At 51.6% G+C, this 57671-nt stretch carries 50 protein-coding genes and 1 riboswitch (2 of these 51 cut by a window edge); of the genes, 39 read left to right on the top strand and 11 right to left on the bottom strand.

The annotated features are described in order from the left end of the window. From T458_RS37570 to T458_RS37565, 3 genes are all read right to left on the bottom strand, one after another. Window positions 1–2728, bottom strand: the 5' portion of a protein-coding gene (locus T458_RS37570) for a glutamate synthase-related protein (RefSeq protein WP_031305583.1). Its footprint begins 1781 nt before the window's first position; the window shows 2728 of its 4509 coding nt (coding positions 1–2728); its start codon is at window positions 2726–2728; its stop codon lies beyond the left edge, outside the window. Window positions 2729–3002: 274 nt separating this feature from the next. Then, entirely contained in the window at window positions 3003–3143 is a 141-nt protein-coding gene (locus tag T458_RS57145; RefSeq protein ID WP_023556181.1) for a hypothetical protein, read from the bottom strand. A gap of 94 nt (window positions 3144–3237) precedes the next feature. After that, window positions 3238–4527 (bottom strand): glutamate-1-semialdehyde 2,1-aminomutase, encoded by a 1290-nt coding sequence (locus tag T458_RS37565; RefSeq protein ID WP_023556180.1) that lies wholly within the window; start codon window positions 4525–4527, stop codon window positions 3238–3240. 209 nt (window positions 4528–4736) lie between these two features. On the opposite strand from T458_RS37565, the gene bla reads away from it, so the two are divergent. From bla to T458_RS37520, 9 genes are all read left to right on the top strand, one after another. Beyond that, the gene (gene bla / locus T458_RS37560) at window positions 4737–5669 is read left to right on the top strand and encodes a class A beta-lactamase (RefSeq protein WP_023556179.1); all 933 of its coding nucleotides are present in this window, start codon (window positions 4737–4739) and stop codon (window positions 5667–5669) included. Window positions 5670–5690: 21 nt separating this feature from the next. Further along, window positions 5691–7700: a penicillin-binding transpeptidase domain-containing protein gene (locus tag T458_RS37555; RefSeq protein ID WP_035316080.1), complete on the top strand. Its 2010-nt coding sequence runs from the start codon at window positions 5691–5693 to the stop codon at window positions 7698–7700. Window positions 7701–8544: 844 nt separating this feature from the next. After that, a complete protein-coding gene (locus T458_RS37545) occupies window positions 8545–9261 on the top strand; it encodes a hypothetical protein (protein ID WP_023556176.1) in 717 nt (238 codons plus the stop codon). Window positions 9262–9315: 54 nt separating this feature from the next. Then, a complete protein-coding gene (locus T458_RS0128645) occupies window positions 9316–9615 on the top strand; it encodes a DUF5316 domain-containing protein (RefSeq protein WP_023556175.1) in 300 nt (99 codons plus the stop codon). A 627-nt stretch (window positions 9616–10242) separates the two neighbouring features. Next, window positions 10243–12009, top strand: a complete 1767-nt coding sequence (locus T458_RS37540; protein ID WP_023556174.1) for a BlaR1 family beta-lactam sensor/signal transducer — start codon at window positions 10243–10245, stop codon at window positions 12007–12009. Between the two features lie 34 nt (window positions 12010–12043). Continuing rightward, window positions 12044–12427, top strand: coding sequence for a penicillinase repressor BlaI (gene blaI, locus T458_RS37535; RefSeq protein ID WP_023556173.1), 384 nt, complete (start codon window positions 12044–12046; stop codon window positions 12425–12427). A gap of 116 nt (window positions 12428–12543) precedes the next feature. Next, entirely contained in the window at window positions 12544–13554 is a 1011-nt protein-coding gene (locus tag T458_RS37530; protein ID WP_023556172.1) for an ABC transporter ATP-binding protein, read from the top strand. Beyond that, window positions 13547–14341: an ABC transporter permease gene (locus T458_RS37525; RefSeq protein ID WP_023556171.1), complete on the top strand. Its 795-nt coding sequence runs from the start codon at window positions 13547–13549 to the stop codon at window positions 14339–14341. Before T458_RS37530 ends, T458_RS37525 begins: the two co-directional genes overlap by 8 nt. 3 nt (window positions 14342–14344) lie before the next feature. Then, window positions 14345–15151: an ABC transporter permease gene (locus T458_RS37520; protein ID WP_023556170.1), complete on the top strand. Its 807-nt coding sequence runs from the start codon at window positions 14345–14347 to the stop codon at window positions 15149–15151. On the opposite strand, the gene T458_RS37515 is transcribed toward T458_RS37520, so the two are convergent. Beyond that, window positions 15146–15352, bottom strand: coding sequence for a hypothetical protein (locus tag T458_RS37515; protein WP_023556169.1), 207 nt, complete (start codon window positions 15350–15352; stop codon window positions 15146–15148). The genes T458_RS37520 and T458_RS37515 overlap by 6 nt on opposite strands. 137 nt (window positions 15353–15489) lie before the next feature. Between T458_RS37515 and T458_RS37510 the strand changes: the two genes are divergently transcribed. From T458_RS37510 to T458_RS37480, 8 genes are all read left to right on the top strand, one after another. Next, window positions 15490–16641: an epoxide hydrolase family protein gene (locus T458_RS37510; RefSeq protein ID WP_216087473.1), complete on the top strand. Its 1152-nt coding sequence runs from the start codon at window positions 15490–15492 to the stop codon at window positions 16639–16641. Between the two features lie 138 nt (window positions 16642–16779). Beyond that, window positions 16780–17691 (top strand): helix-turn-helix transcriptional regulator, encoded by a 912-nt coding sequence (locus tag T458_RS37505; protein ID WP_023556167.1) that lies wholly within the window; start codon window positions 16780–16782, stop codon window positions 17689–17691. A gap of 548 nt (window positions 17692–18239) precedes the next feature. Continuing rightward, entirely contained in the window at window positions 18240–20093 is a 1854-nt protein-coding gene (locus tag T458_RS37500) for a dynamin family protein (protein WP_023556165.1), read from the top strand. Further along, a complete protein-coding gene (locus T458_RS37495) occupies window positions 20090–21835 on the top strand; it encodes a dynamin family protein (RefSeq protein WP_023556164.1) in 1746 nt (581 codons plus the stop codon). Before T458_RS37500 ends, T458_RS37495 begins: the two co-directional genes overlap by 4 nt. Further along, window positions 21828–22337, top strand: a complete 510-nt coding sequence (locus tag T458_RS56000) for a hypothetical protein (protein WP_023556163.1) — start codon at window positions 21828–21830, stop codon at window positions 22335–22337. Before T458_RS37495 ends, T458_RS56000 begins: the two co-directional genes overlap by 8 nt. A gap of 24 nt (window positions 22338–22361) precedes the next feature. Then, window positions 22362–26138, top strand: a complete 3777-nt coding sequence (locus T458_RS37490; protein WP_023556162.1) for a dynamin family protein — start codon at window positions 22362–22364, stop codon at window positions 26136–26138. A 60-nt stretch (window positions 26139–26198) separates the two neighbouring features. Further along, window positions 26199–28244, top strand: coding sequence for a molybdopterin-containing oxidoreductase family protein (locus T458_RS37485; protein WP_023556161.1), 2046 nt, complete (start codon window positions 26199–26201; stop codon window positions 28242–28244). Window positions 28245–28305: 61 nt separating this feature from the next. Further along, a riboswitch (FMN riboswitch) is annotated at window positions 28306–28461 on the top strand. A gap of 259 nt (window positions 28462–28720) precedes the next feature. Then, complete coding sequence (locus T458_RS37480) at window positions 28721–29329, top strand: ECF transporter S component (protein WP_023556160.1); 609 nt, start codon at window positions 28721–28723, stop codon at window positions 29327–29329. A gap of 312 nt (window positions 29330–29641) precedes the next feature. On the opposite strand, the gene T458_RS37475 is transcribed toward T458_RS37480, so the two are convergent. Continuing rightward, window positions 29642–30394: a DeoR/GlpR family DNA-binding transcription regulator gene (locus tag T458_RS37475; protein ID WP_023556159.1), complete on the bottom strand. Its 753-nt coding sequence runs from the start codon at window positions 30392–30394 to the stop codon at window positions 29642–29644. Window positions 30395–30779: 385 nt separating this feature from the next. Here T458_RS37475 and T458_RS37470 point away from each other — a divergent pair, with 385 nt between their 5' ends. The 14 genes from T458_RS37470 (at window position 30780) to proS (ending at window position 45634) form a co-directional block, all read left to right on the top strand. Beyond that, a complete protein-coding gene (locus T458_RS37470; RefSeq protein WP_023556158.1) occupies window positions 30780–31676 on the top strand; it encodes a sugar phosphate isomerase/epimerase family protein in 897 nt (298 codons plus the stop codon). A gap of 31 nt (window positions 31677–31707) precedes the next feature. Further along, a complete protein-coding gene (locus T458_RS37465) occupies window positions 31708–32508 on the top strand; it encodes an ABC transporter ATP-binding protein (RefSeq protein ID WP_246000808.1) in 801 nt (266 codons plus the stop codon). 17 nt (window positions 32509–32525) lie between these two features. Then, on the top strand, window positions 32526–33320 hold the full coding sequence (locus T458_RS37460) for an ABC transporter permease (RefSeq protein ID WP_023556156.1): 795 nt from the start codon (window positions 32526–32528) through the stop codon (window positions 33318–33320). Between the two features lie 29 nt (window positions 33321–33349). Further along, entirely contained in the window at window positions 33350–34147 is a 798-nt protein-coding gene (locus T458_RS37455) for an ABC transporter ATP-binding protein (RefSeq protein WP_035316176.1), read from the top strand. Between the two features lie 21 nt (window positions 34148–34168). Beyond that, the gene (locus T458_RS37450) at window positions 34169–34930 is read left to right on the top strand and encodes an ABC transporter permease (protein WP_023556154.1); all 762 of its coding nucleotides are present in this window, start codon (window positions 34169–34171) and stop codon (window positions 34928–34930) included. Between the two features lie 30 nt (window positions 34931–34960). Further along, window positions 34961–36262 (top strand): M20 family metallopeptidase, encoded by a 1302-nt coding sequence (locus T458_RS37445; protein WP_023556153.1) that lies wholly within the window; start codon window positions 34961–34963, stop codon window positions 36260–36262. A gap of 34 nt (window positions 36263–36296) precedes the next feature. Continuing rightward, window positions 36297–37478: an ABC transporter substrate-binding protein gene (locus tag T458_RS37440; protein WP_023556152.1), complete on the top strand. Its 1182-nt coding sequence runs from the start codon at window positions 36297–36299 to the stop codon at window positions 37476–37478. A gap of 41 nt (window positions 37479–37519) precedes the next feature. Continuing rightward, window positions 37520–38530 (top strand): Gfo/Idh/MocA family protein, encoded by a 1011-nt coding sequence (locus T458_RS37435; protein ID WP_023556151.1) that lies wholly within the window; start codon window positions 37520–37522, stop codon window positions 38528–38530. A gap of 27 nt (window positions 38531–38557) precedes the next feature. Beyond that, entirely contained in the window at window positions 38558–40084 is a 1527-nt protein-coding gene (locus T458_RS37430) for an FGGY-family carbohydrate kinase (RefSeq protein ID WP_023556150.1), read from the top strand. 11 nt (window positions 40085–40095) lie between these two features. After that, window positions 40096–40917, top strand: a complete 822-nt coding sequence (locus T458_RS37425) for a BtpA family protein (protein ID WP_023556149.1) — start codon at window positions 40096–40098, stop codon at window positions 40915–40917. A gap of 80 nt (window positions 40918–40997) precedes the next feature. Continuing rightward, window positions 40998–42101, top strand: a complete 1104-nt coding sequence (locus T458_RS37420; RefSeq protein ID WP_023556148.1) for a M42 family metallopeptidase — start codon at window positions 40998–41000, stop codon at window positions 42099–42101. A 20-nt stretch (window positions 42102–42121) separates the two neighbouring features. Continuing rightward, window positions 42122–42853, top strand: a complete 732-nt coding sequence (locus tag T458_RS37415) for an SDR family NAD(P)-dependent oxidoreductase (protein WP_023556147.1) — start codon at window positions 42122–42124, stop codon at window positions 42851–42853. Window positions 42854–42881: 28 nt separating this feature from the next. Further along, window positions 42882–43856: an acetylxylan esterase gene (locus T458_RS37410; RefSeq protein WP_023556146.1), complete on the top strand. Its 975-nt coding sequence runs from the start codon at window positions 42882–42884 to the stop codon at window positions 43854–43856. 311 nt (window positions 43857–44167) lie between these two features. After that, window positions 44168–45634, top strand: coding sequence for a proline--tRNA ligase (gene proS, locus T458_RS37405; RefSeq protein WP_023556145.1), 1467 nt, complete (start codon window positions 44168–44170; stop codon window positions 45632–45634). A gap of 58 nt (window positions 45635–45692) precedes the next feature. Here the strand turns inward: proS and T458_RS37400 are convergent, their stop codons facing one another. The 4 genes from T458_RS37400 to T458_RS37385 all read right to left on the bottom strand — a co-directional run bounded on the left by T458_RS37400 (window position 45693) and on the right by T458_RS37385 (window position 49154). Continuing rightward, on the bottom strand, window positions 45693–46760 hold the full coding sequence (locus T458_RS37400) for a hypothetical protein (RefSeq protein WP_023556144.1): 1068 nt from the start codon (window positions 46758–46760) through the stop codon (window positions 45693–45695). Further along, complete coding sequence (locus T458_RS37395) at window positions 46739–47311, bottom strand: RNA polymerase sigma factor (protein WP_252989794.1); 573 nt, start codon at window positions 47309–47311, stop codon at window positions 46739–46741. Before T458_RS37395 ends, T458_RS37400 begins: the two co-directional genes overlap by 22 nt. A gap of 81 nt (window positions 47312–47392) precedes the next feature. Beyond that, on the bottom strand, window positions 47393–48379 hold the full coding sequence (locus T458_RS37390) for a cation diffusion facilitator family transporter (RefSeq protein ID WP_023556142.1): 987 nt from the start codon (window positions 48377–48379) through the stop codon (window positions 47393–47395). A 157-nt stretch (window positions 48380–48536) separates the two neighbouring features. Beyond that, window positions 48537–49154 carry an ArsR/SmtB family transcription factor gene (locus T458_RS37385; protein WP_023556141.1) on the bottom strand — a complete coding sequence of 206 codons (618 nt, stop codon included), beginning with the start codon at window positions 49152–49154 and terminating at the stop codon, window positions 48537–48539. Window positions 49155–49339: 185 nt separating this feature from the next. Between T458_RS37385 and bcp the strand changes: the two genes are divergently transcribed. Genes bcp through T458_RS37365 form a run of 4 tightly spaced genes read left to right on the top strand, consistent with a single transcriptional unit; the run spans window position 49340 to window position 52250 of the window. Beyond that, window positions 49340–49813, top strand: a complete 474-nt coding sequence (bcp, locus tag T458_RS37380; protein WP_023556140.1) for a thioredoxin-dependent thiol peroxidase — start codon at window positions 49340–49342, stop codon at window positions 49811–49813. 25 nt (window positions 49814–49838) lie between these two features. Further along, window positions 49839–50888: a M42 family metallopeptidase gene (locus T458_RS37375; protein ID WP_023556139.1), complete on the top strand. Its 1050-nt coding sequence runs from the start codon at window positions 49839–49841 to the stop codon at window positions 50886–50888. Between the two features lie 12 nt (window positions 50889–50900). Further along, entirely contained in the window at window positions 50901–51662 is a 762-nt protein-coding gene (locus T458_RS37370; protein ID WP_023556138.1) for a class I SAM-dependent methyltransferase, read from the top strand. A gap of 39 nt (window positions 51663–51701) precedes the next feature. Beyond that, window positions 51702–52250, top strand: coding sequence for a cob(I)yrinic acid a,c-diamide adenosyltransferase (locus T458_RS37365; protein ID WP_023556137.1), 549 nt, complete (start codon window positions 51702–51704; stop codon window positions 52248–52250). A gap of 60 nt (window positions 52251–52310) precedes the next feature. Here the strand turns inward: T458_RS37365 and T458_RS37360 are convergent, their stop codons facing one another. Further along, window positions 52311–53219 (bottom strand): complex I NDUFA9 subunit family protein, encoded by a 909-nt coding sequence (locus T458_RS37360; protein WP_023556136.1) that lies wholly within the window; start codon window positions 53217–53219, stop codon window positions 52311–52313. Between the two features lie 141 nt (window positions 53220–53360). On the opposite strand from T458_RS37360, the gene nth reads away from it, so the two are divergent. The 3 genes from nth (at window position 53361) to T458_RS37350 (ending at window position 56567) form a co-directional block, all read left to right on the top strand. Further along, window positions 53361–54026, top strand: coding sequence for an endonuclease III (gene nth / locus T458_RS37355; protein ID WP_023556135.1), 666 nt, complete (start codon window positions 53361–53363; stop codon window positions 54024–54026). Window positions 54027–54175: 149 nt separating this feature from the next. Beyond that, window positions 54176–54610 (top strand): peroxide-responsive transcriptional repressor PerR, encoded by a 435-nt coding sequence (perR, locus tag T458_RS0128630; RefSeq protein ID WP_031305571.1) that lies wholly within the window; start codon window positions 54176–54178, stop codon window positions 54608–54610. A gap of 217 nt (window positions 54611–54827) precedes the next feature. Then, window positions 54828–56567, top strand: a complete 1740-nt coding sequence (locus tag T458_RS37350) for a glycosyl hydrolase family 18 protein (protein ID WP_023556134.1) — start codon at window positions 54828–54830, stop codon at window positions 56565–56567. Between the two features lie 68 nt (window positions 56568–56635). On the opposite strand, the gene T458_RS37345 is transcribed toward T458_RS37350, so the two are convergent. After that, the gene (locus T458_RS37345; protein ID WP_023556133.1) at window positions 56636–57019 is read right to left on the bottom strand and encodes a YgzB family protein; all 384 of its coding nucleotides are present in this window, start codon (window positions 57017–57019) and stop codon (window positions 56636–56638) included. 125 nt (window positions 57020–57144) lie between these two features. On the opposite strand from T458_RS37345, the gene T458_RS37340 reads away from it, so the two are divergent. Then, window positions 57145–57671 carry the 5' portion of a nucleotidyltransferase-like protein gene (locus T458_RS37340; RefSeq protein ID WP_023556132.1) on the top strand. It continues 346 nt past the right edge of the window, so 527 of the gene's 873 nt are visible here — the first part of the coding sequence; it begins with the start codon at window positions 57145–57147; the stop codon falls past the right edge of the window.

The following is a 57671-nucleotide window of genomic DNA, read 5'->3' as shown; positions in this document are numbered from 1 at the left end:
CTACATTGATCCCAAAACGTCCTGACGCGACCTGGATTCCGCGCGTATGGCGGTAACGGCCCAGCATATCCTTGATCTCTCCGCCTTCACCGTTCATGCAGATCATGTTGAGTTGATCTGCCGCTTCCGGATAGGCGCGGAATGCCGTCTCGTTCTGCGAGCCAAACGACATCGAGGAGATGAGGAACGGCAAGGAGTGATTGCCTACGCTCAAATCTACCTGCTGCGGGTCGGCTTTTTTCTGCGCTTGATCAAAAGCAAAATCGGCGACGTGGCGAATCGAGATCGGATTCTCACGCTCGTTCTCCTCTACCTTCAGCGCGTAGTCGGAGTACGGAATATCTCCTGCCGCCATCTGCCCGATTGCTTTCCACAGGCGCGGGAAGATGTGGAAGGTCTTGGACTCGCGTGCCGAATCGTCGGCGTAGTCTTGATAGCGTTGCCAACTGTCCGCCTCAAGATCCGCGAAGGAAAGTCCTGCGTCCTCAGAGCCGCAGAAGTTGACGATTCCCAAAGATTGAGCGACATTCTGGCGCAGTCCGATCGAGGAGAACAGCTTGCCGTACCCGCGCAGCTCGTGAATGCCGATGGTCGAGGTCACTTTTTCCAGCCCTTTGTTCAGGGCGGAGTAGAGATTGACAGCCGATACTTCTCCGTCCTTGGCGAATGCGGTCGCAAACATCAGATAAGGGGATACCGCGTCCGCACCAGAACCAATGGAGAGAGCCAGATCGTGCAAGGAGCGAATGGCACCACTGCGCAACAGAATGCTTGCCCTGCGTCTTAGGCTGCTGCCTTGCTCGTCAAATGCCGCTTTCAACGCTTGATCTACGGTGCTTATGGCAAGCAACGGGTCGAACCAGTATTTCCCTTCGCGATGGGTGTCCGTATCATCCAAAATCAGCAGAATGGCTCCGTTTTTCACTGCATGCAAAGCCGATTCGCGCAGCCTGTCCAAACCTGCCTGAAGGCCGTCTTCCTTTGTGAAATACGTGGACAGAATCGCGATGCTTTGCGGATGGTTATGGAAATAGTGAATGACTTGCTCCAGCGAGTAGGTTCCCTGTTTTTTCGCGGCTTCCTGCAAGGATTTGCCCTCCATGAGCAGCGGGGAAGGAAGCTCCATCCGCATTCCGCTCCCGTCACGGCTGGACAAAGGCACGCGAGAACCGATCACGACGCGAGTAGAGAAATGCTCCATCTCACGGTCCCGGTCGATGGCCGGATTGGTTACGACGGCAACACTTTCTTTCATGTAGTCAGCCAAGTTTTGCCGCTCTTTGGAAAGAGCGCCAAGCGGTCCGTCATGACCCAGTGAGCGGATTGGCTCGGCTCCGTTGGAAGCCATCTGTTCTACCAATTGCACCTGCTCGCGATCCCAGCCGAATGCACTGTAGATGGAGGAAGTAGGAGCTGCCGCATCAGGCTCGGGAGCCAGAGATTCCAGTTTGTAGGAATAATGCAGATGCTGACTGGCTCCTTCTGCCTGGATTTTCTGTGTAAAACGCTCGTAAACCGTCTCTTGAAGCTGATGATGCAGGATGATTTCGACATCCTTGCCCTTATGCAGCCGCACGCCTACTTTTTCTCCCGGCGCCAGCGATTTGGGCTCACTTGCCATCTCGTTCGCCAGGATGACGCCTTGCTCAGAAGAGAAGTACAGGGAGGTCGGCCCTTCCACCATCCAGAGCGGACGCAGACCGAGCGCATCGACGCTGAAGACGCACTCGTCAGCATGACGGGAGACGATACCCGCAGGACCCTGGGCAAAATGACCCCAAGCCTGACGCAGATAGACATAGAGATCCTGCAGATGTGCAGGGAGATGCTTCATTTCATGATGAATCGGCGGGAACACCACTTCCATCGCTTCAAACAGGCTGAGGCCATAACGGTGGATAAAGGTTTCGATCGTCCGGTTCAGGTTCTGCGAATCACTCCCGCCATCGACGAGCGGCACGCCCAGCATCTGGGCTTCTTCCTCCAGCTTGCTGATCGTATTGATCTCTCCATTGTGTCCGAGCAATGAAAACGGTTGAACGCGGAAAAAGTTGGACAAGGTATTGGTGGAGTAGCGGTTGTGGCCAATCGTTACTGCGGAGAGGAAGCGTTCATCTGCCAAATCACGGAAGTAAAGAGGCAATATATTGGCTGCACCCATCACTTTGTAGGCGCTTGTATACGGACTCAAGGAAGCCACGTGGACATGATAAGCCGATTCGATCGACGTATGAACCTCAAACAGGCGGCTGGCATAGTCGGCATCCGTCAATCCCTCTGGAGCCAAAAGGGCAAGCTGCCAGAAGATCGGCTCATCTCGTTTGCCGTTATTGCCCAATACCTGCGAATCTACACAATTTTCACGCTCCAGCAGGATGGCAATGTCGTTTTGGGCAAAAAGAGTGCGTATCTGCTGCTGCACCTGCTGGGGATCGTGTCCGTTGCGAGGGACGAACAAATGGGCAACCGCAAAGCGCGGATCCACGCTCAAGGCGCTGTCCAGACCTGCTTCTTGCAAATAGTCGGCCCAGAGTGCACGAGGGATGTCGGTCAAGATACCGCATCCGTCACCTTCGCCATCGATAAAACCAGAGCGGTGTTCCATCTGGATCAAAGAGCGAATAGTCTCGTTGAGGTTGTGGCGCGTCGGCGTACCGCTTTTTTCGACGATACAGATGATGCCGCAGCTATCGTGTTCAATATGGTGGAAATTGCGAAAGGTTTCCATGGTTTCTTTTTTTTCTCTGTTTAGCATGATTTCGGTCAGTCGAAGCTGACCATCCACCTCCTACAAAAAGAATTCTGAAACTTCTAAATAATGTAGGAATCCAGAATAACACGAACAAGGAATCTGCACAAGAAAGTGAAACGGCAATTTTGTGACTGAAAGCGCTTCCCTTTTAATAAAATGTTTTTTGTCGATCAGGACACTTGAATAATCAATAAAAAAAGAGGACGTATCCCACCATTTACCAGATGGTGAGTACGTCCGTCTTTGCGGTTTAGCGGTCGTGATTTTGTGTTTTGTGATGTTCGGTTTTTCGCGGATTCTGGAAGCCCACGACCTCCATCATTTTGGAACTCATCTTGGGATCCATCGTTTTTTCAGGTGCTTTTGGATAGGTGTTTTCGCCTTTAGACATAAAGCTCCCCCTCGGAACCGCAATTATGGAAAACGAACATTCCTAGTATGTCCGCAACAGCAGCTCTCCGACCGGCGAAATCTTTTCCAGATGACTACAAGGCAGCAAAGCAGCGTTCGACTGCCGCAATCGTGTCTGCGATGTCCTGTTCGGTATGAGCGGTCGTGATAAACCATGCTTCATACTTCGATGGTGCAATGCAGATGCCTTCGTCGAGCAGAAGGCGGAAGAAGCGGGCGAATACTTCGCTGTCCGCTTTTTGAGCGGTGTCGTAGTCGTAGACTGGCTGATCCGTAAAGTATACAGCCATAGCGCCTTTGACGCGGTTGAGCTGAATCTGCGCGCCGTGTTTTTCGGCTGCGGCGCGGATGCCTTGTTCCAGCATGGCTCCGAGGCGTTCAAACTCCTCGTAGACGCCAGGCTGCGCCAGAACCTCCAGGCAAGCGATTCCCGCACGGATCGAGGCTGGATTGCCTGCCATGGTCCCGGCCTGGTAAGCAGGGCCGAGTGGGGCTACCTGCTCCATGATCTCCCGGCGTCCGCCGTAGGCACCGATCGGCAGACCGCCGCCAATGATTTTTCCCAAAGCTGTCAAATCCGGCTCGACGCCAAGCAGGTTTTGTGCGCCGCCGTAGCAGAAGCGGAAAGCGGTAATGACTTCGTCGTACACAACCAATGCCCCGGCTTGATGGGTAAGGCGGTTTACTTCCTCCAGAAAACCGGGATTTGGCTCAACAATCCCGAAATTGCCGACGATAGGCTCCACGAGGACGCATGCTGTCTCGCTGCCCCATTTTTCGATCGCTGCTGCGAAGGCGTCGATATCATTGAACGGAACGGTAATCACTTCATTGGCGATGCTTTGCGGGATGCCGGCACTGTCCGGGATACCCAGCGTGGACGGACCAGAGCCCGCCGCTACCAGAACCAGATCAGAGTGACCGTGGTAGCAGCCCGCGAATTTGATGACTTTTACGCGATTGGTATAGGCACGAGCGACGCGAATGCAGGTCATTACGGCCTCGGTTCCTGAGTTGTTGAAGCGGATGCGCTCCATCGAGGGAATCGCTTCGCGGATCATCGTCGCGAACTTGATTTCCCAAGGGGTAGGCGTGCCGTACAGCGTGCCGTTCGCCGCGGCTTCGGTAATGGCCTGGGTCACATGCGGATGTGCGTGACCCGTGATGATCGGTCCGTATGCCGCCAAATAGTCTATGTATCGATTGCCGTCTACATCCCAGAAGTAAGCGCCCTGTGCACGCTCCATGGAGACCGGAGCGCCGCCGCCGACAGCCTTGAAGGAACGGGACGGGCTGTTGACGCCGCCCAGAATGACTTCCATGGCCTGTTCATGCAGTTGTGCAGATCGTTCACGATTTTTCATCGTTTTCCCTCTTTTCTGTTCCCAAAAGTCAACCCTATCTTACCACAACTGTGAAAAGTCATGCCCTGTCAATGTCTCGATAAGGGGGAGGTTGACATCAGTTGACTACACATGTAATACTGTACTACGAACGTAATCAAATAGAATGGGAAGGTGATGACGAAAGCTGTTTCCTGTAAGTACAACATCAAAGAAAGAGGTTATCCAACATGAAAATTTTTACACAAAAAATAAAATTAGCGATGCCATTGCTGTTACTCTCCCTGTATCCGCCAGCGGGGTGCTCGGGTTCTCCGGATACAAATGCCCAGTCCGCAGCCACGGTGGTGCAGGAGGCTTCAGAAGTGGATGCAGACCAACAGTTGGGCCAATTGGAAAAGGAGTATGACGCCCGACTAGGTATTTACGCCATCGATACGGAGACAGGGCGAACCGTTTCCTATCGACCAGACGAGAGGTTCGCCTACACGTCTACATTCAAGCCTTTAGCCGCAGGTGCGTTGCTTCTTAAAAAGCCGCTCGACGAACTGGATAAAGTGATCACATACAAGAAGGAAGATCTGGTCACCTATTCCCCGGTAACCGAAAAACATGTGGAAAAAGGAATGACCCTTCGGGAAATCAGCGATGCTGCGATCCGCTACAGCGATAACACGGCCGGGAATCTCTTGCTGAAGGAATTAGGCGGCCCCGCTGGCTTGGAGACGGTACTGCAAGAGGTTGGGGATCACATTACAAAGCCGGAGCGATACGAGACCGATCTCAACGAAGCTGTCCCTGGAGATATCCGTGACACCAGCACGCCAAAAGCACTGGCTACAACACTCAAGGCTTTTACCGTGGATGGGGTGCTCCCTGCAGAGAAGCAAGACGTTCTCATCGATTGGCTGAAACGGAATACGACGGGTGATGAGCTGATTCGAGCAGCCGTCCCAGAAGGCTGGACAGTCGGCGACAAGACTGGAGCTGGAAGCTACGGGACGAGGAACGATATCGCCGTTATTTGGCCGCCAAATCAGGCTCCGATTGTCATGGCTGTGTTGTCCAGCCGAACGGAGCAGGATGCAACCTACGATAATGCGTTGATTGCCAAGGCCGCCAAGGTTGTGCTCGACTCACTCGAGCTGCAGGAGGAAAAATAGTCGGCATTAGGAGAGGAATAGATGCAAAAAACAGTTTGGTTCGGACTATGCATGCTACTCTCACTTTTGACAGGATGTATGGGACAGTCAAGTAATCCTGAAGACACTATGAATCGCTATCTGGATGCCTGGCGCAAGGCACAGTACGAAGAAATGTACGATATGCTGCTGGTTTCCACCGCAAAGGAAGTGACTAAAGAGGATTTTGTGAATCGTTTTCGCAAAATTTATGAAGGAATAGAGGCCCGCAATATCGTGATTACTCCTTTATCCGTACCGGAGGAAAGCGACGACAAAAAGACGGATAGCACCAGGCTCTACCCATACGAGATCAAGATGGATACGATTGCCGGAATGATTCAGGCAAAAGGAAAGATTCAGCTGGAAAAGGATGAAGGCGGGGAGTGGAGAGTACATCTGACTCCATCCTATATCTTTCCCGGCATGCAAGATGGCGACACGGTAAGGGTGCAAACCTTGCAAGCGTCCCGCGGTGAGATCAAAGACCGCAATGGTCAGGGAATTGCGATTAACGGCTTCGTGGAAATGATCGGAATAGTCCCAGGCAAGCTCGGGGAGGATGCTGAGAAAACAAAAGCAGCTCTTGCCGAGCGGCTGGGGATTACCCAGGAAGCGATAAACCGAAAATTGCAGGCTTCCTGGGTCAAAGATGATCTTTTCGTTCCCATTGCTTACTTGAGTAAAAATCAAGCGAGCATCGACTATAGCGATTTGCCGGGTGTCCTGAGAAAGCAGGAAAAAGCCCGTGTCTATCCTTTGGGTGAGGCAGCAGCCCATCTTAGCGGGTACATCCGGGAAGCAACTGCGGAGGAAATAGCGGGCAGATCGGACCACCTGTACGGACCAGGCGACTTGATCGGCAGAGCGGGATCGGAACAGGTATATGAGGATATACTCCGGGGGCGGGACGGCAAACGGATCTCGATCGTTGATGCGACGGGCAAGACAAGGGAAGTGTTGGCCGAAACCGCAGCGGTCAACGGGCGTGACGTTCGCTTGACTATAGACGCGGATTTGCAAATATCGTTATACGAAGCGATCCGTGAAGATGCCGGCACAGCAGTTGCGCTTCATCCGAAGACAGGGGAAATTTTGGCGTTGGTGAGCAGTCCGGCATACGATCCGAATGCATTCATCACGGGAATGTCTGACGAACAGTGGGATGCATGGAATTTGAATCCCGATAAGCCTTTTCTGAATCGGTTCACCAAGCTGTACTCTCCCGGCTCTACTTTTAAACCGATTACAGCAGCAGCCGGTCTGGAGCTGGGTGTCAGCTATGTTGAAAAAGCCCGGGAAATCAAAGGCTTGCGATGGAGCAAAGACAGCAGCTGGGGGAGCTATTATGTAACACGCGTGAAGGACAGTCCCAAGGTCAATCTGAGGGAAGCCCTTCTCTATTCGGACAATATCTACTTCGCCCAGGAAGCGCTGGAAATCGGCGCCGATGCTTTTTTGAAAGAAACGGGAAAGTTTCTCAGCAACGTGAATCCGAATATGACATACCCTTTTCCCAAAGCAAGCTTGAGCAATCACGGCATCAAGAATGAGATCCAGCTGGCTGACTCCGGATATGGACAAGGCGAGGTCGTCATGACCCCCCTGCATCTTGCTCTGGCATACACCCCATTCCTCAATGATGGGGTTCTGATCCCTCCCGTATTGGACTATCAAGAGGGGGACGCTGTCGGGTCTTCTGGAATCAGCGTCATTTCAGCAGACACTGCCAAGCTCATCCAAAGCATGCTGGCAGATGTCGTAAACCATCCGGGTGGTACTGGTTACGGAGCAAAAATAAAAGGCATCGAACTAGCAGGCAAGACAGGGACAGCAGAACTAAAAAACAAAAAAGAGCAGAAGGGGCAAGAAAATGGCTGGTTGGTCACTTTCGATACCGCGGAGTCAAAGCTCTTGCTTGCCATGATGGTGGAAGGTGTAGAAGGACGCGGGGGCAGCGGTTACGTAGTGAAAAAAGCCAGACCCGTATTGGAAGAGTATTACAGGAAATAGAATCAATTCAGATCATGGCGAGAAGGAAAGGGAGTTCTTCCTGGTACACCCGACTGTTGGAGTTGTCGTGCAATTGCTTGAAGATTTGAAGGCTAGTCACGCGTCCGAGGATTCAAAAAATGAGGACGATGCGGCTAATTTGGCCACAGAAAAAATAGCCAATCTCATAAAACAGGGGTTACGGAGGTGGGGGGAGCCGCGCTGTGCCCTGATTTTGCTATCGGTACTTCCAAAACGATCCCCAAAAAAGTGATGAATTTACGGGCTATTACACCGTAGAAAATGAACTGGAAGCGATGGAAAGCGATTTAAATTCTAAACTTATATGAAAGCGAATGGGCAATTCGTTGACCTTATCAATCAAATGGACTCTTCATATTCGCCTAGTGAAAGTCGTAAATTTGATATTGACGAACTTGATGCTTAATCACAAAAAGGAGCCTATATTTCAAGGTTCCTTTTTTCCTTTGTACAACAACAGTCTAATGGTTTATTTTCCCTTAACAACAGAGGAAGTTTGGGTCCCGAAAATTGGAAAGCGTGTAGATTGAAAAGCTCTCCGATCGTGCATCCAGGAGGGCTTTTTTTGCGTGGGCGTTGCGGTAACCGATGGCCACCGCCGGGGGTCAGGGGCATCGCCCGATAACCAGAGACGCAAGCGCCCGACAAAGCCCTCGAGGTTCCCGTGCGCTTCTGAATCCCTCCGGCCCCTAACGCAACGTTTCGCTCTGTTTGCAGCGATGTTCAATATAATTTTTCATATAGGACTCTAGTAGCAAAAGTAAGAAAAACAATATCTATCTGAAAATAAAATGATATACTGGAAAAAAAAGGAGGTATGTACATGAAAAGAAAAGTACTTTCTATCTTGTCAATCCTGTCCTTGGTAGCAGCCTTTTCTGCAGGTAGTTCGTTTGCAAAAACAAATAACATCCAGGAACGTAACCTAGAAGGATATAATATTGTTCAGAAGAATCAAGAAGTAACTGATCTGAATACACTATACGAACTGGCTAAAAAGAACTCAAAAGCGAAAAGCAAACATACATTAGTTGACCCAAAAACAGGAGAGCAACTCGCTGTTGAAGAGTTTGTAACTTCGCAAACTTTGCAAATTGCGAAAAATGATAAGGGAGAACAAATAGAAACCGTTGCTGTTACAAAGCTTGTTGTCCTTGCTGATACCTCTAAGACTGACTCTGATTGGGACTCGACCTTGGGGGTGAAAGCTACTTCCACAATTTATTTAGACAAAGTAAAAGACCCACGGGGGGCTTTGCATTACAAGCTTATAAGCGTGAATGGGAACTGGAAAAAAGACGATTCCACATATAGCTTAACAAATCGCGTAGTAGAATATGGTGCGGCAGGGTGGAGTTATTTCGGCAACACATTTGGCCAGAATGAAACCAAAAAGCCTACCTCCGATACATTTAACTATACAGCCCCTTCTTCATGGTACCCTTCAACTACCGATAACGGAGCCGTGGGAGTAACGATGACAGTCAAGCTGAGTAAAGGCGGCAGCAGTTGGAACTTCGAGTTCGTAAATAACATGTAAAACAAATCATGGCAGATATTTAATCTGCCATGACTTAATTTCAGGAGGAATATTATGAAAGGTTCTTTAATAATCGGTTTGGGATTACTGATTATTTCCACGATATGGTCTCTGATTGCTAATGATTTATCACTTATAGTTAAACTCTCAGGGAGCTTCGGTGTGATTTGTCTCCTTCTCTCTGCAATTTTTGTTGGCGCAATGAATGATGGAGATAGAATAAGATCCTACGATAATTTAGAAACAAAAGACGATAGACGAACCAGAAGAAAATGGGCAATAAATTTAGCCATAGTCGGATTGCCAAATTTAATAACAGCAATACTGATCTTAATATTCAAATTCGCTAAGTAAACAAAGCATATCGTGGGTCCCGTGGAGGCCAATAATCAGCAGACCAGGCGATCAACTCGATCTGCCGAATTCAGTGGACAATGAAGTTTAGTTCCAAAAAGGATACATGCTGCAAAATACAAGCTCTCTGATAGCATTATTCGGGGGGCTTTTTTTTATCGACGTTACGGCAGCCGATGGCCGCTGCCGGGGGTCGAGGAATCACGCGATAACCAGAGGCCCTAGCCGGCCGCAAGACGCCTGACAAAGCCCTTTAGGTTCCTGTGGGCTTCTCCCTCAGGCCCCTAACGCATGAGGGAGAAGCCAAGAAGGAATGTATATGGCTGCGTCATACTCCCTAAGGCTACGCCGTGTCGCCCTACGGGTACGGTGAGCCTCGCGCCTCGTGGTCGTTCTGAGCCACGGCGATGGCCCGCCGGGGCCGCCCATCATTTTAACCCTAAAGGATTCGATCGCATGTCCGGATGCAGGTAGACTTCCTTTCTTTAGCAGGTGTGCCATTGCGTTGCTAAACGGCAATGCAGTCGCTATAATAGGTTATTACAATTGTAATTCATATAGATATCAATCAACGAAGGTACTGCCTTTGTGTTTTTGGCTAAGCTTGAGCGAAGGGGGAAGAATAACATGTTTCATCAATTTCTTATAAGCATGCTGGTGTCTTCTCTCACGATAGCCGTGATCATGCTGATCAAAAAGGTGTTTCGCAAACAGCTTTCGGCAAAATGGCAGTATCACATATGGTTATTTTTACCAATATCACTTTTGCTTCCTTTCATACCCCGCCAGTTAGTTGATTTCGATATCCCCTACCATTTGTCCAGCAACCAGCTCGTGGAAAATGTCAATTCGTCTATGGAAACCCGATCACGCATGAGTGAAAATAACAATTGGCTGCAGGACCTGACTATTTCCATTCAAGACTCTACGCCGCCCTATCTGGATACGATCGTCGGCAGTATTTGGATTGCCGGGATGGCCGTGCTGACGATTTTCATGATCATGGCTTGGTATCGGACAAAACGCTTGCAAAACAATATGCGAAAGCTGAAAAATCAAGAGGTTCTCCAATTATTTGAACAGTGTAAACAAAAATTGCATATATCGAGAAAGATTCACGTAGGGGAGTCCCCGCGGATTGCTACCCCCATGATGTGCGGCCTGTTTAAGCCTTGCGTCGTGCTTCCGCCGCGGCTTGACGCATGGCTGTCACTGAAGGAAATCCAATTTATCTTCCTGCACGAGCTGTATCACTTCAAAAATAAAGACAATTGGACCAACTATCTGATGGCGTTTTTCCAGGTATTGTACTGGTTTAATCCCCTGATCTGGATCGCCGTTCGAGAAATGCGGCTTGATCGGGAGATAGCCTGCGACCATGCGGTTCTGCAATGTCTGGATGAGCAGAGCCAGACGGAGTACGGGAATACCATTATTCATTTTGTTGAAAGGGAGATGCGAATAAGGAACTTCCGGTTTTCCAGCCAACTCAATGGTTCCAAGGCTCACATCAAAAAACGAATTGAAAAAATTGCCTCCTTTCCAACAGATGCCCGGATGTCCAAATGGAATCAAATGGTTATTATGATGCTTGTGGGCATGCTTGTTGTTTGTCAGCTGCCACTCGTATCCGTGCTGGCTGATGACAATCAGCGCTATCATTTTCAAGCTGAAAGGGCCCTGTACGAGGATTTCAGTGATTATTTTGCGGGATATGAAGGAAGCTTTGTCCTCTACGACATGAAGGCAGATCAATATCAGATCTATAATAAAGAAAAAAGCATCCAAAGGGTTTCGCCAGACTCTACGTTCAAGATCTTTTTATCATTGTTCGCGTTGAATGCGAATGCGATTGACCTGAACCATTCCACGATCAAATGGGATGGAATTCGCTACCCGTATGAATCCTGGAATATGGATCAGAATTTGAAAACGGCAATGAAAAGTTCAGTGAATTGGTACTTTCAGGAGCTTGATCGCAGAATCCCTCCTGACCAACGGCAAGCCTATCTGAAGCAGATCGGGTACGGGAACGCCAAGCTGACGGCTGGAACAACCCCTTATTGGCTGGAATCATCCTTGAAAATCTCTCCCGTAGAACAAGTCCAATTGTTAAAAGCCATGTATACAAATGAATGGGGATTTGAAGAAACTCATGTTCAAGCAGTCAAAGATGCGATTCAAGTAGGCGAGAACAATGGCAACCTGCTTTTCGGGAAGACAGGTACTGGCACAGTGAACAACGAAAATCAAAACGGCTGGTTCATCGGATATGTCGAACACAAGGAAAACACGTATTTCTTTGCAACCAATATTCAAGAGGGAGATAACAGCAATGGCAGTACGGCTGCCAAAATCACGCTGGCTATCTTGAAGGAGAAAGGAATCTATTAAGGATGTATCCACGTCATTTCGGAAGGAGGATAAAATGTCGATGATGATGCCAAATATCTCGGAAGCAGAATGGGAAGTCATGAATGTTCTGTGGGAAACATCTCCGATTACCGCCAACGAGGTGATTGCCGCCCTGCAGGAGCAAACGGAATGGAAGCCCAAAACCATTCGCACTCTGCTGGATCGTTTGGTCCAGAAAAAAGCAGTCGGTGTTCATCAAAATCAGCGGGTGTATACGTTTTATCCGCTGTATTCGCGGGAGGAGTGCCGACGCGCCGAAACAGAGTCCTTTTTGAAGCGGATTTACGGCGGAGCCTTGAAGACGATGCTGGTCCAATTCATTCAGGAGGAATCATTGTCCGAGGACGATATTAAGGAACTGCGCTCGATATTGGACAAGAAGCCGAAATCCCGCTAAAAGCGGGCGCATAGAAAGCTGATACAGTTTCCAGCACATTGAGTTTTGCACAAATGGTGAGCCTCGTATACACTTACAGTTGGAATCCAACGATGACGAAAAAAGGAAGGTATTTGATGATAGAAGTTAACCATTTGCAAAAGGAATTTCGCATCCACCAGGCTAGAGCGGGTCTTGGTGGTGCTTTTCGTGATTTGTTCAGCCGGGAGTACAAGACGGTGAAAGCAGTGGATGATCTTTCGTTCCAGGTCGAAGAGGGTGAGATGTTCGCTCTGATCGGGGAGAATGGCGCGGGCAAGTCGACCACGATCAAGATGCTGACGGGCATTTTGACGCCGAGTGACGGGGATATTCGCATTAACGGCTATGTCCCTTTCAAGCAGCGGGAAGAGTACGTCCGGTCGATCGGAGTCGTCTTTGGTCAGCGTTCGCAGCTTTGGTGGGACTTGTCCCCGCTGGAGTCGTTTCGCCTGCTGAAAAGCGTCTACAAGGTGGATGAAGTCGAGGGTGAGAAATGGCTGCAGCGATTGATCGAGGAGCTGGATATCACTTCTTTCGTCAGCCAGCCTGTACGCAAGCTGAGTCTTGGCCAACGGATGCGATGTGAGATCGCGGCGTCGCTGATCCACAAGCCGCGCCTCTTGTTCCTCGATGAGCCGACAGTCGGACTGGATGTTCTGGTGAAGCAGAAGATTCGCGAATTTCTGCTCCATCTCAATGAAACGGAAAATACGACGATTCTCTTGACCACGCATGACGTGACGGATATCGAAGCACTTTGCAAGCGTGTGCTGGTCATGGACAAAGGCAAGCTGATTTTTGACGGGCTGCTCAGCGATTTGAAGGACAGATGGGGCAACGGGACAGAGATCTCTTTCCAAATGAAAAAGCGCACCCGTGCCGAAGAGCTTCGTCAGGCATTGGGCGAGATGCCCTGTGAGATCGAGCAGGTCAATGACTACATGCTGCGCGTCAAGGTGGCGCACAGCGAAGAAATGCTGCCATTTGTCCTGTCCACGGTGATGTCTACGTTTGAAGTAAGCGATGTGAAAATTCTCGAGGCGAGTACCGAGGACATCGTACGCAACATTTATTCGACGGACAGAGAGGTAGTCAGCCATGCGTAAGCTGTACATGGAATTGATCCGCATGCGGTTTTTGACCATGCTGGCTTATCGGGTCAACTACTACAGCGGCATCATTATTTACGGGATCAACATCGGGGCGTACTTTTTCCTGTGGTCCGCAATCTACGGCAGCGAGCAGCAGTTGGGTGGGCTAACCGTCGAGCAGATGACGTCCTATGTGGCGATTGCCTGGATGTCGCGAGCGTTTTACTTCAATAACATCGACATGGAGATCGCCCAGGATGTGCGGGACGGGAAGGTCGCCATTGAAATGATTCGCCCCTACAACTACCTGTCGGTCAAAACAGCACAGGCTTTTGGGGAAGGCATTTTCCGTTTTCTCTTTTTCGCAGGTCCGGGTATATTCCTGATCAGCCTAGTCATTCCGTTTCATTTTCCGTCGAGCGGGGAGGCTTGGGGCCTGTATCTGATCAGTTTGATGTTTGCTTTCCTGATCAATACGCAGATCAATCTGGTGACGGGCTTGCTCACGTTCTTCTTGCTGCGCAACGACGGGATGATGCGGGCGAAGCGGGTCGTGGTCGATCTTTTGTCCGGTCTCGTGCTGCCGATTAGCTTCTTCCCGGGCTGGGCGCAGACTGCAATGGGGTTTTTGCCGTTCCAGGCAGTGAACTATTATCCCAGCCTGATCTTCACGGGAGCGATTACGACAGGCCGCGCCTGGGAGCTGATTGGATTTCAGGTCGCGTGGATGCTGATACTTTTGATGCCAATCCTGTTTATGTGGAAAAAGGCCCGAAACAGGCTGGTCGTACAGGGAGGGTAGGACATGCAAAGCATACAAAACGCCAAACATATCTTCGGAATCTTTGCTGACTACCTGAGTCAGTACTTCAAGACTCGGCTGGCCTATCGGGCTGACTTTCTGGGGGATCTCGTCTCCAATCTCATCTCGGAATTGATCAACCTGGTCTTCATCGTGGTTGTGTTTTCCCACGTGCCGCTGATGAAGGACTGGACGCGCGACGAGATTATTTTCATCTACGGATTTTTCCTGGTCCCCTATGCGTTGTTCTCGATGTTTTTCGGCTTTTGGGACTTTAACGAACGCTACATCATTCGCGGCGAGATGGACCGCATCCTGACCCGGCCGATTCACAATCTGGCGCAGGTCTGCCTGGAGTCCATCGCTCCCGACCGCATTTTCGGTGTGATTTCCGGCTTGATCATCATGGGCTATGCCGCGTATCAACTGGACCTGAGCTTTACCTGGTACGATCCGTTCCTGTTCGTCGGGCTGTCGATCAGCGCTGCGCTCATCTACGGCGGCGTCTACACGGCAATCTCGGCTATCAGCTTTTTCTCCGATTCGCGGACAGGGATTACGCCGATGATCTACAACATCCAGCAGTACGGCCGCTATCCGGTCGACGTCTACAACAAAGTCATTCGCTTTGTCCTCACCTACATCTTGCCATTCGCCTTCGTAGGGGTCTATCCGGCAGCGTATTTCCTGCGCAAGGAGACCTGGTACGGCTACGCGGCGATGACACCAGTCATGGGTGTGATTTTCTTCACAATCGGTGTGTTGGTATGGAACTTCGGAGTCAGCAAATACAGAGGAGCGGGATCATGATGATCCCGCTCTTTTTGCTTTCCATATGTTCCAAAACAGATTGAGCAAGAAAACGACAATCAGTTGGACGATGAAGACTGCATCATCATTTGTTCCGTCGTAGAAGAAGCGGAAAACCAGGATACTCGATAAGGCAAAAGTAGCCAGGAAGACAAGCGCAGTTCGCAGGAAGCCATAGAGGTCTTGGAATAGGTTCCACATATGGTACACACTCCTGTCTTAATATTGAAACGGTTAGCTTTGCTTATTATAACAGACATGGAAAATGTAATTATGACAAACATGATGTCATAATTACTGCGGTATCTTTCTCCTATACCCAATCGAAAGGAGAATTAATGATGATTACCGATGAAGAAATTCGCCCCTTCCGCATCCAGGTGTCGCAGGGGGAGCTCGAAGATCTGAAGGAACGACTGGACCGCAGCCGCTTTCCTGTATTACCGGATACCGGGTGGGATCGCGGCGTGCCGTTGTCGTACCTGAAGGAATTGAAGGAGTACTGGCAGCACGAATACGATTGGCGCAGACATGAGAGTGACTTAAACAATATTCCGCAATCTATCACAACGATCAGCGGGCAGAACATTCATTTTCTCCACATCCGGTCTGCCGAGCCGGACGCCAGGCCATTGATGCTTATTCACGGCTGGCCGGGATCGTTTGTGGAATTCCTAGATGTCATCGGGCCGCTATCGGATCCTCGCGCTCACGGAGGCGATCCGCATCACGCGTATCACCTGGTCATCCCATCCATTCCTGGGTTTGGCTACTCCGTCCCTTTGAATGAAACGGGCTGGACTCCTGCTCGGATTGCCGAGGCCTTTCTTGAACTCATGGATCGGCTGGGGTATGCACGCTTTTGCGTACAAGGCGGCGATACCGGTGCTTTCATCGCTCCGGAGATAGGGAGGCAAGCACCGGAACGCGTGATCGGCATTCACATGAACGCACTGCTTACCTTTCCATCAGGCGAGGAAGGAGAACGGGAAGCTTTGACAGAGGAAGAACAGAAGCGCTTGGAGCGGATGGAGAATTTCAATGATGGGTATTTGCAAATTCAATCCAAGAGCCCTTATACCCTCGCATACAGCTTGCATGATTCGCCTGTCGGCCAGTTGGCATGGATCGTTGAACACTTCAAGAAGCTGACTGATCCAGAGGAAGCCTTGCCCGAAGCCGCGATTGATCGAGACCGTATGCTGACGAATATCAGCTTGTACTGGTTTAGTGGAACCGCAGGATCATCGGCACAAATTTATTACGAAGCCATGAACGATCCGATGGCGTGGATGCCGAAAGATCGAGGGACAGTTCCGACCGGTGTGCTGGTATCCTGCAGTCATGACACGTCGGTCAGACGCATAGCTGAAAGGGAGCATCATATCACGCACTGGACGGAAGCATGGGAGGGGGGCCATTTTTTCGCGATGGAACAGCCGTCGCGTTTCGTGGAGGATGTTCGTCAATTTTTCAGCCGTCTAACCTGATTATGCCGATTGAATTTGCTGATTCAGGCGCCTCTCCTATTTCGTCGTAGTGACTCACGACGCGCGGTTTCGACGCATTCGACAGCATCTGATATGCTGATGGGAGACTGTCTGAATGTTTCGTAGTGGGGTGAGAGAATGAAACTGGACCGCATGCTGGCGATAACCTTGGAGCTTATGGCGAAAAAACGCGTACGGGCTTCCGATCTGGCAGCACGCTTTGAGGTTTCCACCCGAACCATCTATCGGGAGATCGAGCTAATCAACCAGGCTGGGATACCGGTCGTTTCATTTACCGGCGCAGATGGCGGGTTTGAGCTTATGGATGGCTTTTTTCTGACCAAGCAGCACTTTACGGTCAGTGATTTTTCCGCCATTTATCAGCTGCTTCGAGGTGTAGAGGGAGCAGTCGGTGACAGATTCACCCTCTTGAAGGATAAGCTCGAAACCCTGCATCCGAAGCTGTCCAATCATGACTCGGAAGACCTTCTGTTGGATCTCGGTTCGTCGACGCGGGAAGAAAAGGAGATCGTTCGGGTCGTCTATCGCGCGATCCAACAGAAACAGGTCATTGCGTTCACCTATCGAAGCGCGTCCGGCACGGTGACAGACAGGAGAGTGGAGCCGAATCGGCTGTTATGGGAACGCGGCGTCTGGTATCTGGAAGGATATTGCTTGTCCCGCCTTGCGATTCGCTTGTTCTGCGTTTCACGGATGACTTCCCTTCACTTGTCGGGGGAGAAGTTTCAGCCGAGGGAGCTTGTACCCACACCTCCTGAAGATGACCCCATCGGGATTCATGCCCATCTGCGTTTCGACAAGACTGCAGAACCGCGCGTCTCCGAGCAGTTTGCAGGCCAGTGCCGCTATGCGGGCGAACACATCGAAGTGGAGACAGTGTTTTATACCAAGGATTACGCCCTGTCCGTCGTTCTCAGCTACGGAGCGAAAGTCGTCGTCGTATCGCCGCCAGAGCTTAAGGAAGCGGTAATTGAGGCGATCGAGGAGATCCGGAGGCGGTATCCGGAGTTGGGTAAGAAAAACAGGTGATTCATAAGGGGAATTTCATTAACTTGTCTCAAGATGAAAGTAAGGAAAAATACAGAAGGGTTCTAATAGGATCATTTCATGAATGAACCGGACTATCGTTGATCGCGATATTCCGGTTATTTGCTTACTATTTATTCTTCATCCAAACGGAAAAGCGGGCTGAGGAAAAAGAGGAGAAAAGCGAAGGCATTTGGGATCTTGACCAAGCCGCAATGGAAAAGGCGGAACACGCATTCAGCGGCCAACCCTGAATCGCTTCTTCGAAGTGGGCTGCTTTTGGCCGCGGTTCCGCCTTTGCAATGAAGGCGGCCAGGAATAACCCCCAGCAAAGATCCCAACCCGCCTGAGCTTTCTCCTCTTTTTCCTCCCCTCCACTAAAGCTGGTAGACCACTATCCAAAAAAGCATCGTATTTCCAATCACACTTTATAAATGAAACCAGATTTGAATGGTGCTATACTTAAGCAAAAAGTACCAATTCCAGCATCAAACGCATCGACAAAAAGAGCGTAAAGTCGCAGATAATCTCAAATAAAGACAGGTGCCACGATGGAAAAAACAGACAAGCACTCATTTGAAGCAAACAAACATTTTGCGGAAGAAAAGCTGAAAGAAATCTCCGCCATTCTAGCCGATTACGGATTTCAGGAACGAATCGAGGCGGCTCAAAGCAGACTCCAGCACGAGAAAATGCACCTTCTCGTCGTCGGCGAATTCAGCCGCGGAAAATCGACTTTTATCAATGCCATCCTGGGAAAACCCGTTTTGCCATCCAAAGTAAACCCGACGACAGCAACCATCAGCATCATTGAAGGCAGCGATCAACCGCAGATGAACATCTTGTACCGCAGCGGCGAAAGAATGAACCGACCCTTGCCGGATGAAAAAGTGAATAAATTTCTAGAAGAATTTATTACGACAAGCAACCAAGAAGCCAATGCCATCCAGGAGGTGCGGATCGGATACCCGGGAGTCCTGCAAATCATGCAATGCGATATCGTGGATACCCCCGGCGTCAACGACCTGGATGATTTGCGCGAGGAAGTCACCTTCCACTACTTGTCCAAGGCGGATTCCTGCATCGTGCTGCTCGACAGCCAGCAGCCACTATCGGAGAGTGAGCGGCGATTCTTGCAGGAAAAGGTATTGGCCAATGATATCAACCGTTTTCTGTTTGTCATCAACCGAATCGATGAGGTAGAAAACATCCCTCAGGGTGAAGTGAGCGCGAGACTGAAGGCATATGTCCGCAAATTATTGCAAGAGCATCTTCCGCAAATTGCGGACCCAACCATACATACTGTTTCCGCGAAAGAAGCGCTTCGTGCGAGGTTTAAGCAAGAAGCAAGCATATGGGAATCTGATTTTTCAAACTTCGAGGCCAGCCTGATGGATTTCGTCTCCAGGCAGGCTGTGAGAGATCGGCTACCCATGCATTACGACCGGATCGCTGCGATCGTCAAAGACGGCATCCAGACGGTAGAAGAACGGTTCAGCCTGCTGTCAGTGCAACGAGATGAAATGCTTCTGGAACTGCAAAGAATGGAGCAGGAAGAACGTACCATGCAGCTGGAATTGGGAACATTCGAATCCTTCATGCAGGTCGAGTCCGTGAATCTCGCCCGTTGGATGACAGCCTTTGTACGCGAGGAATTCACAAAGCTGCAAGCCGAGTTGGTCGGGCAAGCCGCGCAAATCACGACAGATGAGGACGTTTTACGAATCAAATCCATGGCGGGTATTGGCATTCGCAGCATCATGGAAGCCCTGCAGGAGCAAATGCTGGATTATCGGCGCGGACTGCACGAGAAATTGCAGGCAAAATGGGGGCATTACTTCAGCCACACGAGTGACGGGAGAAAAGCATCGAGAGGAATTTTTTCAGATGCCGACACGGAGCATCTCAAGAATCTTATCACGATGGAACCAACTGGCGAGCAGACCTCTTCCTTCGCTGAAGTCGCTGCCGGTATGGCCCTGGGCGGAACCCTGGGATTCATCGGTGCCGCCCTGTTTGGTCCCATCGGGATTGGAGCGGCAATCGTCGGCACCATCTTCCTGGGAGGCAAGCTGCAAGAGGAGAAGGAAGCAAAGGAAAGAGAAGCGCTGCGGACAAAGGTGACGCAAATCCTGCAAACCCAGATTCAAGGGATCATCCAAAACGTAGAGGAAAAAGTGAAGGAGATGGCGGGCAAAGAACTGGAGCCTATCCAGGAGCATTACGCCACGCGCCTGCACAATCGAATGAACGCGCTCAGGCTTACCCTTCAGGAGCAGCAAGGCATCATGCAGGGAAAAAACAGCGACATCAATACGCAGAAAAAGCGCTTGGATGAGCATCTTGCCCAATTGCGTCAGCTTCAAGAAGAATTGCTCAACAGAAAGGAACGTTTATTGGCATGAATATCGAGCAGATCACGGACAAGCTGGTGGAGATCAGCGAACGCATGCAGCACCGCGCTGCCATCAACCTCTTAGCTTCCATAGAGGATGCCAGAAAACGAAATACGTTTCATGTGGCGGTTTTGGGAGAATTCAATCGGGGAAAATCATCCCTGATCAATGCCATTCTGGGAAAGACTCTCTTGCCTACGGATGTGCTGCCGATGACCGCTTGTCTTCATGTTTTGGAATACGGACATGAAGAAACCTGCACGATTGTTTGGAAAAATCGCCCGGCCGAGACGATTCCGCTGACGCAGGAAGCTCTCAAATCCGTAGGGGCAGACGGCGAGGAAGATGTATCGCAAATTCAATTTATCGTCATTCGCTTGAATCACCCGCTGCTGTATAACGGTTTAACTTTGCTCGATACGCCAGGGGTCAATGACGTCGAAGCATCCCGGGTGGAGATGACCTATCAAGTATTGCCGCACTGTGATGCAGCCATTTTCCTGCTGGATGCCGCAGCTCCTTTGACCAAAAGTGAAGCAGATTTCCTGCAAAACAAAGTCCTGCACTATCAGATCGAGTCCCTCCTGTTTGTCTTGTCAAAGGCAGATCGTTTGGACGAAGAGGAATTGGAGGAGGCCATGGAAGGCGCAAGCGAGCGTATCCATCAGCTGCTTGGGCAAGAGGCGCATCTCGTTCCCTTTTCTGCGAATCGCGTATGGCAGGAGCGAGCCAATTATGCGGAATCGGCAGAGGTCAACCGCTTGTTTGACCGCATTCAGGTTCTGCGCGAGCAAGCACGCCAAAGCTTTGCAAAACGCCAGGTATCCAACCTGCAGCTGGTTTGCCAGATGATCGATGAACAGTTGGCAGTCGAGCAGACTGTCCTCCAGCTCAACCACACGAAGCTGGTCGAATATGAAAGAGCGCTGCACAGCAGACGAGTGGAGCTGGAATCCGCGTTCACTCTGCTGCTGGCGAGCATGGATAAAGTCGGCAGGGAGACGCTGGAGCAGATGTTTCGGGCTTCCTGCGCGAGACTTGAGGAAAAGCTGGTGGAGGATATTTCCTATCAGCTGCAGATCATGGAGGGCGACCTCGAAAAGTTTTGGAACAAAAATCTTCCCCTGCAAATCGAACGGGCGATCAAGCAGTTTGCGGAAGAAAAGGCGGTCGAGATCAAAACCTATCTGGACCGTTTTTGCCAGCATGTCTCCAGCGAATACCATCGCCACTTCCGAACAGAGCTCTTGCTGACGCTTGGAGCGGATTCGCTGCAAATGCCGCAATGGGCTTCTGCCTCGAAGGGAAGAGGGCAGCATGCCGTTCATCAAGTGATGGAACAAGTCCTTCCGGTAACCATCGGAATGGTGGCGGGCAATCTGATTTTACCAGGCATCGGAACGATCGTCGGCGGAGCGTTGGCCAGTGTGATCACTACCGTCGTGCGCGGGAACCAAAAGGAGCAGATGCGCGAAGCTCTCATGGAACAAGTGCCTGACCTGGTCCAAGGCGTGATCACGCATTACCGGCGAGAGGTAGAAAAAACAATCGAGCACTGGTTTGTCCAAATGACAGCGACACTGGAGAGCTATCATCGCGAGCAGGAGGAGCAGCTTCTGGCTACGGTGCAGCAGCATAAAGACGCCGCTTCCGCTCCAGTCCCGGCATTTGAGCAAAGTGAACTGGACAGATACAGGCAAACAATTGAGGAATGTGAACAAATGTTGATGAGGGGTGTCCAGCATGTCTGATTTCTTGCATCACATGTTTTCGCAAAATCTACACGTCCAACCGAATGCGATGGGAGGTCACGACTTCGTGAACAGTCAGTTCCAGACGGTTGGGCATAGCGAGCCAAATGTATTTGGTGGCGAGACATTCTACAACAATAACAACCAAACGATTGGCTATACACAGCCCAACGTGCTGGGCGGGAATGATCATTTCAATGCCAGCCATGAAAAGATGGGTCACACCCAGCCGAATGTCTTTGGGGGCGATACCACCTACGACACGAACTTTCAGACTGTCTCCCACAGCCAGCCTAATATGTTTGGCGGCCATAACTATTATGATACCAACTTCCAGGAATTTGCTCATTCCACCTCTGCGGGCGGCGAGACAAAAACAATCCACTTTCATCCGCAGGAGCTGCAACAGCTTCATACGGATTGGCAAAAGCAAGTGACGCAGCTTGTGCCAGGTGATCCATTAAGACACGCTTCCCAGATTCATTTTCCGCCATTGGTGTAACAACTTGAAAGAACGGTGAATGTCATGCAGCCTTCCGAACGGCATAGCGGGATTCAAAATCCGCAGATCGCAAACATAGTCCGCCTGAACCCGGAGGAAGAAACTCTCCAATATGAAGCGGCAGCTACGTTTTACAACCAGGATTTCTGGCCTGACAGCGAGCAAGTGAGTGGGACTGTCGTGGTTACGGATCGACGAATTGCCTTTTTTGATGAGTCCGTCGACGGGTATTACATAAACACTTTCTTATGGGTAAAAGAGAGCTTCATCGATTTGGACGAGAAGCGGCTCTATCTCGCATGGAGAACGGAAAATGAAGAACAGGATGAACGGTTTTGGCTGAGTCTGGAGGATGAACAGATTCTCTTGGATATTCATGAGCAGATCCTCAATCTGCGACAGCAAATTCCGCTGCCATCCGTCATCAGCAAGCTGGAGGAAGCCCTCAGGCTGATCCAGAAGCGCGAGCTGGACAAGGCCATCTCTTTTCTGAAGGAAATCGGGAAAGAAGACCCGCTTTGCCTCATCGTAGACTTGATGCTCGTACGAACCTTGAATGAGCAAGGAAAATCCAATCAGGCCGTGATGTACCTGGCCAAGCAGATGCCCTATTTATTGCGCTATCTGCCAGAGGTCGTCTTCCACGAATACGTCTGGTACAACTGGCACGAGCAGTCCTTGCGCTATCTGCCCAGCCTCGAGGAAGCGAAAGGAGACCAATCGGTGGGCGCGCTCCTGCTGCGAGCCATTTACGCGAGGGCAAACCAGCAGTCCGGTGAACTCGTGGAGCTGCTTTGCTCCATTTTCCATGCCTTGGCCGAGGAAAATCCGTATATCTACATACAGGGCTACGAAATCTTTTTGCATACCATTGCGTTGGCCGAGGAGCAGAACCGGGACAGTATCGAAAAGCTGATCAGCGTGTTTCTGAAGTCCATCGATGAGTTGTTCGAAAACCCAATTGAGGCGAGCGGTCAGAAAAAATTCGTCGAAGCAGTGGCCCAGGTCGTACGAAATCCGGAATCATTCCAGATTGTCCATCTGATGGATCTCATGAATGAACTGCTCCAGCCAGAAGAACGGGAGGAGGCTGATTTTTACTCGTCCCGTTTGCTCCATCATGAAAATTTCAGTACGCTGGGCAAGCTCTCCGCGGCTACGATGAAGCCTCAAACAGCATCAGTGCCAGCAGAATGGACGCTGTTTGAAATCTACAACATGCAGGATGTCTGGTCTTCTATTTCTCCAGTCAAGGAAGCGGAGATTCAAATCAAAATCCTTTTTGCGAAGTTTCGCAATCGGCAGGTAACCTACGACCAGGTCTTGCATCAGATCTCAAAATGGAAAGAGAACCGGATGACGGTAAGCCTGCGCAATCACGAGATTATCATCCCCGACGCCTATTCCTTGCTGCAGCTCATGGAGATCGAATGCCTGTACGCGACAGGGAAAAGGGAAGAAGCTCTGCAGGTGACGGAGCGCTGGCGGGAAGATGACGGTTATCAGGTCGGAATCTGCTTGAATCCATTCGGAAAACATCTAGGATCCATCTGCGATCTCTGGGAAGCGATTATTTTGGGCGATGCATCCGGTATTATGGAAAGCCTGCAGGCCATACCGGAAGAAAAACCGTTTTTATGGCTGCGTCAATTTGGCACGATCATGGGAACCGCTCTGTTGAAAAGGCAAGAGGACCTCTCGCACGACTCTGCCTTTGTCATCGAGGAGCTGAAGGCGTCCCTGGCTGAGTTCCAGCAAGTCAGCCGAAACGGGGATACCCATGCGCAGCTCAAAGAGAAAATGCAGGGGTATCAGGATTTCATCCAGGATCAGTTGGCAGCATTGGAAAGCCTCAAGTCAGGAGCGGCAGAAGTAGCCGTTACCGTCACGGAGCCAGAGCCGCAACTCCAGGACGAAGCACCAGCGTCTAGCGGGGGGATGTTTCAGAAATTCCTGCAAATGTTCCAAAAACGGGAGTCCGATAAGAGCAAGCAAGAGGAAGATGACCGTTTCCCGGAAGCAGAGGAATGGAACGACTCTACGAGAAGGTACTTGAAAATCGCTTTGGTGGGCGAGACAAGTGCCGGGAAAACCACCTTGTTAAATCAACTTTTCGCCACCAATATCTTTTTCGTCACGCAAGAAGAAGCGACAGGTGTCCCTACCGAGATTATCAAGGACGTGAACGCCAGGGTAGAAGTATGGGACAAGCAGGGGCAGCGCAAGAAGACGCTTCCCATCGAGCCCGAGTGGACGCTGGCAGACGGCACGACGATCAAGGAAGAGCACGTAGGGCAAATCCGCGATTTTATTATGTCGTATACACGAGTGGGATCTCCCGAGCTGCAATGGGTCGAACGGGTAAAAGTTTTCCTGCCGCTCAAGGAGCTGCCCGATGACATCATGCTGATCGACTCCCCCGGCTTTAACGCCAATGAGGCCCGCAGCGCCATCGCCAATCGCGTCGTGGAGAGCAGTCATATATCACTTTTCATCATGGATGCGCGCAACGCCTTGAAAGGCAAGGAGCTTCATGTCCTGCGGATGGTCCGGGAAGAAGTGGGGAAAATGTTCGTAGTTCTGAACAAAATGGACCTTGTCTTTGGCGATGACGAGCTGGATTGTGACGGCGAAAGTGCAGCGGAAGAGACCATCGAACGAGTACGCCGTGATTTGGCGCGTTCCCTTGAGGTAGAGCAGGTCATCGTCTATCCGGTATGCTCCCTTGCTCCTTCCGAGGTGCAGGCAGACGCCAGGCGCTACGTAGAGAATTTGGGACTCTTGCGCGATAAGATTTTCGCGGAAGCCAAAGATCAGCAGGTAGACTTGTTCGTAGACGCTATAGCCAAGGAATCGATCACTCTCAGCCACGAATTGACGGAGATCATCCGAGAAAAGATCAGTGAACATCGAAAGCAGCTTGCCATCGTGCAAGGAAGTACACCTGCCAGCTTTGACATGTTTGAGGAAGAGATCCAGGAAAGAATGATGAACAGCTATCATCGCAGCAGAAGTCAATATATTCAAAGCATGAACCAGATTCTTGACCAAAGCATGCAGGAAGGCGTCACGTTTTTTCATGACTGGCTGGTGGAAGTGGATTCAGCTGACAAGTTAAAAAAAGGAGTCGCCGCACAAGCTGAGGCTGCGACGAATCATATCGTTTCACAGATCGAGCAGGCCAGAAAAAGAGAGCTGGATCGGATGGTGAAACGGATCCATGACGAGATGGTAGGTATGATCGAGGAATTGTATGCCAATCTGCCTTTTGCGAGCCCGGTTCAACAAAGGGATCTGTTGCGATCTCTTCCCAGCTTGCACCAAGCGACGGGTAGTTCCTTGGACAATCATTTCCGTTCAATTGATTACGGAGATGGTCTGAATCTCGGCTCCGCGATTGGTGCCACGATTGGAGCGGCTCTTTTAGGCCCGCTCGGTGCTTTTGTCGGAGGCTTCCTGGGGACGTTGTTTGGCGGGAAATCGCTGGGAGATGTGAAGCAGGAAGTGTATGACACCTTCATTGATTCGATCACAGAGGTGGAAAATCGCATCATTGCGTTTTGCAATCAGGACTTGAATACCTCTGACATGTCCTCCTTTGTCAGCAGCCTGCAAAAAGTGACACAGGAACAGCTTCGTCTGTACAAAGCGACGATCGAAAAAGAAACGGATCGACAGAAACAGAAGATCGCGGCAGTCGAGCTGGATATCGTGAACATGAAAATGTTTTTCGCCAAAACAAAGCTCACGATCCAGACGCTGAAAAAATGGCGACACTTCCGAAAGCAAAATCTCGTTTAATCCTTCGCCGCAAACTGCTATCCTGAGAAAAAGAAAAGGAAACTGGAGAGGAGCGCGGTTATGAAATCATACGTGGACCAGCCCGATGGCGTATTTCCAGCCGTTTGTTCTCTGGATTGCCCGGATCAATGCGGCTTGCTTTTGCACAAGCAGGATGGGCGTGTGGTCAAGGTGGAGGGGGACCCCGAGCATCCGGTAACAAAAGGGAATATTTGCAATAAGGTGCGCAATATGACTGAACGCCTGTATGATCCCAAGCGCCTGCAGCAGCCGCTCAAGCGGACCGGTCTCAAAGGGAGTGGCCAGTTCGAGCCGATCAGCTGGGAGGAAGCGATCGAAACCGTTACGTACAAGTGGAAGACGCTCATCTCCGAGCATGGTGCAGAAAGTATTTTGCCATACAGCTTCTACGGCAATATGGGCAGACTCAATGCGGAGAGCATGGACCTGCGCTTTTTCCATCGGCTTGGAGCCAGCCGCCTGGAGCGGACGATCTGCAATTCCGCAGGTGCAGTCGGTTACAGCTACACGATGGGAGGCGCTTTCGGGACAGACCCGGAAGATACGATTCATACGAAGCTTTTTATCATGTGGGGCATCAATGCGATTAGTACGAATATGCACCAGGTGGTCCTGGCAGAGCAAGCGCGCAAGAACGGCGCGAAAATCGTGGTCATCGACGTCCATAAAAATCGGACGGGACAGTGGGCCGACTGGTTTATCCCGATCCTGCCGGGCACGGACACTGCTCTGGCGCTTGGCTTGATGCATATTCTTTTCGCAGAAAACTGGGTGGATCAGCACTTCCTGGAGCAGTATACAGTCGGACACGAGGAATTGCGGGAGCATGTTCGCGCGTATGATCCGGCCTCCGTCTCCGCCATTACAGGTGTCCCGGTTGAGGATATTTACAAGCTGGCGAGGATGTACGCGCAGACCTCTCCGTCTTTTATCCGCATCGGGAACGGCTTGCAGCACCACGACAACGGCGGCATGTGCATTCGCACCATCGCTTGCCTGCCCGCGCTTACCGGTCAATGGCTGGTGAAAGGCGGCGGGGCGATGAAGGGCAACGGCGGATTTCTAGGGTTTAACAGAACCGCTTTGCAACGTCCAGATGTACTTGAGAAAAAAGAAACGCGCAGCATCAACATGAACCGGCTCGGGCATGCGCTGTTGGAGATTGATCCGCCTGTTCACTCTCTCTACGTCTACAACAGCAATCCGGCTCTCGTCGCACCGGAAGGAAATAAAGTGAGACAGGGCCTGGAGCGCGAGGATTTGTTTACGGTTGTGCATGATCTGTTTCTGACGGAGACGGCGCTGTATGCAGATATTGTTTTGCCAGCGACCGCCTCCTATGAAAATACCGATTTCTACACGTCGTATTGGCATCACTATATCCACCTGCAGAAGCCAGTTATCGCTCCATATGGACAGAGCAAATCCAACGTCGAAGTGTTCCGCTTGCTCGCCAAAGGGATGGGTTTTGCCGATGCCATGTTCGATGATACCGAGGAAGACCTGATTCGACAGGCACTCAATTTTCCGCAAAATCCGTATTTGTACGGCATCGAGTACGAAGAGTTGCTCGAACAAAACTACGTGAAAGCCCGGATACATGCTCCTTTCATCGAGAATTTGCCGACACCGAGCGGAAGGATCGAGCTGTACTCTAGCCAGATGGAAAATGTGGGGCTTCCGCCTCTGCCGACCTATGCGCCACTACCGGTGGAAAGCTCGTATCCGTACTGGTTTATTCCAGGACCGAACCACAATTTTCTCAACTCCACGTTCTCCAATAACGCGAAGCATGCCAGGATGGAAAAGCAGCCTCGTTTGTATATGAACACGGATGATGCGAAAGCGAATGGCATTGAGGAAGGCGATTGGGTAGAGGTAAGGAATGATCGCGGCGTTTGTGAGCTGGTCGTATCCGTAGGAGATACCGTTTTGCCTGGTGTCGTCGTCAGCCAGGGCTTATGGGCGGATTCGCCGGATTCCAAGCACTTCGTCAATGCCTTGACGCCGGATCGCATCGCAGATATGGGAGGCGGCGCGACGTTTTTCTCCGGCCGTGTCGCAGTAGAGAAGAAAAGCCGGTAAACTTTCGCTATTGTCAAAAGAAAAAGGAACGCTATATAATAGCATTTGTATAAACAACTACACATTCCTTCGGGGCAGGGTGAAATTCCCGACCGGCGGTGACCATGCCTTAGCGCATGGCAAGCCCGCGAGCCTCCCGAGCTGTCACAAGCGACGGAGTGCAGGATCTGGTGAGAATCCAGAGCCGACAGTACAGTCTGGATGGGAGAAGGATGACGACAGTGCGTATTCACACGTGCTTGTTTGCCTGTGCAAACGGGAGAAGCAACAGGGGAGCTTCGTCTGCAATAGACCCTTTTGTTTCTTGTACCCTTTTTTGTGCATGCCTTGGTCATACGCCTGCAATGAAGCCCTGGGGACGATGTTCCTCAGGGCTTTTGATGTTCTTTTTCTGTTGCCGGGCGATCAAATACGTGAAGGAAAGACGACTGTTGCCATTCCTCAAGAAGGAGTAGAAAACTGAGGAGATGGTACACATGAAAGAAACAGCTTTGCACTCATCACGGACAGCAACCAAACGGCTGGTGACGATTCCTATGCTGGCTGCGGTTGCGTTTATCCTGCAGTATCTGGAGTTCCCGATTCCCTTTACGCCTTCGTTTTTGAAGCTGGACTTCAGCACCTTGCCGGCTTTGATCGGCGGGCTTATGTACGGACCAGTCGCAGGTGTTGTCATCGAGGTTATGAAGAATGTTTTGCACATGCTGTTTAAAAATACAGATGGCCTGATCATCGGGGAAGTAGCCAATATCTTGGCAGGTTCAATCTTCGTCGTTTCTGCTGTGCTGATGCAGCGATTGGCAAAAGGCAAACAAGGCTTCCTCACCGGTCTGGCGATCGGAGCCTTGCTGATGACCGTTGTCATGGCATTTATGAACGCTTGGTTCCTGCTGCCTGCGTATGCGGCGCTCTACCAGATGCCGATGGAGCAGCTTCTGTCCAGCTTCGGCGCCGACAGCGTCTGGTCCCTGATCTTGTACGGAATCGTTCCGTTCAATATCTTCAAGGGAGTCGTCCTCGCTTTGGTAGCGTATCCGGTATACGTGAAGCTGGCGCCTAGATTGCAAGTGAGAACGGCGAATTAACCAACGATAGACGTTTTTTAAGAGGTCACGAAAAATCCTCCGTCCCCTGTGGGATAGAGGATTTTTTGTTTTTTCTATCACCTGCGAGAAGCCCACAAAAAAGCAGGAGGACAAGCAAAGGCTGGTCGAGGAAAAAGGGGAGATAAGCGAAGGCCTTTGGAATGGAGACGACCAGGGATGACCCCCAGCAAAGATTTCAATCCGCCTGGAGCGTTCTCGCCTTTTTCCTCCCCTCCACTACTGTTTGACCAACCACCAAATTAGTAGGGGTCGGGGACTCGGGTGATCTCCCCGTATTTTTCTTGCGAAAAATTACACCGTTATCAGCTTCCCTCTGAAATACGCCATTTCTTGCCCCGCAACACCATCATCCTGATTCGTAATCACGGTTGTAATCTCATCCATCTCGCAGACCTTCACCAACGAGGATTTGCCGAACTTCGTTTTATCCACCAGCGCGATCACTTCCTTGGACTTGGAGATAAAACAGCGCTTGACCTCGGCGTCCTCCAGGCTGTAATCGGTAGGTCCCGCACTGTGGCTGATTCCAGCCAGCCCCATGTAAAAGCGGTCGTAGTTGAATTTCAGCACGGTGTCCTTGGCAATGGACCCAACCATCGACATTTCTGATTTTCGCAGCATGCCGCCGACAAAATAGACCTGATGCTGGCTTTTCGCCAGGATGGAGGCAGCTTGGAAGGAATTCGTAAACACCGTCAAATTATTCTTTTTCAAAAGCTCTTTGGCAAATTCAGCTGCTGTCGTGCCGACGTCGATGGCGATCACTTCGCCTTCTTCGACTTGCTCCGCAGCGTACTTGGCGATTTGCTTCTTCAGCTCAAGGTGCTGCTTATGCCGCTGGTAAAACATCGGCTCGATCGAATTGCTGGGAAGGGCGGCCCCGCCTCTTTGCCGGATGATCAAGCCTTCGTTTTCCAGTTCGGCCAGGTCGCGGCGTACAGTAACGGTGGAGACAGCCAACAAGGTGGCAAGCTCATCTATCGATAGGGGAGATCTGCGATTCAAATGTTCCAATATCTCTTTTGCGCGTGGATTTTCCATCATCGTATAACCTCTCTCATTTTTAATGATTGAATAAGGTAATGGATGAACATTTTTGATCTATATGATTAGTTTTGATCATAAAATGATAATACCATGTTTCGAATGATAAACAAATCAGGACTTTTTCGAAATCATTCGCCATAATTTTACAAATCCCTGCAACCATAGCTGCAATTATTGTCTTATAGGGAAAGAAACGCGGATATGACGCGAATGATTTCACAAGAAGAAGGTGCATAATTTTGTTGACATGGATTGGAAAAGGGAATATTCTGAAAACTATAGTACAGAAAGTAACATAATTTAAACAAATTGATCATGATTGTATCATGAAAAGCAGTTTTTCCTCTATTACATTCGATCACGAGAGGAAGGGAGTGCTCACATGCGCTGCAAAATCAAGAAAGGCATTAACATATGGTCATTTCCTGAACAAATGAACATCGCGGACTGTATGAAGTTGGCAAAGGAAGCAGGTTTTGAGGGAATTGAACTGGCGTTGAGCATGAAAGGTGAGCTAAGCCTGACGAGCAGCGACGAAGAAATTCTTCGCTTGAAGCAGGCGGCGGATGACATCGGGATCGTGATCAACAGTCTGGCCACAGGACTGTACTGGCAATTCTCCCTGACCAGCAATCGGGAAGATATTCGCCAAAAGGCAAAGGAGACGGTGAGACGGCAGCTGGACATCGGGGCCTTGCTGGGAGTCGATTGTATTCTCGTTTGCCCGGGGACGGTCGGAGTGGATTTCACCCCTGATGAGGTCGTGCCGGATGCCAAGGAGATCGAGTTTTTTGCCGGCTCTGAGGTGATCGATTACGATGTCGCCTATGAGCGAGCGCTGTCTGCTTTCCTCGAGCTTGCGCCATACGCGGAAGAAAAACAGGTTGTGATCGGAGTAGAGAACATTTGGAACAAGTTTTTGCTCTCTCCCCTGGAAATGCGTGATTTCATCGACAAGATCGGCTCGCCTTGGGTTCGCGTCTTTTTCGATGTCGGCAATGTGGTCGCGCACGGCTATCCGGAGCAGTGGATTCGCATCTTGGGCAAGAGGATCGCGAAAGTGCATTTCAAAGATTATCGCCGGGATGCAAAAGGCTTGGCCGGTTTTGTCGATCTGCTCGCAGGTGACGTGGACTATGTGCGGGTAGTGGATGAGCTCGTCGCTCTGGATTACGACGGATGGGCAAACGCCGAGATGTGTCCGGTGTACAAATGCTATTCCGACCAGATCGTCTACAACACTTCGGCTGCAATGGACAGAATATTGCGAATTAAGTAAGCGAAGGATGGAGGTGCAGAGCTTGTCAAAGGTGATCATGCGTGTGAATGCGCTCTCAAAATCATTTTCGCAAAAGGCCGCGGAACTGCGTGTTCTAAACCAGATCAGCATGGACATACACGAGTCGGAATTTATTTGTGTGATTGGCCCAAGCGGTTGCGGCAAATCTACTTTTTTGAAATGCGTGGGCGGGATTCAGCCTCCTACGACAGGGACGATAGAGCTGGACGGAGTGACGCATGAGCGGGGCATTCCATCCCACGTCCTCGGAAAGTTCGGCTTCGTTTTTCAAAGCAACAACTTGCTTCCCTGGCGCACAGCGGAGAAAAATCTCAGACTCATGCTGGAGGTGTTGAAGGTCAAGGAATTTGACTGGGACCAAAGAATTGACGAAATGCTTCAGATCGTGGGCCTGGCCCAATACAAGGATGTATACCCGCATGAACTGTCCGGGGGGATGAGGCAGCGGGTCGGGATCGCGAGGGCTCTGGTTCATAACCCGGAGATTCTGCTGATGGATCAGCCGTTTGGCGCTTTGGACGCGATCACCAGAAAAATGCTGTCCTATGAAATGCTGAGCATTTGGAAGCAGACGAAAAAGACGATCATCATGGTGACAAACAATGTGGAGGAAGCTCTCTTGCTGGCCAATCGCATCTTTATTTTCTCGCCGTTGCCCGGAGAAATCATCTCCGAGATCGAGGTAGACATCCCCCTGGAAGAGCGGGGGCAGGACATCGCGGGCCACAAGCGCTATATCGAGCTGCGCACCTTGATCAACCAGGTGATTCGCCAGGGACATGCTGCCGAAGCAAGACGTCAGGCAACCTAGCCGAGGAGGAATGGACAGTGGAACTCATACGCACGAAAAGCAAGCCAGTCCAAGCAGACCGTGCATCGATCATGCACTCATTGTCTCCGATTCTCTTGTTTGTGGCCCTGTACGTGCTGCTCGAAGTCATCATCCGTGCGGCAGGCATTTCCAGAACGGTATTGCCCACGCCTACAGGGATTCTGTCGGAGACGATCCGAAATTTCGGTTCCGATCTCTGGCCCCATTTTGTTTTTACCTTAAAGGTGGTGGTGATCGGCTTCGTCGTCGCGACGATTCTCGGGATGACGCTGGCAGCCCTCTTTTCCCAGTACGATCTGATCGTCAAAGCGGTCTCGCCGTTTATTATCCTGCTGGTCGTGACGCCGATGATTACAATTGTTCCGCTCTTCATGCTGTGGCTGGGGTTTGACCCGAACATACGCATCCTGGTGGTGATATTGCAGGCGGCCCCGATCATCATGCTGAATACGCTGTCCGGGTTCACCTCGGTCGAAACGGAGAAGCTGGAGCTGATGAGATCGATGGGTGCAAGCAGGCTGCAGACGTTTTTCAAGCTGATTCTGCCCAATGCGATGCCCCAGGTGTTTACGGGAATCAAGCTGGGCTGCATCTTTTCCACGATCGGTGCGATCAGCGCAGATTTTGTAGGAGGTTCGGTCGGACTCGGATTTCGCATTCTGCAGTATTCCGGCCTGGTGATGACAGAGATGACGTATGGAACGATTCTCATCGTCGCCTTGATCGGGATCATGCTGTATCAATTGGTCAGTTTCGTGGAGGGCAGGGTCATCGTGTGGCGCAAAAAATGAGTCAGCTTATCGGATCGGGGGGAGATCACGTGCAAGATCCCAAAATCAAACTGGTCGATGTCACGAAGGTGTTCAAGACACGCAGCAAAGACATCGTGGCCGTGCGAGACGTCAATATGGAAGTGCATCCTGGAGACTTTGTCGCGATTCTGGGGCCCAGCGGCTGCGGCAAATCGACGATCATCCGGATGCTCAACGACATCATCCAACCCTCGTCGGGAGAGATGTACATCGACGGGCAGGAAATCGTCGGCGGGAAGACGAGCAAGGAACTGATGAAAAAAATGGGCTTCATTTTTCAACAGCCCAATCTGTTCCCCTGGCTGACCGTACGCCAAAACGTCTCCCTTCCACTCAAGGTATTCGGTCTGCAAGGGAAGGAGTGGGAGCAAAACGTCGACAGGCTGATCGAAATGGCAGGCTTGAAGGAGTATGAGCATGCCTACCCTGCTGAGATTTCCGGCGGCATGATGCAGAAGGCGGGGGTAATCCGGGCGATGGTTCACGAACCGGAAATCCTGCTCATGGATGAACCGTTCGGGGCATTGGACGAAATCACTCGAGAGCAGTTGGATCTGGAGCTGTTGGCGATTTGGGAGCAAACCAGAAAAACGATTATATTTATCACCCATGAAGTGGAAGAGGCGGTATTGCTCGCTTCCAGAGTGTATGTAATGGCGACCAATCCGGGACGAATCGTGGCGGAGGTAGAGATTGACCTGCCGAGACCGCGAACGCTGGAGATGATTGAGCACGAGAGGTTCATTACATATGAGATGGAACTGACGAGCATGATCGGAAAAGTGGAATTGAGGCACATCAAGTAATGCGGAAGGGAGGAACATGCGTTGAAACAAGCGGCCCCATCGAATGCAACAAGCGTGCTCGCGCCTGTCATCATGTTTTTTATCCTGTTCGGAACCTGGCAATTCGCCACCGTCGGCTTTGATATTCCGCGCTGGATCTTGCCGAATCCCGTGTCGATCATCGAGACGATGTTTGTTTCGTTCAGCGAATTCGCACCGCATATCGGGATCAGCATTGTGACGATTATCTGTGGTTTTCTGGTTGCCGTGCCGATTGGGATTATGCTGGCTGCGCTGATCACCAATTTCAAAATCATCGATACAACGCTGTCGCCATTCGTGATCTTCCTCGTGATTACGCCATTGATTACGCTCGTCCCCTTGCTGATGATCTGGTTCGGCTTTGGCATCGAGGTGAAAATGCTGGCGGTCGTCATCCAGAGCTTCCCGATCGTCATGATGAATTCGGCGACAGGCTTCAACAATGTGGAAAACATCCGGCTGGAGCTGATGAAATCACTGTGTGCGAGCCGCTGGCAGACGTTTACGATGGCGATATTGCCCTCCGCTCTCCCCAATGTGTTTACGGGCATTAAACTGGCCAGCATCTTCGCCACCATCGCAGCGGTAACCTCCGAGCTGATCGGCGGCAATATCGGGATCGGCAGCCAAATCATCAAGTATTCCCAGTACATGCAGACCGAGAAAGCATTTGCCTGCATTTTCTTCACGGCGATCATCGGTACGACCTTTTACGGCTTGATCAATCTCGTGGAGCGAAAAATCGTCCGTTGGAAAATCTGACGGCCTCGATGGAAATGGGGTGAGCAGTGCATGAGCAGCAAGCAAAAGGTGTTTGAATATTTGGATAATAATAAGGGTGAGCTTGTCGAATTCATGAAATCGCTCGTACGGATTCCGTCAATCAACCATACGTTTGGCGGCGATGAGAAAACGGTTCAGGATCGGCTGGCGAACAGTCTGCGTTCTCTAGATTTCGCAGAAGTGGAGCAATTCACCGTGGACGCGGAGCAGGTCCGCCCCAATGTCGTAGCGGTGATGAGAGGCGAGGGCGGCGGCAAAAGTCTGCTGTTCAACGGACATATGGATGTCGTCCCCATTGCCGAGCCGCAAAAATGGCATAGTGATCCATTCGAGCCCACCCAAGAGGGAAACAAAATCTACGGGCGCGGCACGAGTGATATGAAAGGCGGCGTATCTGCCGCAATCTGGGCAATGAAATGCGGGATATCCTTGCGCGGCGATGTCCTTCTGCAAGCCGTCACAGGCGAAGAGTCGAACGAGGCAGAGGAAATCGGGACGGTGCAATGCCTGAAACGAGGCTACACGGCAGATTTTGCAGTCGTCTGCGAGCCTTCTGATCTGGAGCTGCACACCGCCTCTGTCGGACTGTTTTTCTTCGAATTGATCGTTGAAGGCAAGGCCGTACATATTTCCGCGAGAAACCAGGTCTTGTTTCCGCAGCCGGCAGGCGTTCCGAGCGGACCCGAGGTGGGGGTGGACGCATTCAAGAAATCGCTCCCGTTCGTGAACTACTTCTATTCACTCGAGGAACAGTGGAATCATCGCTGGCGGGACGCGGTGCTGGGCGCTGGCGGCAGTCCCGGACATGATGTGCAGGGAGTAGGCTTGTTTACGATCAACCCTTCGTTTATCGATGGCGGCGAATATCTGGGCTCTGTCCCTGCAAAGGTCAAGCTCACGTACGGCGTCTGGTACCCGGATCAGCTGGTGAAAAAAGAAGAGCTGTGGGAGGAGATCAGAAGGGGCGTCGAAGCGCTCGCCTCGACGGATGATTTTCTGCGCAAGAATCCCCCTAAGCTGACAGTGCCGGTGCTGCAGGAATGGCAAGGCTTTCATGTCCCTGCGGATCACGCAGGCGTGCGCACAATGATGGGGGCGATCGCGGATGTGAAGGAATGCCGAGCCGTCTTGTCCGGCTTTCGAGCCGTTTGTGATGCCGCCTATTTGAACAAACACGGCGTGCCTGCTGTCGTGTTCGGGCCGGGCTCGCTGAGCTGGTCGGTTCACGGCGAGAACGAGTACATCACGGTAGACAGCCTAGTGGCAGCGGCCAAGGTATACGCCAGCATGATGATGGATTGGTGTCAATGATTCAAGACATAAATGATCCAAGGAGGGTTACAGGATGAGAAAGGTGCAAATCACGCTGTTGATCGCTGTGCTTTGGTTGGTCGCGGTGCTTGCCGGGTGTGCGCAAAGCAGCACGCAGCCGGGGGGAAGCAATCCTTCAGGAGGAACGAACACGTCAGGCGGAGGTCAAGCTGCTGGCACGACGCCGCAGCCCAATACCGCAGCCCCTGCATCGGGTTCGGGCAATTTGCAGCAGGTGACGGTCGTCGTGCCGCGCACGGTGGAAGTGTTGGATGACGCGCATATCTGGTCAGCCATCAAGATGGGCTATTTTGCCGAAGAAGGCTTGGAAGTAAAAATCGAACAGTCCTTTGGTACGACAGATACGAAAATGGTAGCGCTCAAGAATGCCCAATTCGCTTTGCCTTCTCCCAATTTCCTTTTTATGGGCATTGAAAACGGATTGCCCCTCAAAGCCGTGTTCCAAAACGATTCGATCAATATTTTTGGCATGGCCGTCCGATCAGACAGCGGCATCAAAACCTGGGAGGACATGAAAGGAAAGAAGGTGGCGCTTGGGGATGCGGCATGGGCCAATATCATCAACCCGACGTTGATCGCCGCCGGTCTGGATCCGGAAAAAGACGTAGAGTATGTGGTCGCTGGGGAAAACCGCTTCCAGATGGTGCAGGAAGGCAAGCTGGACATTTTGTTCACCTGGGTGGCGGAGTATTCGCAATTGAAGGGCCAGGGATTTGATTTCGAGTACATCGACGGCAACGAGATTCTGCCGTATACCTCGAATCCGCTCGTAACCAACGCGGAGTACCTCACCGAAGATCCGGAAATGGTGCGCAAATTCGTGCGCGCGCTGGCAAAAGGGATGTACTTCGTGAAAATGAATCCCGAAGCGGCAGCCGACCTGACGCTGGAACAGTTCCCGTCGATCAAAATTCCTTGGGACGGTGCTGTCGGCGCGATGATGGGCCGGGTGTATCAAGGCTTCGGGCTAAACGAAGCCGATCAAAAGAAGATTGTTGACGGAGGCATCGGCATCGCAGACATGGATAAATGGAAGCTGAACATGGATTGGGCCGTGAAAACCGGCATTATTAAAAAAGAGATTCCGCTCGACCAAGTAGTGACCAATGATTTTGTCGATACGACATGGGATAAGGCCAAGGTGGAAGCGGATGCGAAGAACTACGTGTTCAAGGTAAAAGACAAGTACCAGTAAGCCCTTCTCGCCAGTCAGCTTACAGGAAGGGGGAGTAATAGATGCACAAGATCGGAATTTTGGGAGCCGGCCTGATTTCAAGAAGTCACGCCGAATCCATTCGTTCGCTGGACAACGCCGTACTGACGGCGGTCGCCGACATTCGCGAAGAGGCTGGGCAGCGTTTTGCCGATGAATACGGCTGCGCTTACTACCAGGACGCCGATGAGCTGCTGAAGCAGGCAGACGTGGAGGTAGTGATCATCGCCTTGCCAACCTTTCTGCATGGCAAGTATGTGGAATTATGCGCGCAATACGGCAAGCATGTGCTCTGCGAAAAGCCGGTCGAAATGACGGTGGAGGCTACACAACGCATGCTGGATCAGGTGAAGGAAGCCGGGATCATTTTTATGGTCGGGCAGGTCGTCCGCTTTTGGAGCGGCTATACCGAGATCAAGGAGCTTTATGAAAGCGGCGAGCTGGGGCAGGTGCACATGGCTTTTGCCAGCAGATGCTCCACCTTGCCGGATTGGGGAAATGAATGGCTGCTCCATCCGGAAAAAGGAGCCGGTGCGATCTGCGACATGCATGTGCATGATGTCGACTTCCTGCGCGATCTGTTTGGCGAGATCGATTCCGTGTATTGCCTCGCCAACAAAGACCATACCGGCTGCTGGAATCACGCCATGTCCTCCATTTCCTTCAAGAGCGGCGAAAAGGCGGTTGCCGAGGCGGCGTTTACGATGTCCGACGGTTATCCGTTCACCATGTTTTTTAAAGCGGCCGGAACGAAAGGGACCGTGGAATTTACCTACAAGGCAGGCTACAACATCGGGGAGCGGGATGCTTCCACTTCCGAGCTGCGCCTCTATCAGAAAAATCGGCAGCCCGTCATCCGCAAGCTGGAACAGCATGATCCTTACGCGAACCAGCTTCGGTACTTTCTATCCTGTGTGGACGCAGGAGAGCAGCCAGCCCGCGTGCCGCATCAGGAGAATCTGGAAGTGATCCGGGCCATTGCCGCGATACGCGAGTCAGCCGAAACAGGTGAAATTCTCACCCTTACCAGCTAAACCTTGTGGATACGGCAGGTGGTCAAGATGTCTTACGTAATGGGAATTGATATTGGAACCTATGAGTCCAAAGGCGTTCTGGTTGACAGGGAGGGTAAGATGGTCGCGTACCAGTCTTTGCCCCATACCTTGGAGATCCCGCAGCACGGCTGGGCAGAGCACGATGCCGAGGAGACATGGTGGCACGCCGTGAAGACCTTGTCCAAAGCGTTGATCGCCGAGGGAGAAAAGACAGCCGGCTTTCGTGCTTCCCACATCGAAGCAATCGGAATCAGTACGATTGGGCCAGCTGTGGTGCCGATTGATCAGGACGGCAACGCGCTTCGCAAAGCCATACTCTACGGAATCGATACGCGGGCAAGCGCAGAAATTGACGAGCTGAACCAAAAAATCGGCCCCGCCAACATTTTGCGTAAGGGCGGTCACTATTTGTCCTCGCAATCTGCGGGAGCCAAAATTCTCTGGATTCGCAACCAAGAGCCCGGAGTATACGAGAAAACGGCGACTTTTCTCTCAGGAAACGGCTATCTGGTATATAAGCTGACCGGAGAACGCGTCATCGATGCCTACACGGCATGCGCCTTCTCTCCCTTGTTCGACCTGCAAAAGCAAGACTGGAATGAGGAGCATTGCGCCTATGTGGCTGAGCGGGAAAAGCTGCCGAGAATCGTATGGAGCCACGAAATAGTCGGCTGTGTCACCCCGGAAGCCGCCGAAGCGACAGGATTGCCAGCGGGAGCGAAGGTGATTGCCGGGACTGCCGACGCGATGTCGGAATCGATCAGCATCGGGGCGGTCAACCAGGGCGACATGATGATCATGTACGGCAGCTCAACGTTTTTCATCCAGGTGATCGATGCCCCGACCCAGACCGCAAAGTTTTGGCCCTCTGTACACGCAGTGCCGCAGCTTCATACGCTCACCGGGGGGACTTCCACCGCAGGCTCCATCACCAGATGGTTCGTCGACCAGTGGCTCCAGCCGGGAGAAACCAGGGATGAAGCCTACACCCGCTTGACGCATTTGGCGGAACAGAGCAATCCGGGAGCAAACGGACTGCTCATGCTGCCGTATTTCAGCGGAGAGCGCACGCCAATTCACCATCTGCAAGCCCGCGGGACGTGGTTTGGTCTGACCTTGAAGCATACGACCGGAGATTTGTACCGGGCGATTCTGGAAGGGATCGGCTATTCGATCCGCCACAACATCGAAGAGATGAGGCTTGCGGGATATCCGCCGCGCAAGCTGGTAGCGATCGGCGGAGGGACGAAAAATCGGCTCTGGCTGCAGGCGGTCAGCAGCATTTGCCGTGTGGAGCAGTACATTCCCAAGGTAACCTATGGAGCGGCGTACGGAGATGCTTTTCTAGCCGCGCTGGGTCTGGGATGGTACGACAAGCTGGAAGAGATCGATTCGTGGGTCGACTATACCGAAATCATTGAGCCGCAAACCGAAGACGCGGAAATCTATGAAACATACTATCAGCTGTACCGCGAGATTTACGAACAGACCAAAAACAGCATGGATGTCTTGTCATCCATATCAAGGAACTAGGAGGGTCAGCGATGACTTGGTTAAAAGAAGTGATCGGGACAGAGAAAGCGATTATTGCCATGTGCCACTTTTTGCCGCTGCCGGGTGATCCTTATTTTGATCAGGAAAAAGGAATGGAGTACGTCATTGAAATGGCGCGCAGGGATTTCCTCGCCCTGCAATCCGGCGGGGTAGACGCGGTACTGTTCTCCAATGAATTCAGCCTGCCGTACCTGACAGATGTCAAAACGGAGACAGTCGCTGCTATGGCCCGGATTATCGGGGAACTGATGACGGATATCAAGATTCCGTTCGGGGTAAACGTCCTTTGGGATGCTAAAAAGTCGCTCGACCTGGCTGCCGCGACAGGCGCCAAATTCGTCAGGGAAATTTTTACAGGCGTATATGCGAGTGATTTCGGCATGTGGAATACAAATGTCGGCGAGACGATCCGCCATCAGCATCGCATCGGCGCCAAGGATGTCAAGCTGCTGTTCAACATCGTGCCGGAAGCGGCCAAATACATGGCGGAGCGCGAGATTGAGAGCATCGCCAAGTCGACGGTGTTCAACAATCGGCCGGACGCTCTCTGCGTATCGGGTCTGACAGCGGGAGCGGAGACGGACTCCGCCATCCTGAAGCGCGTCAAGGACACGGTTCCTGGTACGGTCGTTCTGGCTAATACCGGGATGAGGATGGAGAATCTGGAGCAGCAGCTGTCGATTGCGGATGGCGCGGTGGTGGGGACTACGTTCAAGCATGACGGAAAATTTGAAAATCACGTAGATCCGGCGCGGGTCAAATCCTTTATGGATAAGGTAAAAGCGTTCCGAAGCCAGATCGTCTATTCGTAAGCAACGATGCAGAGTGAAAGCCGGAGGTTTCGCCGTTTTCACTCTGTGTTCGATTTTTAAGTGTGGGAGCGGTGAGAGAGATGAGAGCAGATGAATGGACGCATTTTGCCCAGCGGCTGCAAGGATTGACAGAAGTCGTATCCCCGGCCGGTTACGAGGACGCGATGATTCGCAAGGTGCAAAGCGAATTGCCGCATGGCATACATGAGGTCAGGGTGGACAATCTCGGCAATGTCATTGTTCAGGTCAATAAAATCGATGAGCCGAACCCCTTCAAGGTGATGGTTTTCGCCCATATGGATGAGGTCGGATTCATCATCAAAAAAATCGAAGAGGACGGATTTATCCGCGTAGAGCGATTGGGAGGCATTCCGGAAAAAAGCATGCTGGGTCAAACCGTGATCGCTGAGACGCCAAGTGGCCGCATCACGGGCATGATCGGCACGAAATCGCATCATTTGACCAAGCCGGAGGAGAAGTTCAAGCTGCCGCAGGTGCAGGAGGCTTATCTCGATTTTGGCTTTCGCAGCAAGCATGAAGCGCTGGAAGCCGGCGTCCATGTCGGAATGCCGGTGGTCTACGCCAGGCAATTTTTCCGCCGCCAATCCCTTGCCTTCAGCAATGCCATCGACAACAGAGCGGGATGCTTGATTTTGCTGGAACTGATCGACCGGCTTGTCGGCAAAACGCTGCCATGCGAAGTGGTCATTGTCTTTTCCGTACAGGAGGAGTTCAATCTGCGCGGTGTGATCCCGGCTGTGAGGGCGGTCAATCCCGATGTTTCGATCACCTTGGATCTGGTCGTGGCTGCCGATACGCCAGATCTCAAGGGAACCGCTGATATCCGTTTGGGAGAAGGGCCTTGCCTGAATCTGTACAGCTTCCACGGACGGGGAACGCTCGGGGGATTGATCCCCAATCCAAAGCTGGTCAGCTTTGTGAAGAAAGTGGCGGATGAGGAGGATGTCAGCCTCCAATACTCTACCTTCATGGGCGGGCTGACGGACGCTTCGTTCAGCCAGCTGGAGAACGCCGGGATTCCGATGATCGATTTGGCCTTCCCTACACGGTATACACATGCGCCTGTGGAAGCGGTCGATCTTAACGATTTGTCCGAACTGATCAGGCTGCTGGAAAAGCTGGTTCCCGCTTTTCATACCGGGGTGGATTTGAAGAGGGGCTAAACGGGGAGGTGGCCATAGAGATGACCGAAGAAGCACGCGTTGTTTTGATTACTGGAGCCAATAGAGGGATTGGTTTGGCGATAGCCCGCAGATTTCGCCAGGCAGGGGATCGCATCGTCATCCTGGATGTGGCGAATGAGCCTAGCCCGGAAGCGGCAGAAGTGACCTCGGACGGAAGCTATTTTGCCTGCGACGTGACGAACAAAGCTGCGGTAGACGCGATGATGGAAAGCGTTTTTGCGGAATACGGCTTCGTGGACGTGCTGGTGAACAATGCCGGGGTACAGCGGAGAAAAGAGTTTTTGGAGACGACGGAAGAAGATTTTGATTTGATTTTCAATGTGAATGTCAAATCCATTTACTTGGTGTCGCAGCCGGTCGTCCGGCGCATGATCGCCAGGGAGCGCGGCTGTATCTTGAATATGGCCTCGATGGGCGGCAAATGGGGAGGAGCGGACGAGTCTGCCTACTGCGCGAGCAAGGCGGCCGTCATCGAATTGACCAAAACGATGGCGATGGCGCTCGGTCCACATAATATCCACGTCAACAGCGTATGTCCGGGAATCATCATGACCGATATGGCGAAGACGCTTTCCGCAGAGGTACTGGAGGCCTGGCGGGAAAAATCGCCTCTGGGTCGTCTCGGTTCGCCTGAGGAAGTGGCGGATGTGTTTTATTTCCTGAGCTCGCCTGCTGCTCGCTATATGACCGGACAGGCGATAAATGTGACAGGCGGCATGATCATGTACTGATCGCTGCTGACTGATAGGGGGAAAAAGGATGGGACAGCCGTATGATCTGCCTTTGGAGCAATTGCGGGAATACAAACCAGCCCTGACTCTACGCGACGACTTCTCAGACTTTTGGGAGGAAAGCAAGCAGCTGCTGGCGCAGGTGCCGAGCGAACCACAGCTTACCGCCATCGAATATCCGGTCGATGGCGTACGGCTCTATGAACTAAGCTTTGCTGGATTTGGGGATGCGCGAATTTGCGGGTACTACGCGGTCCCTGACCGGGCGGGACAGCATCCGGGACTGGTCCTGTACCACGGCTACAACTGGAGCCATGACGGGCAGATCCATGATGTGGTCAACTGGGCATTGCACGGCTATGCCGCATTCGGGATGCTGGTGCGCGGTCAGCAGTTGAGCGAGGACAATAGTGTCGCGCCTCACGGAAACGCGGTTGGCTGGATGACCAAAGGCATTCTTTCCAAGGAGACGTATTATTACCGCGGGGTATACATGGATGCCGTACGTGCGCTTGAGGTGCTGGCGGAACGTGAGGAAGTGGACACTTCCCGCATCGGGGTGACAGGAGGAAGTCAGGGAGGGGCCTTGAGCCTAGTCGCTGCTGCCTTGTCTGCCATCCCGCGCGTCGTGGTTGCGGAATACCCGTATTTAAGCCATTTCCGGCGGGCGATCGACACAGCGCTAGCCGGGCCATATCTGGAGATCAATGAGTATTTTCGCCGCAACAGCGCGCCCGAAATCGAGGAAAAAGCGATGGAGACGCTCTCCTATTATGACGTAATGAACCTGGCACCTTGGGTCACATGCCCCGTGCTGGTCTCGATTGGCTTGATCGATGAGATCACGCCTCCGTCGACGGTGTTTGCGGCATACAATCATTTGCAAGCCAGCGATAAGCAAATCCGCGTCTACCGCTACTTCGGCCATGAACCGATGTCGGCTTTTCATATGGAAAAGCTGAAATGTCTGCGCGAGCATTTGGCCCCAAATACCACGAATTGACAATATGGCACTGGCTTGCTAATATACTTTCTTAAATACACCGTTTAAAGCTTAAAAGGCAATGAAAGGACTCGCAGTTTTTTGCCTGGTCCCAGAGAGTCGGCCCTCGTCTGCAAGGCTGATACATAGGCATAGCTGCACCCCATCCTGAAGCCGCTGGTGATGAACTGTGCCGGTTCCCCGCCGTTATCGGGTTTGTTGAGTGAACGGCAGCCTGTGTCTGCTGTTAATCAGGGTGGTACCGCGGAAGTTGATCCTCCGTCCCTATGTGGGATGGGGGTTTTTTATTTTGAAAAAAGGAGTGAGGTCACATGAAGCAGGACAAAGCGTTTGTGAAAGAAATCACCCCGCAGTCCGAGGATTTTTCCCGCTGGTATATTGACGCGATCAAAAAAGCCGAGCTGATGGACTACACCCCGGTGCGCGGATGTATCGTGTTCAAGCCGGACGGGTTTGAGCTATGGGAGCGCATCCAGGCGGCAATGGACAAGCGATTCAAGGAGACGGGACATCGCAATGCCTATTTTCCGATGCTGATCCCCGAGTCCTTTTTCCAGAAGGAGAAGGAGCATATCGAGGGCTTCAATCCCGAGCTTCCTTGGGTGACAGAGGCCGGAGGAGAGCCGCTGGAGGAAAAGCTGGCCTTGCGTCCGACCTCGGAGACCATTATCGGACATATGTACAGCCAGTGGATTCAAAGCTACCGCGATCTGCCTGTGCTGATCAACCAGTGGGCCAACGTGTTCCGCTGGGAGAAGCGGACGATGCCGTTCCTGCGTACCTCCGAATTCCTCTGGCAGGAGGGACATACCGCACACGCCACCGAGGAGGAGGCGCGGGAAGAAACCATGCAGATGCTGGAGATTTACCGTGAAGTCGTGGAGCAGGAGCTGGCGATCCCGGTCTGGAAGGGGCAGAAGACGCCAAGCGAGCGGTTTGCCGGCGCGATCGATACGTATTCCATCGAGGCGATGATGAAGGACGGCAAGGCGGTGCAGGCGGGCACTTCCCACTACCTGGGCGAAAACTTCGCGCGCGGCTTCGAGATTAAATTCCTCGATCGCGACAACCAGTTCAAATACGTTCACACCACGTCTTGGGGCTCCTCTACCCGTCTGATCGGAGCGATGATCATGGTGCATGGAGATGACAGAGGGCTTGCCTTCCCGCCGCGCATGGCTCCTACACAGGTAGTCATGATTCCTGTCGGTCCGATGAAGCTGCGCGAACAGGTCATGACGGCTTTTGATCCTTTGTTTGACGCCTTGAAAGCGGCAGGAGTCCGCGTGCGTGCCGACCTGCGCGAAGAGACGCCGGGCTGGAAGTTCAATGAGTGGGAGATGCGCGGCGTGCCGATTCGCCTGGAGATCGGTCCGCGCGATGTGGAGAACGGACAGGTGATTCTGGCGCGGCGCGATACGGGCGAAAAGGTGACCGTGCCGATCGCGGGTGCGGCCGAAGCCGTCACCAAGCTGTTGGAGGAGATCCAACAAAATATGTATGACAAGGCTGTCGCCTTCCGCGATGAGCATTCCCATCTGGAGATCGACACGCTGGAGCAGCTGCATGCCCATATCGCTGCATGCGAGAGCGACAAAAAGCCGAGTGGCTGGGTTCTTGCTGGCTGGTGCGGTGAGGATGAGTGCGAGGCGAAGGTCAAGGAAGAGACCAAATTCACATCTCGCAATATTCCGTTTGACCCGCCTGTGGAGAAAAAGACCTGCATCACCTGCGGGGCAGAGGCGAAGCATACCGTCTGGTTTGCAAGGGCTTATTGATGCCGTAACACTAAAAGAGAGACCACCTGTTCAGATGCGATCAGGTGGCCTTTTGCTGTTACGAGGATCTCTGTTTGGATTTCCCAGGCTTTTGCTTGTGCTCGACGGGTGCCCATATCTTGCGTTCATTGTCCCATTTTAATCGGACGAGATGATGTATACCGTCTGAAGTCATATGGATGCTAATTGCCTCGTCATAGGTTCCGTTTTTCACAAATACTCCGGGGATACGATCTCCCACTTTCGGTACGTATGGCATTTCTTTGTATCCTGGTCTTGCCCACCAGAAGGAGCTCAGCTTATGAATCGCGAGTGCCGGATTCTGATCGATGTCTTCGAATGAGACGTTGATTTTTTCCTTTTTGGACTCATTCAGATAGGTATACTCGTCAAAGTTAAGTCCAAAGTTTGCGAAGATGATTTTATAGATGTCAAAATCCTTGAAAGCATTACGAAAGGTCAGCACGAATTCGCTATTGGACGACAGAAACAACAGATTGTCGTAGCTGTATTGATAGGTAGGACCGGTCGCGTGAAGAGTAGTCACACCTTCCTTCAGCTTGGCACCGGTAAACGTAAACGTAATTTGTCCGCGCACCGTAAAATCCTCGTCAATTTCCACCTTCTCCGCCTCTCCCGGATTGGGGAAAAAGACGACATGCAGCTTTCCTTTATTCGTCTCCAGCATAACAGCCTGATCCGTTGCCTCGAAAACATCTGCAAAAGGGGAGGCCGTCACCTGCTTGATCTCGTAGTCCGTGTACCTTTGCATCCAGTTTACAAAATCAGCCGCAAAGGCGAGCTGATCCTCCAGCACAAGGGGCTTTTCACTCTCCTTCTTTGGTGATTCCGAAGCTGGGGGTGCCTGCGTATCCGGTGGCACGTTGGGCAGGGATGAAGGCATTCGACTCTGTTCCAAGTGGTCCCAGGGAGGATACACCCATAGGCCGATGCAGATGAGCAGCAGACTGAGTGCGATTGGGACTGGCATCCAGCGCCTGTGTGTTGAAGGACGTTGAATGTTTTGCCGAATCACCCGTTTCAAGCGCTCCATCTGTTGTTGCTCAGTCAGGATTTCCTCGCGTTTTGTCCTGCCAAGTTCGATTAGTCGTTGGTCCAGATCCATTCCGTTCCCTCCTCCAGAGCCTTTTTTTTCAGCGCTTCCCTGGCCCGATGCAGGCGGGTGTACACCGCCCCGACCTTCATGTCCAGGATTTCGGCTATCCGTTCGGCAGACAGTTCTTCATAGTAGTACAAGACGATAATCTGCTTATGCCGAAAGGGGAGGGAGTGAACGAGCCTCTCCAATTGCTTCAAGGCAGAACCATTCTCTTCATCCGACAAGGCTGGGCCGCTTGCTGTCTCAAACGTTGTATGGGAGGGGGAAAAGTAGAGAAGCTTCCGTACCGACCAGGAGCGCAGGTAGCGTTTTGATTCATTGACTGCGATCCGGTACAGCCATGTGCCCAGCTGGCTTTCTCCCCGAAACGAGCCGAGATGTCTGTAGGCCTGCAAAAAAACTTCCTGTGTCAGGTCTTCGGCAGCTACCGGGTCTTTAACCAGCCAACAGCAAAGCCGGTATACGCCGGACAGATGAGTATTCATCAATTCCTCAAAGGCGTAGGAGTCGGTTTGCGCCAGTAGGGTGACAGGCGAATACATCGATTTTTCTTCCAACCTTCGTTCCTCCCTTCCCCCCTTTAGATACAGCAATCGGCAAAACCTTACATTCTGCAGAAAAAAATAATGGATTCGTTTCTACTCATGTGCATGCGCATGGTTATGGTCATGGTCATGATGCTTTTCGTGATGGTCATGCCCCGGTCCTACCTGGCAGAGCAATTCGTCGTGACGAACCGCAGCGTTCTCGATCTGAACCGTAGCATGAGTAATTCCGTACTGATCTCGCAAAAGGTGTAGCGCCTCTTGCAGCACCGGATAGCTCGGCAGCTGGTCTTCCACCTGCAGATGGACGGTCAGAGCATCGAAGCCCGAGGTAACGGTCCAGATATGCAGGTCGTGCACGTCAGTCACTCCCGCGATTCTTCTTAACGATGCCTCCACCTCTTGCACATTGATGGAGGATGGCGTCCCTTCCATCAGGACATGGATAGAATCTTTGGTTACTCGCCACGCGCTGATGATGATCAGGACACCTACCACGATGCTGATGATCGGATCGGCAATATACCAGCCAAACATCCACATCAAGAGTCCGGCCACAATCGCACCGAAAGAGCCGAGCATGTCACCGAGGACATGGAGAAAGGCGCTCCTCATGTTGAGGTTGTTTTTGTAATCACCACGCATCAGGACAAAAGCGGAGGCGATATTGGCCAACAGCCCGATGAAGGCGATTCCCATCATGGAAAGGCTGGAAACCTCAGGGGGAGCGGCCAGGCGTTCAATAGCCTCCCAAAAAATGTAGACAGAAATCAGGACAAGGGTTACGCCATTGATCAGAGCAGCGAGAATTTCAAAGCGGAATAAGCCATACGTTCGTGCAGCAGACGGAGGCCGGGCAGCGAAGTACATGGCGATCAGGCTGAGAAAAAGAGCAGAAGAATCGCTTAGCATGTGTCCCGCGTCCGACAAAAGGGCAAGACTGTTGGTGAGAAAGCCACCGATGACTTCAATGATGAGAAAAGTGGTAGTAATGATCAGGGAAGTCAGCAGCGCTTTTTTATTCGCACCCTTCCCGTGTTTATGTCCGTGATCATGGGAATGTCCGTGATGGAGCCCCATAGCAAGACCTCCTTCAAAATTGGCAACATTTGTTTTCTGTACCATCATTATATGAGGTTACAAACAAACATTCAAGTAATTATTTGAATGTTTGTTAATGGCGAAATCAAAAAAAAGAAAACCACCTCGCTAGATGGTTTTCGTGTTGAACTCGCTTTTACTCTTGCGTATCCTCAAAGTTGTCATCCTGGTCATCGGCAGGATCGGCAGGCGTGAGAGGGAAGAGGATGTTAAAGTACTTCAGCTTTCTTCTGCCGGGTTCGTTCTTGTATGCCTTGTACTTCTGGATCAGTGCGCTGATCTCTTCGACCATTTGGTTGCGTTCCTCTTGACTCAAGTAAAACTCAGCCAAATTGAATGCAAACGTGTTTTTGTACTCCTTGCGAACATCGTGATCGCTCGCTACCAGACGATTCAACGTACGCAACAAATCCTTCTCCGTCGTGCGGAAAGGGGTAAACATAATGTCGCTTAGCTGTTGCGCGTTTTCCTCGATCATAAGCTGAAGCTTTACTTGAATCACCTTGGCTACAGGTTCGTAATATTTTTCCACGATAGAGCCTTTTACACGCGTATCTACCTGTTCCAACAATCCGACTCGTACCAGTTCTTTCACATGGTAGTGAAGACGGGCTGCGTTTTCGCCCAATTCTGTGGCGATTTGTTTGGCAGTACGTGGCTCTAGATCTTCGAAGAGTTCCAAAATCTTTACGCGTTCCGGTATGGCAAGGGATTTTAGCGCTTCTGGGTCGGTTACTTCAAAAAACTCTTTCATGCCATCATTCACCATCCAACTGACTAGGCCAAATTTTAAATTTATTTTTCTTTATCAAACCTATCAATCAATTCTATCGTTTTCTGACAAAAAGCGCAATGCGTATACAAGATGAAGTGAGGTACAGCTTGTGATAAAATGGAATTTATCAAGCTGCGAAAATCGAGCAGAAAGAAGGGATATCCATGATAGCAGTCGGTCAAGCTGCGCCTGATTTTACCTTGCAAGCCAACAACAACCAGACGATCTCGCTATCCCAGTATCACGGCAAAAATGTGGTGCTTTATTTTTATCCGAAAGACATGACGCCTGGCTGCACTACGGAAGCATGTGATTTTCGCGACTTCCATCCGAAATTTGCCGAATTGAATACGGTTGTGCTCGGAATCAGTCCGGATGAAGTCAAGTCACATGACAAGTTTATCGCCAAACACGATTTGCCATTTCCCCTGCTTGCGGACCCGGATCATCAGGTGGCAGAGGCATATGGTGTCTGGGTGCTGAAAAAAATGTACGGCCGAGAATACATGGGGATTGAGCGGTCGACTTTTGTCATCGATGCGGAAGGAAGAATCGCGAAGGAATACCGTAAAGTGAAGGTAAAAGGACATGTGCAGGAAGTCCTCCAGTTCATTTCCGAGGAACTCTCGGTCAAATAAGCGAGATTTGGGGAGGTTACAGACGATGAGCGTATCAGTGAAATACATGGTGGATGCGTTTTGCCAGCTTGCCAATATTCCAAGCCCGTCAGGCAATACCGCGAAAGTGATGGAATGGGTGGAGCAGGAGCTGAAAACACTTGGCGTCGCCTGCAAGCGGACGAATAAAGGAGCCGTCATCGCTACGATTCCGGGACAAGAGCAGGAAAAAGCGCGCCTGCTGACCGCACACGTGGATACCCTGGGAGCGATGGTAAAGGAGATCAAGGCGAACGGAAGACTAAAGCTGACGTTGATCGGAGGCTTTACGTTTCATGCGATCGAGGGCGAGCATTGTGCTATAGAAACATCCAGCGGCCGCATCGTGACGGGAACGATTCTTTCCACGAAGGCTTCGGTCCACGTCTATCGTGATTCGGGAAAAATGGAACGAAGCGAAGAGAACATGGAAGTGCGTCTTGACGAAAAAGTGAAAAGCAAGCAGGATGTGCTCGATCTGGGCATTCGCGTAGGGGATTTTGTTTCCTTTGATCCTCGTGTGACGGTTACCGAGAGCGGATTTATCAAATCCCGTCACATCGATGACAAAGCGAGTGTCGCGATTTTGCTCGGCGTCATCAAGCATTTGCAGGAGACGAAAACGCTCTTGCCGTACACGACACATTTTTTCATCAGCAATAATGAAGAGATTGGATATGGCGGCAACTCCAGCGTCCCCGCAGAGGTGATCGAATACCTGGCAGTAGATATGGGAGCGATCGGAGACGGGCAGACGACCGATGAGTACTGTGTCTCCATCTGTGCCAAGGATGCTTCCGGCCCTTACCACTATGGTCTGCGCCGCCATCTGACAGAATTGGCAGAGAAGCAGGGACTCAACTATCAGGTAGACATCTATCCGTATTACAACTCGGATGCGAGTGCAGCATTGCGCGCCGGTTATGATATCGTGCACGGGTTGATCGGTCCTGGCGTGGACGCCTCGCACTCCCATGAGCGCACGCATGAGGAAGCGTTGGACAACACTGCCAAGCTGGTACTGGCCTATCTGCAATCCGATGCCTTGCAAGCATAGGGGGAGAACTGCATGAGTGACATGTATCAATGGGCGGATTACTACGATCTGACACAACAAGGCGTAGCGGGCGATGTGGACTTTTTCCGCGATATGGCGAAACAGGCAGACGGCAAGGTGCTCGACTTGGCTTGCGGCACCGGCAGGATCAGCATTCCGATGGCACAAGATGGCCTCGACGTGACCGGGATTGACCTGTCTTCGGAGATGCTGGAGCGGGCGAAGGCCAAAGCAGAGGAGAGCGGCGTTGCTGACAAGCTCAAGCTGCTGCAGGGAGACATGCGCAATTTTTCGCTGGATGAGACATTTTCCCTGATCATGATTCCATTTCGCTCGTTTCTTCATTTGATGCATATTCATGAACAGATGAAAGCGTTGACCGCCATCCGCAAGCACCTGGCCCCAGGCGGCAAGTTCGTGATGAACGTGTTTGTGCCCAAGATCAGCCATTTCGCTGAGGAGAGCGAGAAGATGTCCCTGCGCGGCACCTATCGGCTCGAAAATGGAGACGAACTGGCGATGTGGGACTACACGCGCTACGATCATTTCCAGCAATGGTCAGAGGTGACCCGGATATACGAACGCACCAATCCCGCGGGATTGGTGACGGAGCGGCTGAAGGGACGTTTTACCCTGCGCTACATCTTCCCGGCAGAACTGCATCATCTGCTTCGACTCAATGGCTTGAAGGTGGTGGAGCGGTACGGCAATTTTGCCAGGGCTCCTTTTGATGCCAGCAGCACCGAGCTGATTATCGTTGCGCAAGCGGTGTAGGTTTCCTTATCATTGCGAGTCGGAAAGGGAGGGATCGGGATGAAAATCTATACGAAAACAGGCGACAAGGGAGAGACTTCCCTGGTTCACGGTGTACGGGTGCCCAAGTTCGCCGATCGGGTGGAAGCGTACGGCACATGCGATGAGGCCAATTCGCAGATCGGAATGGCGTTGTCGCTGTTGCCCATGACAGAAGAATGGACGCAGCTTCGTGCTGTTTTTCACATGATTCAGACCAAGCTGTTCCACGTCGGAGCGGAGTTGGCGACGCCGGAAGGGAAGAACGTCGGCTGGCCGATCACGGATGAAGACGTCGCCTTTCTGGAAGAGGAGATCGACAAGCTGTCAGCGGATCAGCCTGCGTTGACCAATTTTATCCTGCCGGGAGGCCATCCTGCTTCCGCTGCGTTTCACGTAGCACGCACCGTAGTGAGACGGGCAGAGAGAAAAGCAGTCCATGTAGCGACACAGGAACAGGTCAACAAAGCTGTCGTCAAATACCTCAATCGCTTGTCAGATTATCTGTTTGTCGTGGCTCGCCATGTGAATCTTCAGATGGGGACAGCCGAGCAGTATTTGCATGAATAGAAACATAACAGGGACAGGAAAGCCCTGCTTGCATGAGCGCGAGCAGGGCTTCTTTGACGTTCATTTGGTGAGATAGGAAGAGATGCCTTCGCGAAAAGGTATCCGCGTCGTCGTGAAGGTGTCGTACAGGAGCTGCCCATCTTGACAAGCATTGCCTTCCAGCAGCATGGTCAACTGCGTGTTGGTGATAGGAAAGAACGAGAATCCCTCCATCAGGTTGACGACTGGCTTCATGAGGGCAAGCGGGATATGCGCCTTGCGCACACGGGATTTTCCGATGACCGCGCCGATCTCATCCAGAATCTGACCATAGCTGATGGGGGCTGGTCCCCCGGTTTCATAGATGCGGTTGACAGCTGCGTCCAGCGTCAGGGCTTGGACAAAAACATCCGCTACTGTCTCTCGTGCCACGGGCTGCAAGGGATAGGAGCCGTCCCCGATGACGGGTGTGACTGGCATCCGGACAAGGTCAGCAAGCATGTTGACGAATTCGTCTCCGGGCCCGAAGATGACGGAGGGACGAAAGATGACATGCGGGATGCCGCTGTTCTGGACCAGTTGCTCTGCTTCGTATTTGGTGCGGTGGTAAGCGCTCGTTGCGTTTTCGCGGGCACCCAGCGCACTCATGTGGACAAAGCGCTTGATCCCGGCTTGCTTGGCAGCCTCCAGCACATTCCGCGTCCCTTCCGCATGCACTCTTGAAAAGGTAACTCCTTTTCCCGGCTGTTCGCGAATAATGCCGACCAGGTGAATCACGGCATCACAATCCTGCATGGCAGCAGCCAGGGATGACGGGTCGAACAGGTCTCCTGCGGTCCAAGTGACTCCATTCCGCTCATCCACTTTCATAGTTTTGTATTTCTGCGACCCCGGACGTACCAGACAGACACACGGATAGCCTTCTTGCTGCAACCGAGCCAGAATGCCTTTTCCGACAAAGCCGGTAGCCCCGGTCAGGAAGACTTTCATCTGAATCCCTCCTGTCAATCTGCACCATTTCTTCCTTCCATTCTACCTTACTTTCCATCCGGGATACCATTCGAAAAAAGCGGCGAAGGATTGCCCGTCCGCGATCTGCCTGTATAATGGATGAGGAAGGGGGTTATACCAATGGCACAACGGAAAGTACCTGTCGAAGAGATTCTGGATACGCTGCAGCAGCTTTATCCGGATGCGCATTGCGAGTTGAACTATCGAACACCATTCGAGCTTTTGATCGCTACGATTCTGTCCGCTCAATGCACCGACAAACGAGTCAATGAAATCACAGCCCCCATGTTCGAGAAATTGAATGAACCTGAACACTACCTTCATTTGACACAGGAAGAAATGGAGGAGCATATAAAAGGGCTGGGGCTGTATAAAAATAAAAGTAAGAACATCCTGGAGACCTGTAGAATCCTGTTTGAGAAGTACAATAGCGAGGTCCCGCAAACTCATAAGGAACTGGAGGCATTGCCAGGCGTAGGCAGAAAGACGGCGAATGTGGTCTTGTCCAATGCCTATGGAATACCTGCCATTGCGGTCGATACGCATGTCTTCCGGGTGGCGAACCGCTTGGGTTTGGCGAAAAGCGAAAATGTCGATGAAGTAGAGCGTCAATTGATGAAGAGAATCCCACGGGAGAAGTGGTCGGACGCGCATCATTGGCTGATCTGGCACGGCCGCAGGATCTGCTCGGCTCGCAACCCGCAGTGTGCGGTATGTCCGTTGCAATCCATGTGCCGCTACGCGCAGGCGGAGGCGAAGAAAGCTGCCTCTAAAAAGAAGGCATAACACGTTTTTTTCTGCCACTTTCTCCAAATAAATCGAATGCATATTGACAGTTTTCGCTGAGTAGACGTACACTTATTTAAAGTAATTCTAATCAATGACACGAGGAACCTTGTTCTTTTGTCTTGCGAAAGACTGTGAGGTGTAACAAAATGACACAGCGCGTAGAAAAAGCTGTTGAAATTCTTAAAAACACCGGGGTTCGTATGACACCTCAGCGTCATGCCATCTTGACCTATCTGCTTGAAACGATGACCCACCCAACTGCTGATGAAATATACAAAGCGCTTGAGGGTAAATTCCCCAACATGAGTGTGGCCACCATTTACAACAACCTGCGGGTATTCAAGGACGCAGGGCTGGTGCGGGAGCTGACCTATGGCGATGCTTCCAGCCGCTTCGATGCGAATGTGGAAGAAGATCATTACCATGCCATCTGCATTCACTGCGGCTCCATCAGCGATTTTCACTTCCCTTATTTGAGGGATGCAGAAGAATCGGCAGCCAGGGATATCGGATTCCAGGTAACCGGTCATCGGATGGAAGTATATGGCGTTTGTGATTCCTGTCAAAAGACCACCCACTAAACAACAGCTTTGCACCCGGACACCTTCTGAATCAACGAGAAGCTTGCGTTGATGCGGAAGGTGTTTTTCTGTCGAATGCTGTAACGTTTTTGGGGCTGGTTCGTCTTTTTAGGATGGGGATCATTCAAGAATTGCCAAGATACAAAAGGTTGTGAACCACTGCAATTGTCGATATGATCGTAGAAATGACTGTACGCCGACGAGGAGGTCCAAATACATGAGCTTGGAGAGGGGACTTGCTACTCGCCCAAAGCGAAGACGCAAGAATCTTGCCCGTTTTTTTCTAATGACGATGCTGTTCATCGTCGCAATATTCGGTGTGATCGGCTGGTACTTCTTTCTTAGGCCTTCCACTGAGCATGTCGAACCATACGATGGCGACAAGCATGTGATTGTCTTCCAGGGCGAGCGGGCAACGATGCCGTATATGCTCGATTCAGAGCAGGTGCTGCTCCCCTTTGATTTTGTAAAAGAGCAGATCGACCCAGACCTGTTTTGGGATGAACCCACCCAATCCGTCATCGTCACGACCAAGGACAAGGTGCTGCGGATGCAAAGCGATCAGGTGGTGGCGTATCTGAACAAGAAGCCGATCAACCTGCAGGTCCCCGTCCAGGAAGTGGAGGGCGTGCGCTACATTCCCTTGGAGCCGGTAGAAAAGCTCTATCCGTACGCATTCGAGCGTATTGAGGAAACAGGTGTGCTACTGGTTGAGAAGAGTGGATATGCTGTCCAGCAAGCTACGATTGTCTCTGAAGAGAAGGCTGGTAGGGTGAGGCTGGGCGCATCTCATCGCGAGCCGATTGTTGCCGAACTGGCAGCAGGGGCCTCGGTCGACTTACTGGGCGAGCAAGAAGGCTGGTATCGGGTATTGACGGCTGGTGGTTTTTCCGGTTTCCTCCCCAAGGAAGCTATTGCTTTGACACAGGTTCGCAAGGTGGAGTTGGAGCAGTCCACTCCATCCCGACAACCTGGTGCCTGGAAGCCGCTAGGGCAGAAAATCAACCTGGTCTGGGAGCAGGTCGTGAACAAAAATCCGGATACGGCAGAAATCGGGGCAATGCCTGGGGTAAATGTAGTATCCCCTACCTGGTTTGAACTAAAGGACGCTGAGGGGAATCTGCTGAACAAGGCCGACCCTGCGTACGTCAAATGGGCGCATCAGCGAGGCTACAAGGTGTGGGGGCTGGTGACGAACGGCTTTAACCCTGACTGGACGACCGCTGTTCTCAGCAACTTTGACAAACGGGAAAAAGTAATCGCCCAACTGCTTCACTATGCCCATCTCTATGACCTGGATGGCATCAACATCGATTTTGAAAATGTCTACCTGAAGGACAAGGAGCGTCTCGTGCAATTTATGCGGGAGTTGACCCCGTACTTGCACGAGCAAGGCCTTACAGTCAGCATTGATGTAACGATTAAATCCACTGCGGAGACGTGGTCGATGTTTCTGGATCGGGCAGCCCTTGCCAAGGTCGTGGATTACGTCGCCGTCATGACATATGACGAACACTGGGCAGCCAGTCCGAAAGCCGGTTCAGTCGCATCTCTTCCCTGGACCGAGAATGGATTGAAAGGCGTGTTGGAGGAAGTGCCGGCAGAAAAGCTGCTGCTGGGCGTTCCCTTCTATACTAGACTGTGGACGGAAGCGAAGCAGCCTGACGGCAAAATCAAGGTAAGCTCCCGGGCATTGTTCATGACCGGGGCGCAAAAATGGATCGCGGAACGAAATCTAACACCTAAGCTGGATGAGGCATCTGGTCAGCTCTACGTGGAGTACAAGGACCCGAAAGACGGAAACACGTACAAGATGTGGCTGGAAGACGCAACCTCGATGCAAAAACGGGTAGCTCTTGTCGAGAAGTACAATCTGGCTGGAGTGGCTGCTTGGCGCAGAGGATACGAAGTGCCGGAGATCTGGAACGTCATCAATGAAGGGTTGAATAAAAAGTAACATGAGAAAAGCCGCCTGCCTTGCCGTGTAAGCGACGGGGGAGGTGGCTTTGTATGTGTAAGAGATAGTCAGGTCTGATTCTGTGGTTGCTGCTGCGGCTGCTCGTCGTCGAGACGAAGGGGTTGTCCGCAAAACATACAGGCGTCCTCTTTGCCGAGCATCTTGGTTACTTTTTGACAAGAAGGACAAGACACCTGAGGAGCTGATGTAGACACCATTCCCGAAATCATAAACAGGACGGTACTTGCCATGGTAAGCAAGAAACCGAGAATGAGCAGACAGGTCATAAAAATGTAAGAGCCTTTAAGCATCGTCCCAAGCAGGGGTATAAAGTCCAGGTATCCAGCAAAAAACGCGTATCCGGTGTACATGAGGAGAAGGCCGATGACCATGCTCCAGTTGCCCCAGGTACGCATGCGTTTAATTTTACTCAGGCGTTCGGTTTTTTTCATTCATCATTCCTCCTGTTCATTAGTATAGCATACCAAGGATTCATCTGTAGACAAGCAGGAAACCTTGTCTGTTTGTAGAATCCATATTTTCAACCTTTGATTGGGAAGGAAGGAGGGCATGCCTCATGCGACCGGATGACTGCATTCAATCCTATTTGCAGACGCTCCAGAAGCGTATGGATGTAGTGGCTGTATTGATGTTGCCTGATCCGGACATGCTTATTCCGTCTCGAGAAGGGCTATTCATGTTGGCTGTGGTCAATCATCCGCAGGCTGAGTGTGTTACGAGGCGATTGAGAGTTGCGGGCCGGATGATTGTAGAGCAGCAGATCAGCAACTGGAAGCTGGAGCAAGGAATCTTGCGTGGATTGGACGAGCGTCTTGTTACAATCATTCAGAAGGCTGATGTGATATGGGAGAAGAGAGCAGGCTATGTGACCCAGATCAAACAACGTCTGAGCCGGCTGCCGGAGGAGTTGCAAAAAAAGTTCATTTGCATAGAGTATTCCCGGTTGCTCCGTTATTTTTGCGAGACCAAGGAGTGTTTGCAACGGGGAATAAAACTGGACGCCTACCATGCGATGATTATGTCCCTGCATTCCTGGGCCAGGTGCATCGTATATGAGGCAGGAAGACAGCCGGAAGCTGCGCT

This window comes from Brevibacillus panacihumi W25, from assembly GCF_000503775.1.
Classification (GTDB): Bacteria; Bacillota; Bacilli; order Brevibacillales; family Brevibacillaceae; genus Brevibacillus; species Brevibacillus panacihumi_A.
This window is presented reverse-complemented; position numbering and strand designations above follow the sequence as displayed.

Coding starts and splice junctions, on each gene's coding strand:
- nth (WP_023556135.1), top strand. CDS start 53,361: ATGGCACAACGGAAAGTACCTGTCGAAGAGATTCTGGATACGCTGCAG.
- bla (WP_023556179.1), top strand. CDS start 4,737: ATGAAAATTTTTACACAAAAAATAAAATTAGCGATGCCATTGCTGTTA.
- T458_RS37410 (WP_023556146.1), top strand. CDS start 42,882: ATGGGACAGCCGTATGATCTGCCTTTGGAGCAATTGCGGGAATACAAA.
- T458_RS37390 (WP_023556142.1), bottom strand. CDS start 48,379: ATGGGGCTCCATCACGGACATTCCCATGATCACGGACATAAACACGGG.
- T458_RS37415 (WP_023556147.1), top strand. CDS start 42,122: ATGACCGAAGAAGCACGCGTTGTTTTGATTACTGGAGCCAATAGAGGG.
- T458_RS37425 (WP_023556149.1), top strand. CDS start 40,096: ATGACTTGGTTAAAAGAAGTGATCGGGACAGAGAAAGCGATTATTGCC.
- T458_RS37400 (WP_023556144.1), bottom strand. CDS start 46,760: ATGGATCTGGACCAACGACTAATCGAACTTGGCAGGACAAAACGCGAG.
- proS (WP_023556145.1), top strand. CDS start 44,168: ATGAAGCAGGACAAAGCGTTTGTGAAAGAAATCACCCCGCAGTCCGAG.
- T458_RS37565 (WP_023556180.1), bottom strand. CDS start 4,527: ATGAAAAATCGTGAACGATCTGCACAACTGCATGAACAGGCCATGGAA.
- T458_RS37510 (WP_216087473.1), top strand. CDS start 15,490: ATGATGATTACCGATGAAGAAATTCGCCCCTTCCGCATCCAGGTGTCG.
- T458_RS37515 (WP_023556169.1), bottom strand. CDS start 15,352: ATGTGGAACCTATTCCAAGACCTCTATGGCTTCCTGCGAACTGCGCTT.
- T458_RS37545 (WP_023556176.1), top strand. CDS start 8,545: ATGAAAAGAAAAGTACTTTCTATCTTGTCAATCCTGTCCTTGGTAGCA.
- T458_RS37440 (WP_023556152.1), top strand. CDS start 36,297: ATGAGAAAGGTGCAAATCACGCTGTTGATCGCTGTGCTTTGGTTGGTC.
- T458_RS37345 (WP_023556133.1), bottom strand. CDS start 57,019: ATGAAAAAAACCGAACGCCTGAGTAAAATTAAACGCATGCGTACCTGG.
- T458_RS37485 (WP_023556161.1), top strand. CDS start 26,199: ATGAAATCATACGTGGACCAGCCCGATGGCGTATTTCCAGCCGTTTGT.
- T458_RS37385 (WP_023556141.1), bottom strand. CDS start 49,154: ATGAAAGAGTTTTTTGAAGTAACCGACCCAGAAGCGCTAAAATCCCTT.
- blaI (WP_023556173.1), top strand. CDS start 12,044: ATGTCGATGATGATGCCAAATATCTCGGAAGCAGAATGGGAAGTCATG.
- T458_RS37495 (WP_023556164.1), top strand. CDS start 20,090: ATGAATATCGAGCAGATCACGGACAAGCTGGTGGAGATCAGCGAACGC.
- T458_RS37540 (WP_023556174.1), top strand. CDS start 10,243: ATGTTTCATCAATTTCTTATAAGCATGCTGGTGTCTTCTCTCACGATA.
- bcp (WP_023556140.1), top strand. CDS start 49,340: ATGATAGCAGTCGGTCAAGCTGCGCCTGATTTTACCTTGCAAGCCAAC.
- T458_RS37525 (WP_023556171.1), top strand. CDS start 13,547: ATGCGTAAGCTGTACATGGAATTGATCCGCATGCGGTTTTTGACCATG.
- T458_RS37430 (WP_023556150.1), top strand. CDS start 38,558: ATGTCTTACGTAATGGGAATTGATATTGGAACCTATGAGTCCAAAGGC.
- T458_RS37360 (WP_023556136.1), bottom strand. CDS start 53,219: ATGAAAGTCTTCCTGACCGGGGCTACCGGCTTTGTCGGAAAAGGCATT.
- T458_RS37530 (WP_023556172.1), top strand. CDS start 12,544: ATGATAGAAGTTAACCATTTGCAAAAGGAATTTCGCATCCACCAGGCT.
- T458_RS37475 (WP_023556159.1), bottom strand. CDS start 30,394: ATGATGGAAAATCCACGCGCAAAAGAGATATTGGAACATTTGAATCGC.
- T458_RS37445 (WP_023556153.1), top strand. CDS start 34,961: ATGAGCAGCAAGCAAAAGGTGTTTGAATATTTGGATAATAATAAGGGT.
- T458_RS57145 (WP_023556181.1), bottom strand. CDS start 3,143: ATGTCTAAAGGCGAAAACACCTATCCAAAAGCACCTGAAAAAACGATG.
- T458_RS37480 (WP_023556160.1), top strand. CDS start 28,721: ATGAAAGAAACAGCTTTGCACTCATCACGGACAGCAACCAAACGGCTG.
- T458_RS37370 (WP_023556138.1), top strand. CDS start 50,901: ATGAGTGACATGTATCAATGGGCGGATTACTACGATCTGACACAACAA.
- T458_RS37435 (WP_023556151.1), top strand. CDS start 37,520: ATGCACAAGATCGGAATTTTGGGAGCCGGCCTGATTTCAAGAAGTCAC.
- T458_RS37365 (WP_023556137.1), top strand. CDS start 51,702: ATGAAAATCTATACGAAAACAGGCGACAAGGGAGAGACTTCCCTGGTT.
- T458_RS56000 (WP_023556163.1), top strand. CDS start 21,828: ATGTCTGATTTCTTGCATCACATGTTTTCGCAAAATCTACACGTCCAA.
- T458_RS37555 (WP_035316080.1), top strand. CDS start 5,691: ATGCAAAAAACAGTTTGGTTCGGACTATGCATGCTACTCTCACTTTTG.
- perR (WP_031305571.1), top strand. CDS start 54,176: ATGACACAGCGCGTAGAAAAAGCTGTTGAAATTCTTAAAAACACCGGG.
- T458_RS37470 (WP_023556158.1), top strand. CDS start 30,780: ATGCGCTGCAAAATCAAGAAAGGCATTAACATATGGTCATTTCCTGAA.
- T458_RS37500 (WP_023556165.1), top strand. CDS start 18,240: ATGGAAAAAACAGACAAGCACTCATTTGAAGCAAACAAACATTTTGCG.
- T458_RS37420 (WP_023556148.1), top strand. CDS start 40,998: ATGAGAGCAGATGAATGGACGCATTTTGCCCAGCGGCTGCAAGGATTG.
- T458_RS37350 (WP_023556134.1), top strand. CDS start 54,828: ATGAGCTTGGAGAGGGGACTTGCTACTCGCCCAAAGCGAAGACGCAAG.
- T458_RS37520 (WP_023556170.1), top strand. CDS start 14,345: ATGCAAAGCATACAAAACGCCAAACATATCTTCGGAATCTTTGCTGAC.
- T458_RS37490 (WP_023556162.1), top strand. CDS start 22,362: ATGCAGCCTTCCGAACGGCATAGCGGGATTCAAAATCCGCAGATCGCA.
- T458_RS0128645 (WP_023556175.1), top strand. CDS start 9,316: ATGAAAGGTTCTTTAATAATCGGTTTGGGATTACTGATTATTTCCACG.
- T458_RS37375 (WP_023556139.1), top strand. CDS start 49,839: ATGAGCGTATCAGTGAAATACATGGTGGATGCGTTTTGCCAGCTTGCC.
- T458_RS37505 (WP_023556167.1), top strand. CDS start 16,780: ATGAAACTGGACCGCATGCTGGCGATAACCTTGGAGCTTATGGCGAAA.